The 57,671-nt window shown below is 47.8% G+C and carries 49 protein-coding genes (2 of these 49 only partly in view); 34 read left to right on the forward strand and 15 right to left on the reverse strand.

The genetic code is table 11. The annotated features are described in order from the left end of the window. Nucleotides 1-608, reverse strand: the 5' portion of a protein-coding gene (locus tag NST47_RS02060) for a tetratricopeptide repeat protein (protein ID WP_341153727.1). The gene continues 274 nt to the left of window position 1, outside the view; the window shows 608 of its 882 coding nt (coding positions 1-608); its start codon is at nt 606-608; its stop codon lies beyond the left edge, outside the window. A 23-nt stretch (nt 609-631) separates the two neighbouring features. Next, nucleotides 632-1,588 carry an ATP-binding protein gene (locus NST47_RS02065; RefSeq protein WP_341153728.1) on the reverse strand — a complete coding sequence of 319 codons (957 nt, stop codon included), beginning with the start codon at nt 1,586-1,588 and terminating at the stop codon, nt 632-634. Nucleotides 1,589-1,873: 285 nt separating this feature from the next. Between NST47_RS02065 and NST47_RS02070 the strand changes: the two genes are divergently transcribed. The 9 genes from NST47_RS02070 (at nt 1,874) to NST47_RS02110 (ending at nt 17,576) form a co-directional block, all read left to right on the forward strand. After that, nucleotides 1,874-4,201, forward strand: coding sequence for a chondroitinase-B domain-containing protein (locus NST47_RS02070; protein ID WP_341153729.1), 2,328 nt, complete (start codon nt 1,874-1,876; stop codon nt 4,199-4,201). Between the two features lie 151 nt (nt 4,202-4,352). After that, entirely contained in the window at nt 4,353-5,375 is a 1,023-nt protein-coding gene (locus NST47_RS02075) for a response regulator transcription factor (RefSeq protein ID WP_341153730.1), read from the forward strand. Further along, entirely contained in the window at nt 5,375-7,189 is a 1,815-nt protein-coding gene (locus NST47_RS02080) for a cache domain-containing sensor histidine kinase (RefSeq protein WP_341153731.1), read from the forward strand. The genes NST47_RS02075 and NST47_RS02080 overlap by 1 nt, the downstream gene beginning before the upstream one ends. A 116-nt stretch (nt 7,190-7,305) precedes the next feature. Then, entirely contained in the window at nt 7,306-8,280 is a 975-nt protein-coding gene (locus NST47_RS02085) for an ABC transporter permease (RefSeq protein ID WP_144026536.1), read from the forward strand. Between the two features lie 15 nt (nt 8,281-8,295). Beyond that, complete coding sequence (locus tag NST47_RS02090) at nt 8,296-9,189, forward strand: carbohydrate ABC transporter permease (RefSeq protein WP_076233860.1); 894 nt, start codon at nt 8,296-8,298, stop codon at nt 9,187-9,189. 19 nt (nt 9,190-9,208) lie between these two features. Next, a complete protein-coding gene (locus NST47_RS02095) occupies nt 9,209-10,864 on the forward strand; it encodes an ABC transporter substrate-binding protein (protein ID WP_341153732.1) in 1,656 nt (551 codons plus the stop codon). Nucleotides 10,865-11,096: 232 nt separating this feature from the next. Next, nucleotides 11,097-13,409 (forward strand): AraC family transcriptional regulator, encoded by a 2,313-nt coding sequence (locus NST47_RS02100; RefSeq protein ID WP_341153733.1) that lies wholly within the window; start codon nt 11,097-11,099, stop codon nt 13,407-13,409. A gap of 167 nt (nt 13,410-13,576) precedes the next feature. Then, complete coding sequence (locus tag NST47_RS02105; protein WP_341153734.1) at nt 13,577-15,190, forward strand: extracellular solute-binding protein; 1,614 nt, start codon at nt 13,577-13,579, stop codon at nt 15,188-15,190. Between the two features lie 34 nt (nt 15,191-15,224). Then, nucleotides 15,225-17,576 carry a glycosyl hydrolase family 95 catalytic domain-containing protein gene (locus NST47_RS02110; RefSeq protein WP_341153735.1) on the forward strand — a complete coding sequence of 784 codons (2,352 nt, stop codon included), beginning with the start codon at nt 15,225-15,227 and terminating at the stop codon, nt 17,574-17,576. Between the two features lie 101 nt (nt 17,577-17,677). On the opposite strand, the gene NST47_RS02115 is transcribed toward NST47_RS02110, so the two are convergent. Then, entirely contained in the window at nt 17,678-18,355 is a 678-nt protein-coding gene (locus NST47_RS02115) for a class I SAM-dependent methyltransferase (RefSeq protein WP_341153736.1), read from the reverse strand. Between the two features lie 177 nt (nt 18,356-18,532). On the opposite strand from NST47_RS02115, the gene NST47_RS02120 reads away from it, so the two are divergent. Beyond that, nucleotides 18,533-18,859: an MGMT family protein gene (locus NST47_RS02120; RefSeq protein ID WP_341153737.1), complete on the forward strand. Its 327-nt coding sequence runs from the start codon at nt 18,533-18,535 to the stop codon at nt 18,857-18,859. Nucleotides 18,860-19,107: 248 nt separating this feature from the next. Here the strand turns inward: NST47_RS02120 and NST47_RS02125 are convergent, their stop codons facing one another. The 5 genes from NST47_RS02125 to NST47_RS02145 all read right to left on the reverse strand — a co-directional run bounded on the left by NST47_RS02125 (nt 19,108) and on the right by NST47_RS02145 (nt 23,962). Beyond that, nucleotides 19,108-19,833 (reverse strand): DsbA family oxidoreductase, encoded by a 726-nt coding sequence (locus tag NST47_RS02125; RefSeq protein ID WP_341153738.1) that lies wholly within the window; start codon nt 19,831-19,833, stop codon nt 19,108-19,110. A 206-nt stretch (nt 19,834-20,039) separates the two neighbouring features. Next, nucleotides 20,040-21,020 carry a FecCD family ABC transporter permease gene (locus NST47_RS02130; protein WP_341153739.1) on the reverse strand — a complete coding sequence of 327 codons (981 nt, stop codon included), beginning with the start codon at nt 21,018-21,020 and terminating at the stop codon, nt 20,040-20,042. Beyond that, entirely contained in the window at nt 21,020-22,039 is a 1,020-nt protein-coding gene (locus tag NST47_RS02135; protein ID WP_341153740.1) for a FecCD family ABC transporter permease, read from the reverse strand. Before NST47_RS02135 ends, NST47_RS02130 begins: the two co-directional genes overlap by 1 nt. Nucleotides 22,040-22,042: 3 nt before the next feature. Then, nucleotides 22,043-23,041: an ABC transporter substrate-binding protein gene (locus NST47_RS02140; RefSeq protein ID WP_341153741.1), complete on the reverse strand. Its 999-nt coding sequence runs from the start codon at nt 23,039-23,041 to the stop codon at nt 22,043-22,045. A 93-nt stretch (nt 23,042-23,134) separates the two neighbouring features. Next, on the reverse strand, nt 23,135-23,962 hold the full coding sequence (locus tag NST47_RS02145) for a helix-turn-helix transcriptional regulator (RefSeq protein WP_341153742.1): 828 nt from the start codon (nt 23,960-23,962) through the stop codon (nt 23,135-23,137). 26 nt (nt 23,963-23,988) lie between these two features. On the opposite strand from NST47_RS02145, the gene NST47_RS02150 reads away from it, so the two are divergent. Continuing rightward, nucleotides 23,989-24,159 (forward strand): hypothetical protein, encoded by a 171-nt coding sequence (locus tag NST47_RS02150; protein ID WP_341153743.1) that lies wholly within the window; start codon nt 23,989-23,991, stop codon nt 24,157-24,159. Nucleotides 24,160-24,179: 20 nt separating this feature from the next. On the opposite strand, the gene NST47_RS02155 is transcribed toward NST47_RS02150, so the two are convergent. Both NST47_RS02155 and NST47_RS02160 read right to left on the reverse strand, forming a co-directional pair. Next, the gene (locus NST47_RS02155; protein WP_341153744.1) at nt 24,180-25,196 is read right to left on the reverse strand and encodes an LLM class flavin-dependent oxidoreductase; all 1,017 of its coding nucleotides are present in this window, start codon (nt 25,194-25,196) and stop codon (nt 24,180-24,182) included. Nucleotides 25,197-25,351: 155 nt separating this feature from the next. Continuing rightward, a complete protein-coding gene (locus NST47_RS02160; protein WP_341153745.1) occupies nt 25,352-27,640 on the reverse strand; it encodes a helix-turn-helix domain-containing protein in 2,289 nt (762 codons plus the stop codon). 205 nt (nt 27,641-27,845) lie between these two features. Here NST47_RS02160 and NST47_RS02165 point away from each other — a divergent pair, with 205 nt between their 5' ends. The 11 genes from NST47_RS02165 to NST47_RS02215 all read left to right on the forward strand — a co-directional run bounded on the left by NST47_RS02165 (nt 27,846) and on the right by NST47_RS02215 (nt 39,558). Beyond that, nucleotides 27,846-28,811, forward strand: a complete 966-nt coding sequence (locus NST47_RS02165; RefSeq protein WP_341153746.1) for an ABC transporter permease — start codon at nt 27,846-27,848, stop codon at nt 28,809-28,811. Between the two features lie 26 nt (nt 28,812-28,837). Next, nucleotides 28,838-29,722 carry a carbohydrate ABC transporter permease gene (locus tag NST47_RS02170; protein ID WP_341153747.1) on the forward strand — a complete coding sequence of 295 codons (885 nt, stop codon included), beginning with the start codon at nt 28,838-28,840 and terminating at the stop codon, nt 29,720-29,722. Between the two features lie 82 nt (nt 29,723-29,804). Beyond that, entirely contained in the window at nt 29,805-31,439 is a 1,635-nt protein-coding gene (locus NST47_RS02175; RefSeq protein WP_341153748.1) for an extracellular solute-binding protein, read from the forward strand. 58 nt (nt 31,440-31,497) lie between these two features. Next, nucleotides 31,498-31,857: a ComEC/Rec2 family competence protein gene (locus NST47_RS02180; protein ID WP_341153749.1), complete on the forward strand. Its 360-nt coding sequence runs from the start codon at nt 31,498-31,500 to the stop codon at nt 31,855-31,857. Nucleotides 31,858-32,136: 279 nt separating this feature from the next. Beyond that, a complete protein-coding gene (locus tag NST47_RS02185; RefSeq protein ID WP_341153750.1) occupies nt 32,137-33,354 on the forward strand; it encodes a sn-glycerol-1-phosphate dehydrogenase in 1,218 nt (405 codons plus the stop codon). Nucleotides 33,355-33,574: 220 nt separating this feature from the next. Next, a complete protein-coding gene (locus NST47_RS02190) occupies nt 33,575-34,336 on the forward strand; it encodes a DeoR/GlpR family DNA-binding transcription regulator (protein WP_341153751.1) in 762 nt (253 codons plus the stop codon). A 31-nt stretch (nt 34,337-34,367) separates the two neighbouring features. Next, on the forward strand, nt 34,368-35,420 hold the full coding sequence (locus tag NST47_RS02195) for an ABC transporter ATP-binding protein (RefSeq protein ID WP_341153752.1): 1,053 nt from the start codon (nt 34,368-34,370) through the stop codon (nt 35,418-35,420). Continuing rightward, a complete protein-coding gene (locus tag NST47_RS02200; protein WP_341153753.1) occupies nt 35,413-36,291 on the forward strand; it encodes a carbohydrate ABC transporter permease in 879 nt (292 codons plus the stop codon). Before NST47_RS02195 ends, NST47_RS02200 begins: the two co-directional genes overlap by 8 nt. A 39-nt stretch (nt 36,292-36,330) precedes the next feature. Then, a complete protein-coding gene (locus NST47_RS02205) occupies nt 36,331-37,161 on the forward strand; it encodes a carbohydrate ABC transporter permease (protein ID WP_341153754.1) in 831 nt (276 codons plus the stop codon). Between the two features lie 63 nt (nt 37,162-37,224). Next, nucleotides 37,225-38,556 carry an ABC transporter substrate-binding protein gene (locus tag NST47_RS02210; protein ID WP_341153755.1) on the forward strand — a complete coding sequence of 444 codons (1,332 nt, stop codon included), beginning with the start codon at nt 37,225-37,227 and terminating at the stop codon, nt 38,554-38,556. A 150-nt stretch (nt 38,557-38,706) separates the two neighbouring features. Continuing rightward, on the forward strand, nt 38,707-39,558 hold the full coding sequence (locus tag NST47_RS02215; RefSeq protein WP_341153756.1) for a glycerophosphodiester phosphodiesterase: 852 nt from the start codon (nt 38,707-38,709) through the stop codon (nt 39,556-39,558). 96 nt (nt 39,559-39,654) lie between these two features. On the opposite strand, the gene NST47_RS02220 is transcribed toward NST47_RS02215, so the two are convergent. Further along, nucleotides 39,655-40,416, reverse strand: coding sequence for a DeoR/GlpR family DNA-binding transcription regulator (locus NST47_RS02220; protein WP_341153757.1), 762 nt, complete (start codon nt 40,414-40,416; stop codon nt 39,655-39,657). A 259-nt stretch (nt 40,417-40,675) separates the two neighbouring features. On the opposite strand from NST47_RS02220, the gene NST47_RS02225 reads away from it, so the two are divergent. The 7 genes from NST47_RS02225 to NST47_RS02255 all read left to right on the forward strand — a co-directional run bounded on the left by NST47_RS02225 (nt 40,676) and on the right by NST47_RS02255 (nt 50,019). Next, nucleotides 40,676-42,121 (forward strand): DEAD/DEAH box helicase, encoded by a 1,446-nt coding sequence (locus NST47_RS02225; RefSeq protein ID WP_341153758.1) that lies wholly within the window; start codon nt 40,676-40,678, stop codon nt 42,119-42,121. A 199-nt stretch (nt 42,122-42,320) separates the two neighbouring features. Next, a complete protein-coding gene (locus NST47_RS02230; RefSeq protein ID WP_372237372.1) occupies nt 42,321-43,256 on the forward strand; it encodes a carbohydrate ABC transporter permease in 936 nt (311 codons plus the stop codon). A 12-nt stretch (nt 43,257-43,268) separates the two neighbouring features. Beyond that, nucleotides 43,269-44,099, forward strand: a complete 831-nt coding sequence (locus NST47_RS02235) for a carbohydrate ABC transporter permease (RefSeq protein ID WP_341153759.1) — start codon at nt 43,269-43,271, stop codon at nt 44,097-44,099. A 27-nt stretch (nt 44,100-44,126) separates the two neighbouring features. Further along, nucleotides 44,127-45,467 carry an ABC transporter substrate-binding protein gene (locus NST47_RS02240; protein ID WP_262683484.1) on the forward strand — a complete coding sequence of 447 codons (1,341 nt, stop codon included), beginning with the start codon at nt 44,127-44,129 and terminating at the stop codon, nt 45,465-45,467. Between the two features lie 73 nt (nt 45,468-45,540). Further along, complete coding sequence (locus NST47_RS02245) at nt 45,541-47,355, forward strand: sensor histidine kinase (protein ID WP_341153760.1); 1,815 nt, start codon at nt 45,541-45,543, stop codon at nt 47,353-47,355. After that, nucleotides 47,348-48,976, forward strand: coding sequence for a response regulator transcription factor (locus NST47_RS02250; RefSeq protein WP_341153761.1), 1,629 nt, complete (start codon nt 47,348-47,350; stop codon nt 48,974-48,976). Before NST47_RS02245 ends, NST47_RS02250 begins: the two co-directional genes overlap by 8 nt. After that, nucleotides 48,973-50,019 carry an alpha/beta hydrolase family protein gene (locus NST47_RS02255; protein WP_341153762.1) on the forward strand — a complete coding sequence of 349 codons (1,047 nt, stop codon included), beginning with the start codon at nt 48,973-48,975 and terminating at the stop codon, nt 50,017-50,019. The genes NST47_RS02250 and NST47_RS02255 overlap by 4 nt, the downstream gene beginning before the upstream one ends. A gap of 203 nt (nt 50,020-50,222) precedes the next feature. Here NST47_RS02255 and NST47_RS02260 read toward each other — a convergent pair whose 3' ends face one another. Together NST47_RS02260 and NST47_RS02265 are read right to left on the reverse strand one after the other, a co-directional pair. Next, nucleotides 50,223-51,788: a M56 family metallopeptidase gene (locus tag NST47_RS02260; protein ID WP_341153763.1), complete on the reverse strand. Its 1,566-nt coding sequence runs from the start codon at nt 51,786-51,788 to the stop codon at nt 50,223-50,225. Between the two features lie 75 nt (nt 51,789-51,863). Next, nucleotides 51,864-52,196: a BlaI/MecI/CopY family transcriptional regulator gene (locus NST47_RS02265; RefSeq protein WP_445667438.1), complete on the reverse strand. Its 333-nt coding sequence runs from the start codon at nt 52,194-52,196 to the stop codon at nt 51,864-51,866. 266 nt (nt 52,197-52,462) lie between these two features. Between NST47_RS02265 and NST47_RS02270 the strand changes: the two genes are divergently transcribed. Both NST47_RS02270 and NST47_RS02275 read left to right on the forward strand, forming a co-directional pair. Further along, complete coding sequence (locus NST47_RS02270; RefSeq protein ID WP_341153765.1) at nt 52,463-53,002, forward strand: class I SAM-dependent methyltransferase; 540 nt, start codon at nt 52,463-52,465, stop codon at nt 53,000-53,002. A 255-nt stretch (nt 53,003-53,257) separates the two neighbouring features. Next, on the forward strand, nt 53,258-53,398 hold the full coding sequence (locus NST47_RS02275) for a hypothetical protein (RefSeq protein ID WP_341153766.1): 141 nt from the start codon (nt 53,258-53,260) through the stop codon (nt 53,396-53,398). A 13-nt stretch (nt 53,399-53,411) separates the two neighbouring features. Here the strand turns inward: NST47_RS02275 and NST47_RS02280 are convergent, their stop codons facing one another. Next, nucleotides 53,412-53,981, reverse strand: a complete 570-nt coding sequence (locus tag NST47_RS02280; RefSeq protein WP_262683491.1) for a TetR/AcrR family transcriptional regulator — start codon at nt 53,979-53,981, stop codon at nt 53,412-53,414. 453 nt (nt 53,982-54,434) lie between these two features. Between NST47_RS02280 and NST47_RS02285 the strand changes: the two genes are divergently transcribed. Further along, nucleotides 54,435-55,340, forward strand: a complete 906-nt coding sequence (locus NST47_RS02285; RefSeq protein WP_341153767.1) for an NmrA/HSCARG family protein — start codon at nt 54,435-54,437, stop codon at nt 55,338-55,340. Nucleotides 55,341-55,456: 116 nt separating this feature from the next. On the opposite strand, the gene NST47_RS02290 is transcribed toward NST47_RS02285, so the two are convergent. Next, complete coding sequence (locus NST47_RS02290; RefSeq protein WP_341153768.1) at nt 55,457-56,149, reverse strand: IS6 family transposase; 693 nt, start codon at nt 56,147-56,149, stop codon at nt 55,457-55,459. A 191-nt stretch (nt 56,150-56,340) separates the two neighbouring features. Between NST47_RS02290 and NST47_RS02295 the strand changes: the two genes are divergently transcribed. Both NST47_RS02295 and NST47_RS02300 read left to right on the forward strand, forming a co-directional pair. Continuing rightward, nucleotides 56,341-57,147 (forward strand): GDSL-type esterase/lipase family protein, encoded by an 807-nt coding sequence (locus tag NST47_RS02295; protein WP_341153769.1) that lies wholly within the window; start codon nt 56,341-56,343, stop codon nt 57,145-57,147. Nucleotides 57,148-57,158: 11 nt separating this feature from the next. Beyond that, nucleotides 57,159-57,671 carry the 5' portion of an ABC transporter ATP-binding protein gene (locus NST47_RS02300; protein ID WP_341153770.1) on the forward strand. The gene runs 399 nt beyond the window's last position, so 513 of the gene's 912 nt are visible here — the first part of the coding sequence; the start codon lies at nt 57,159-57,161; its stop codon lies beyond the right edge, outside the window.

The following is a 57,671-nucleotide window of genomic DNA, read 5'->3' on the forward strand; positions in this document are numbered from 1 at the left end:
GCATTTTTCAAATACTCCTGTTCCTTATCGTAGTCGCCTCTTTTTTCGGCGGCCCAGGCCAGATAGAGAAAGGTTTGATCGTGATCCGGGTTCTGGAACAAGGCGGCCTGCTCAGATGCCAGCGAAGCCTGGAAATTGCGGGCGTTGGCATGCAGATAGCTATCTCCAGCCAAGTACAAGGAGTTGTCGGGAGCCAACTGCAGCGCTTGGTCGAGTTCCTCCCTCGCTTGCTGAAGCTTGCCCTTTTTGTGATACAAATTAAAGCTGAGGAACAAATAATGGCTTTCATAGGGATCGATACGCTGCGCTTCCTTGACCGCCTGCAAATACTCCTTTTCCTTACCCTGGGAATATAAAACGATCACACGCACGAACCAGCCGATTTTATTCTCGGGGTCATATTTCAGAGATTCCGCCGACCAATGCAGGGCTTTGTCATACTTACCGGATTTCATATAGATTTGGGCAAGCATCCCATAAGCATTGGCATTCTCTGGTTCCTCCCTGAGCCACTGCTCGGCCTCAGCAATCGCTTCGTCAAAGCGCCTCCAGTTCGTCAGCTGGAACACCCGGGTCATATGGTCAGATTGCTCATAACGTAAGGACACCGCAATCACCTGCAGCCTTCTGCTTATTTGATTCGATAGGTTTTGATATACTCCAGCACATGCTCATAATCTTTGTTAATATCGCTGAAGGTTGCATAGTTTTTGGCCGTTGAAAACCAATCCAGTGTGGTCGCCTTGCGGCCTGTTACACTCTTTTTCAGATCTTGGTCCGTAATGGGCTGGATGTCTCCGCTCTCCAGGGATCGCTCCAGGGCTTGCTCAATTGCATCCCGGACCACCTGCTCGAGATCCGCACCCGAGAAGTGTGTAGTTTGCTCAGCCCACTTTTTCAGATTTAAAGGCTCCTGTGGCTTGCCCTCCAGCTTCAATCCCAGAATTAATTCCCTCTCGGCAGCTTCCGGCGGCGGTACAAATACCAGATGATTAAAGCGTCCTGGACGGCGCAGCGCAGAATCCAGATACCATGGCGTGTTGGTGGCACCAACCACAAGCACCTCATGATTATACGATTGCAGGCCATCCAGCTCCGTTAGCAGCTGATTGACGAGCATGCGATCGTGGTGCTGATGCATGTGATGACGGCTCCCGCCCATAGCGTCAAGCTCATCGATGAAAATGACACACGGCTTTTCGGCACGAGCCTTTTCGAAAAAATCATGCAAATTGTGTTCGCTCTGCCCTGCATACATCGATAAAATAGCCTGCAGCTCAATATGAAGGAAATTGGCATTAATCTCACCAGCGATAGCACGGGCGAGAAAGGTTTTGCCGCAGCCGGGAGGCCCATAGAGCAGTAGGCTGCCGCCAGCGGTTTTTCCGAATGCCTGAAACATTTCCGGCTGTTTGAGCGGGAGTATAAAGTTCATACGGATTTTCTTCTTGATCTGCTCCATGCCGCCAACCTGCTCAAACGTAATACGGGGTTGGTCCATTTCGATCAGATGATTTCGCTCTTTATTAAATGAAATGACCTTTAATTTGTTCTTTCTTTCGTCTTTACCTTGGGTATCATCGGACATTAGCTTCAACTCCTTAAGGGTAAGAAGAACATCATCCATTCGAACTTGAATTTAATATGATTTTATCAGCAAAGCCACGGCGGTTTCAAGTTTCTTGACTTCATGGCGACCGGTTGTTGTTCTGAAAATAACGATGGGATTGGTAAAATAAACGCCTCAGTATCGATTTTGATGATCTGTTTCGATTTTGAAGGTTTACTTTTCCATAGGCTTGTAGCAACAATGGCAATAGAGTGCACTCTAACCATTTGAAAGCGTTTTTAAAAAATGAAAAGGACGTGTGCAATGGTAAAGCGTAAACAAGTTTGTGCGTTGGTGGTGTTCATTTATTTACTAGTAACGATGCTCCCGATCTCCGCCACTTATGCCGCAGATGCGAAGTTTATCATCCCGATAACCAACGTAACGGCAAGCGGCAATGATGGAAACGAGCCGAAAAATGTACTGGACGGCAATTTGACTACCCGCTGGTCGGCTAGTGGCGACGGACAGTGGATTCAGTTTGATTTGGGAACGGACCTCAAGAAGCTGGCTTATGTAAAAATGGCCTTTTTGAACGGTGACACACGCACATCGACCTTTGATATTCAAACCTCCACGGACAATGTAACCTTTACGACAGTGCGCTCTAACGTCACGAGCAGCTTGAGTGCAAGCCTGCAAACCTTTGATTTTACGGATGTAGATCCGGTTCGTTATGTGAAAATTATCGGGCACGGCAACTCTGTGAATGCGTGGAACAGCTACACGGAAGTGGAGATTTACGGAGATGTATCGGCAGTCAATACATCGGCTGATGCCAAGTTCACGGTTCCTGCCGCTTCGATCAGCGATAGTGGCAATGACGGCAACGTGCCGGCTAATACAGTGGACGGGAATACAGCGACCCGTTGGTCGAGCAACGGTGATGGTCAATGGATCCAATACGATTTGGGGTCCAGCAAGACGGTAGCTTATATCAAGCTGGCTCCTTTTAACGGCGCTGCAAGAACCTTTACCTTCGATATACAGACATCTGCAGATAATGTGACGTTTACAACGGCGCGGTCCAATGTGACCAGCAGCTTGAGCGATGCCCTGCAAACCTTTGATTTCCCCGATGTGTCGAACGTACGCTATGTGCGAATTGTCGGTCATGGTAATTCGAGCAGCACATGGAACAGCTACAGCGAGGTTGAAATATATGGGCACAGTGAAGCGAGTACAGGTGTGGTGAACGTGTCGACGGCGGCCCAATTGGCGACCGCGATTAGTAATGCGTCTGCAGGCACAACGATTGTACTGGCGAATGGCAACTACTCGGCTCCAGGCCCGATCCAGATTGCTGGTAAAAACGGTACAGCCAGCAGCCCGATCAAGCTTATTGCGGCAAATCAGGGTCAGGCAATTATTAACGGCGGCGCATTTTTCTATGTGCAAAACTCCTCTTATGTGACCCTCGAAGGACTGAAATTTACGCAGCCAGGCAGCTCAACGAACGCATCGTTTGACAAGTCGGCTGTCATTTTGGACGGATCGAACAATATAAGGCTGACACGCAATTTGTTTGCTTTATCGGAGAGTGGCACCAATTCGATGTGGGTTCAGGTCAGGGGTGTGAACAGCCATCATAACCGGATCGACCACAATGATTTTGGCGGAAAGAAGGATACGGCTCCGCTCATTGCCTATGAGGGCGATGGCAATGGCAATATTTCGCAGTATGATACAATCGAATACAACTATTTCCATGATGTCGGTCCCTGGGTAGCGAACGGCAAGGAAACGATACGTTTGGGATTGTCCGGAATTTCGTTGTCCAACGGGTATAACACGATCCAGTACAATCTGTTCGAGAACTGCGATGGCGAGCCGGAAATCGTCTCGGTCAAAAGCAGCAACAACACAGTCCGTTATAACACGTTTAAAACCTCGAAGGGCGGGCTGACGTCCAGACATGGCCACAGCAACAGCTTCTACGGCAACTTCTTCCTTGGAGACGGGGTTGAAACTGAAGAGGCAGGAATTCGAATTTACGGCAACGATCATAAGATCTACAACAATTACATGGAAAACCTGACGCAAAGCGCGATCATCATCGACAGCGGTAGCTTTGATGGCGGAACGGGTGGTTATCCGCCGAATCCGACACCGACACAGTTAACGGCACAATGGAAGGTTTATCGCGCACAGGTCGTCAACAATACGATTGTGAACAGCACCTCGGGGATCATCGTTGGATCGGGTAAAACCTACGCTCCAGAGGGCGTCAGGGTGGCTAACAATATTGTGAAAAATTCAACAGGCACGCTCTATAATGAAGCGGCAACGACGAATACCGTGTTTGAAGGAAATCTCGGCTACGGCAGCACCTTGAACAATAAATCAAGAACGACTGGTGAAATTCGTCTTGCTGACCCGTTGTTCAGAACGTTTAACGGGCTGCAAAAGCTATCATCCACCAGCACGGCCGCAATTAACTCTGCAGTTGGCAGCTATACGTACGTCACCACGGACATGGATGGTGAAGCCCGTTCCATAAACGATGTAGGTGCGGACGAATATTCCGCCTCAACCGCTATTCCGGTCGTTCATCAGCTGTCGCCTTCCGAGGTAGGAACGAACGCGCCTTAAGGCTGGTCTATAAGCCAAGCATGAATATGTGAGCTGAAAGTCCGTTCCTCCGGGGACGGACTTTCGATTTTGAAGATCCTTTCGAGGTTTTGACGATATCCAAACGACAGCCGTTCATCGGATAATGACGATAGGATGGGGGGAAACACAAATGGCTACAATCTTTGTCGTTGATGACGAGCCGATTATCGGGATTGGATTGAAAGCGTTAATCGGAGAGTACAAGCGATTTCACGATATTCAGACGTTTACGGATAGTGTGAAGGCATTATCGCAGATGGTATCGAATCCGCCCGATGTTCTGCTAACCGATATTCGGATGCCTCGAATGGATGGTTTGGAGCTGTGCAGACAAATCCAGCTGCATAAGCTGTCCACACAAATCGTGGTTTTGTCGGGCCATGGGGACTTTGCTTACGCACAAAAAAGTATGTCCTATGGAGCCAAGGAATATTTGCTGAAGCCGATCACCGAGATCGAGCTTTTTCCAGTACTGGATAAGCTGCTTGCGGAACGAGAGGCTCCGGTATTTTCTTATGCCGATTTAGAGCGGTGGATCGATCAATTGGAAGCATCCATATGGATGCTGGATCGGATACACGTACAAGAGCTGCTCTCGCAGGGCAAGGAGGAGCTATTGGCGGGCGTTACAGGTGCTCATCTACGCCAGAGGGTGTTCGACGCCATGCTGCTGCTCGCCAGAAAGCTGAATGCCCGCGGCGTGTATCGATTTGAAACGGAATCATTGATGGCGGCCAATGCCGAGCATACGTTGACTTACGAGCAGTTCCAATCGGAGATAGCCGCTTGGCTCCAGCAATTGGGTGCACAACGTAATCACGAAACGATCAATGTGCTTGAAGCGGCTCTCTGCTATATCGATGCCAATCTATTCGATGAGAACCTCACGCTGGACCGTGTTGCCGAACGATTGGGCATTACGCCAACCTATTTCAGTCACTATTTTAAGAAAAAAACGAACGAAACCTTTGTCCAATACCGCTTGCGCAAACGAATGGAGAAGGCGAAGCAGCTGCTTGCTGTTCCGCATCACAAGATCATTGATATTGTTGGCGAGATCGGCTATGACAGCTATCCCCATTTTTCCAGAAATTTCAAGAAATCAACCGGTTATTCACCTACCGAATATCGTGCTTTGCTGGGGATCCAGTAATGAAGAAAAGTTTGGGGCGTAAAATTTACATTTATTTTGTCATTATTATTGCATTCACCCTGATCAGCGTGGCATTCACCGGATATTGGCGTTCGGCGAGCGAGCTGGAGAACCAGTACGAGGGCCTGCTCACGCAAATTGTTGATAATGTGGTTCACGAAACCGATCTGTTTTTGAAAAACTATGAGCGGGCCACGGTTTCGATTCTTACTTCTCCATTAGTGAAGGAAACGTTGGACCTTCCGAAAGGCTCCAACTTCTATACAGCCGAAAATGCGATCAAAACAGGTGTGTTCCAATCGGTTCTGATCAACAATCCGGAAATTTCGATGACCTACATCGTGGGGTATAACGGCTTTCGGGCAACGGATTTCAATATTCATATCGTATCGTTTAATTATAAAGGCTTTGAGGAATACGTCGAACAGCTTAAGGAAGACACAGGGTTAAATGGAAAGCTGATGATTCGGGATTCGGGATTTCTGGATGGCCATCTCACACTTGTGCGTCAGTTGGGCGACAGAACCTCCTCCAAATCGTTCAAGGGCATCATGGGCTTCGAGCTGCGAATTGGAGAGCTGAATACGCTTTGGAAAGGCATCAAGCTCGGAAAATCGGGATACTTCTTCATCGTCAATGAGCGGGGCAAAATCTTATATCACCCCGATTCGCAGCGTATCGGCAAGCAGCTGGACGGTAATCAATACAAAGCGGTGGAGGCCAATACGGATCAGACCTTCGAGCTGCCAGGTGAGCCTGGACGTGTGTTTTTCAGCCGCAAATCGGAGTATTCGGGGTGGACGCTCGTAGCGAGCATGTCGCGTAGTGAGCAGCGCCAGCCGATCTCGGATCTGCGCCAGACGACGATTATCGTAGGTATCCTGACTCTGGCACTGGCTTCGCTGCTCGCGTATCGATTCGGGCAATCCATCATCCGTCCGGTCCGGTTGCTGGAGAGCGGGATGCGGCAGACGGAAAGAGGACAGTGGACAAGAGTGCCGCTAACAGGCAGCCGTGATGAGATGGATCAGCTCATATCCAGCTATAACACGATGGTAGCCCGGCTGGAGGAGCTGGTGGAGCGTGTGTATGAAACCGAGCTGCATAATCAGGAAAATTTATTAAAGCGCCAGCTTGCTGAATTCCAGTCGCTGCAGCTGCAAATCAACCCGCACTTTTTGTACAACACACTGGAAATTATTATTTGCTATGCCGTTATCCAGAAGTCTGGGGAAATCAAGGACATCGTCCGTTCCTTATCCTATATGCTGCGGTATTCGATCCGTACCGACCTCGAGCAAATTACGGTGGCTAATGAACTGAAGCATGTGCTTTATTTTATGGAAATTATGAAATACCGGATTCAGCGCGATTTTGAAATTGACGTTCGCATACACCCGGATTGGCTGCTGAACAATATGGTTCGGCTAACGCTGCAGCCTTTGATTGAAAATGTGTTCAAGCATGCGTTTCAGGAGGGTATAGACGATTCTCATGCGATTGTGATCGACGCTTGGCAGGATTCCGTGGACTTTTGTGTGACCGTAACGGATAATGGCTGCGGCATGGAGCCAGACATATTATTAAGGCTGAACGAGCGGTTGATGCGCAGCCATGAAGAGAAATCGGGGTCACAGACCGGTTCCGAAGGAAGCATTGGACTTATGAATGTACACAACCGGATTCAGATGGTGTTCGGAGCGCAGTACGGGCTTACTGTGCAAAGCACGAAAGGCGAGGGGACGACGGTGACCATCCGCATGCCCAGCTCCAATGCTCCAATCATCACAAGTTCCCAAGCATATCCATCGTAAAAAAAGTCATAGGAGCGCAAATTATCAGTATGCTCCTACATACGCAATTTCGTATGCTGGGTATAGGAAAAATCAACTCAAATCCAAGCATTCGTTATCGAAAGAAGGAGGAATCTATGGAAGCATCAGCCAATCGAACTAACACCCGACCGGTTGCTTTCTTGAAAAAGGACAGTCTCATGACCAGACTGCGTAAGAACATGTCCAGCCGCTGGCAATTGTATCTGCTCATGCTGCTTCCGATTATTTATTTAATCATTTTCAAGTATGTGCCAATGTACGGGGCTATTATTGCCTTCAAAAATTACATCCCGACTAAAGGAATCTGGGGCAGCGAATGGGTGGGTCTCAAATACTTTTATCGTTTTTTTGAGTCCTATGAATTTGTACGGATTATGCAAAACACGCTGCTGCTCAGCTTCTACAGCTTGGTTGCCGGGTTCCCGTTTCCGATCATTCTGGCATTAAGCTTGAATTATGTAAATTCCAGATTTTTCAAAAAGTCGGTACAGATGATCACCTATGCGCCGCATTTTATTTCCGTCGTCGTCATGGTCGGGATCGTGCTGCAGATGATGGACCCGCGTATCGGACTCATTAACACGCTGATGAGATATATCGGGCTGCCGACCATCAACTTTATGGGTATGCCGGAATGGTTCTCACACATCTTTGTCTGGTCCGGTATTTGGCAGAACGTCGGGTTTTCCTGCATCGTCTATCTGGCTGCGCTTGCGGCCGTTGATCCTGCACTGCATGAGGCGTCCGTCGTGGATGGAGCGAACAAAATACAACGAATGTGGCATATCGATGTGCCGGGTATTATGCCGGTAGCCATTATTTTGCTCATTATGAACACTGGTCATGTGCTGGATGTCGGCTTCGAGAAAATCCTGCTGCTGCAAAATCCGCTGAACACAAGCGCCTCTGAGGTCATCGATACGTTCGTATACAAAGTGGGCTTGGCATCGACAGCGATTAATTACTCCTATTCGGCTGCAATCGGATTGTTTAAATCAGTGATCAATCTAGTTCTTCTCGTACTGGTCAATCGAATAGCCAAAAAAGCGGGACAAACAAGTCTCTGGTAGAAAGGGATGTTATGCATGACAGGAACAATTAGAGAAAGTGCGGATGATAGAGTATTTACGATCGTCAATTACATCATCCTGTTTATTTTTACGATTACGATTTTATATCCGCTTGTCTATATTGTTAGCGCTTCCTTCAGCTCATCCTCGGCGGTTGTTTCCGGCAAGGTTTGGCTGTATCCGGTGGAGCCTACACTAGCGGGCTACGAGGCGGTGTTCAAGCACCGACTGATCGGCTCGAGCTTCTTGAACTCGGTATTTTATACGGTAGTGGGTACGGTGATCAATGTATTCATTACATTAATCGCAGCTTATCCGCTATCCCGCAAAGATTTCATGCCGCGCAATGTGATTATGGCCTTGTTCGTATTCACGATGATGTTTTCCGGAGGTTTGATTCCATCGTATCTGGTCGTGAAGGGACTTGGTATGATTGATACCCGATGGTCGTTGATCATTCCGGGGGCTCTCGCCGTATGGAATATGGTTATTGCCCGTACGTATTTTCAAACCACGATACCTGACGAGCTGCTTGAAGCGGCCCAAATGGACGGCTGCAGTGATCTCACTTTTGTGCGCAAAATCGTGATTCCGGTATCGGGTCCGATTATTGCGGTAATTGCCTTATTTTATGCCGTAGGTCACTGGAATCAATATTTTAATGCACTGTTGTATTTGAAGCATCAGGAGCTTTACCCGATACAGCTGGTGCTCCGTGACATTCTTGTACAAAACGAGGTAGATGCGTCAATGATTACCGATCTTGCCGATCAAGCAGCCAAGGAAGGCTTGCGGGAGCTGCTGAAATTTTCATTGATTGTAGTTTCAACGCTGCCTGTTCTTATTATTTATCCATTCATTCAACGGCATTTTGTTAAAGGAATGATGATCGGATCGCTAAAAGGATAATAAGGGGAGAGATAGGTATATGAAAAAAAGATTAACGGTGCTACTTTCTGTAACAGCCTCATTGGCTTTGCTCGCGAGCGCTTGCTCAACCCCGAACAAACCCGAGGGCAATGCCGCTGGAAATAAGGAGGCAGGCAGCAGCGATCAGGTGACGGAAGCGGGTGTATTCCCGATCACGAAAGAAAAGACAACACTCAAGGTTATGGTCAAGGGCTCCAGTATTGTCGAGAATTTTGCTACCAATGAATTTACGAAGTGGCTGGAGGATAAAACCAACATTCACATCGACTGGGAGGTTGCCCCGGAAAAAACGTTTCAGGAAAAGCTCAACGTATCGCTCGCCAGCGGTGATTACCCGGACGTACTGCTCAATATAAGCGTGTCTCCAATCCAGCAGTCCATCTATGGAAAAGACGGTGTGTTTGTCGCACTGAATCCTTACATTGATAAATACGGCGTCGAAATGAAAAAGATGTTCCAGCAGGTCGATTACGCAAAGGATCTTATGACGATGCCGGACGGAAACATCTATTCGGTCCCTCAGGTCAATGAATGCTACCACTGTGCGCTTGGTCAAAAAATGTGGATTTACAAGCCATGGCTGGATAAGCTTGGATTGAAGATGCCGACCACAACCGATGAGTTTTATCAGGTGCTCAAGGCATTCAAAGAAAAGGATCCGAATGGAAACGGCAAGCCGGATGAAATCGCGCTTGTAGGCGCTACGAACGGACCTTCCTCGACGCTCGATTTATTTTTGACCGGGTCGTTTCTGGAGAAGGACTTCAACCTGCGCTTCGTTAAGGATGGCAAGGTACAGGTGGCCTATAACCAACCGGAGTGGAAGGAAGCCTTGAAATATATGAACAAGCTGTATGCGGAGGGCCTGATTGCCCCGCAATCGTTCACACAGGATCGGAACCAGCTGAAGCAAATGGGCTTGAATCCGGAAATTCCAATAGCCGGAGTCATAGCTTCGCAAAATCAGACCGTATTTGTCGATGTTGACAGTCCGCGGTTCAAGGACTACGTCTCGATACCACCGCTCAAAGGTCCTGCTGGTGTACGTTCAACCGCGTATAACCCTTATGCAGTGTCCACGGGTCAATTCGTTATCACCAATAAGACGAAAAATCCGGCTGCCGCCTATCGTCTGGCTGACCTCCTGCTCTCCGAGGAAGCGACGCTTCGCAGCACGCAAGGCCGCCCCGATCAGGAATGGGTACGCCCGGCCCAAGGAGAGCTCGGACTTAATGGGAAGCAGGCGGTCTGGAAGCCGATTGTGACGTTTGGCAAGCTGCAAAATATTCACTGGGCACAGTCGGGACCGTCGCTTCGAACGAATGAATGGCGGTTAAGTGTAGCGGCAGATCCTAAGAACCCGCTTGAAATCATCCTGTATAACGAAACGAAGGACAATTATTTTCCTTACAAGATCGATGTGAGCAAAATCGTGCCACCGATATTTTTCACCAATGAGCAGGCTGAAGAGCTGGCCAATCTGGAGAAGACGATTACGGACTACAGGACCGAATTTTTTGCCAAAGGCGTTACGGGCGCTCTGGACATCGACAAGGAATGGAACAATTATTTGGCCACACTCGATAAAATGAACCTGAAGCGCTACCTGGACATTTACCAGCAGGCCTACACACAGTTCAAGTCCAAAAAGTAAGATTAGAGCCATAACAGGAGAGCTTTTGTTGAGAGGCGGTAGAGCTTAAGTGCCGTAATCAGCAAAGGCTCTTTATTAATACCCAATGCGAATAGCTGGAAGTACAGGTTCAGCGCTAAAAGGTAAAGGCTGCTCTGCTGATAGTTACAGCTACCTATTCGAGGTATGGTACACTGAAAGGAGAAGCATAAATCCAACGCATCCAGAGTGCGCGACAAAGGGAGTCGTGTCTATGGGCTTGACCCGTAATCCATTCAATAAACGCAGCGTGTTGGTCACATGGTTCGTTTCCTATGTATCTGTTTTGCTCGTTCCGATGTTGATCAGCGGACTTATTTATACAGCAACCTGGCATGTGGTGGAGGCGGAGGTCAATCGCTCCAACGAATCGATTCTGGGCCAGACAGAGCAGGCCATCGACAACAGTCTCCTCGGTATTGAAAGGCTCAGCATAGAGATCGCCCTTAACAAGCGTGTGGCTGGTTTCATGAATACAACGCTGCCGCTAACGGATAGTGACCGATATGATCTGTTCAATATCGTCAACGATTTGCGCGTGTATAAGGTGGCGAACGATTATATCGAGCAAATCTTTGTATATTACAAGAATAGCGATACGGTTTTATCGACCAGGGATCATATGGACAGCCGTACGTTGTACAGATCTGTTCGCGGAAGCGAAGATAAGAGCTATGAGCAGTGGAAGGCCTTTTTCGATAAGCGTTATATGAAAGAGTATGTACCTATGCAGTATGGAGACGGTGAGCAGTTCGAGAAGGCTATCGTGTACGCCAAATCGGCAACACTGGACAATTCAGACCAGTCCGGGGCTGTGATCCTGATCGTGATCAAGGATTCCAAGCTGTTGGGCAGCATGATGCCGGCCCCTAACGCTTCCCTTGCGATTCTGGATTCACAGAATCGCCTTGTTGCATCCAAGGGACTCGTACAGAGCCCCGCATTTTTAACCTATGATCGGCTGCTTGGCGCCAAAGGACTTTTCTATGAAGAGGACAATGGGAACCGATTGGCGTTGTCCTATACGACCTCGGAGATTACGGGCTGGAAGTATGTTTCGATCATTCCGGCCGAGCTGTTTGACGACAAGATGCTGTATTTGAAGAAGCTCATCATCATGAGTCTCGTATTGTGTATCTTGATTGGTGGACTTGTCGCCTACATCTACCTGAGGAGGAATTATACACCGATCAGCCTGCTGATCCGTAGTTTTTCGCTCAAATCGGGTGTGTCCTTCGACGAGGGCTCCAACGAATATTTATATTTGCAGGCTGCACTTAACAACACATTTGACGAAAAAGAGAAAATTGATAGCAGGCTGATGCAGCATAGCGATGTGATCCGTGCGAGCTTTCTTCAAGGATTGCTCAAGGGAAGGCTGGATCATAATATTCCACTGCATGAGTCACTCGCAGCGCATGATCTGCGAATAGTTTCCACCGATTTTGCCGTCCTGCTGTTCCATATTGAAACGTATGGCAAATTTCAAGCGGAAGGAACTGCCGATCCACGGAAAATCAAGCTGCTGCATTTCATCATTCTGAACGTTGCCGAGGATGTGGCAGGTGAGCAGCATCAGGTATTCACGACGGAAATGGATAATATGTCGGTGTGTATTGTTAATTTCGCTGCACAACCCGATGAGCTGGAGCTGAAATTAATGGCAGAGCGGGTGCAATCATTCCTGTTCGACCATTTTCACGTCCATCTTACGGTGTCTATCTCCTGTATTCATCATGATTTATATGCGATACCTACTGCCTATCAGGAAACGCTGGAAGCGATGGAATACCGTATGGTGATGGGGAGCGGTGAAATTATTCGCTATGCGGAGCTGCCGATTCCTCGTGCGTCCGGGGAGCCCGGAAGCTATTATTATCCGCTCCATGTTGAGCAGCAGTTGATTAACTTTGTGAAAATTGGTGATTTTGAACGTTCACGGGAATTGATCGAAGAGATCATTCGCAGCAATGTGGGGGAAATTCCGATTTCCGTTTCCTTCGCCAAATGTCTGATGTTCGATTTGATCAGCACACTACTGAAGACCATGAGTGAGCTTCATACAGTCGATAAGTCCAAGGTGCTGGAGCATGCCGATCCTATTGAACGTCTGATTGGCTGCGAAACGATCAAAGATATGCAGGCACAGATTGTCGAGGTACTGGAGCAGGTGTGCAGCACGGTTGCCAATGATCACAGACACATGCATAACCCGCTTGCCGGGCAAATTATTGAATATGTCCAGGCGAATTTCTGCAACAGCAATCTAAATATCTCGATGATCGGTGAGGCGTTCAGTCTGACACCTTCCTATGTGTCCAAGCAGTTCAAGACGTATACGGGTGAGGCGCTGTTGGATTACATCAATAAAACCCGTATGGAGGAAGCCAAGAAGCTGCTCACGCTGCAAAATCTGACAGTTACAGAAATCGCCGGAAGAGTGGGATATGCGGACATCAATACGTTCAACCGGATTTTTAAAAAGCTCGAAGGCATCACGCCGGGCAAATATAAGGATCTGCAGTAGCCGCTGCTGTTCCGGGTTACTAAGGTTAGGGGCTTGAATGGTTGATGGATTTGCGATTTTAATGATCGATTTGCGATTTTGATGGGTTTCCTTAACCGGGAGCCCCCTGCATAATAGCTTGTAGGGTAGACAGATGCAGCATACTTAGGGGAATTGAGGGAACTACCATGCCTATACAAAGGAATGTCAACCCGCGCCATATTTCAGTGTGCTTGCTGGCAGCGATATGCCTTCTTTCAGCCTGCAGCTTGGAGACGGCACCACAGCAGGATGCGGCCAAGTCAACAGCGGAAGCTTCCAGGGAGCTGAATCGGGATCAGACGCAGGGAACTTTAACCTCATGGGAGCCGATCAACACGAATCTGTTTACTATCGTCAATAATATGGCGGAAACGCCGTTTGGCAAGCAGCTGGAGAAGGACACGGGCATTAAGGTGAAGTATATGCACCCCGCTGATGGGCAGGCGAAGGAGCAGTTCAACCTGCTGATTGCCTCCAACCATTTGCCGGATGTGATTGAGTATGATTGGAATAGTGCTTATCCGGGCGGTCCGGAGAAGGCGATGGCTGATCAGGTCATTATTCCATTGAATGATTGGATCGACAAGAAGGCACCGAACTTAAAAAAGCTGCTTCAAAGCAATAAGGAACTCGACAAAATGGTTAAAACCGACAGCGGCAAATATTATATATTTCCGATGGTTCGACCGGATAACGGGCTTGTATTCCGAGGGCCGATGGTTCGAAAGGATTGGCTTGATGAGCTGGGGCTTGCAGTACCGACGACGATCGATGAATGGTATACCGTATTGAAGGCGTTCAAGGAGCACAAAGGTGCTTCGGCACCGCTTACTGCGATGTATAGTAATGAACTGATGATTCAGGACGCTTTTATCGGGGCTTACCGGACTGCCAATCGCTATTATATCGATGACCAAGGAATTGTAAAATACGGGCCTATCGATCCCCAGTTCAAGGAAGCGCTGACACTACTGAGGAAGTGGTATGCTGAAGGGTTGATCGATAAGGATTTTGCATTGAATAATGATTCGAAAGCATTGGATAACAGGATGCTAAGCGACAGCTCAGGGGCAACCGTTTATTTGGTCAGTGGTGGCATGGGGCGCTGGATGGAGACGGGCAGGAAAAAAAATTCCCAATTTCAGCTGGTGGGTGCTCCCTATCCTACGTTAAAGAAGGGCGAGCGGGCGTTCATTGGGCAGCGTGATTTTCAATATGCGCCAGTGGGCAGCAAGGCTATCTCAGCCGCCGCGACAAATCCCGAGCTAGCCGTCCAGTGGCTTGACTATGCCTTCAGCGAACAGGGAAGTCAGCTGTTCAACTTCGGCATTAAAGGCGAGAGCTATGAGGTTATGAATGGAGTGCCACAGTACACCGATAAGATGTCGAGGAGCGGGAAGTACAATTTCCAGCAAATGATTTCACAGTACACTAAGCCTAACGGTCCCTTTCTTGGAGATCGACGCAAGAGCTTCAATACGTTCCCCGAGCAGGAAGAGACGATCCGGATATGGGAGCAAACGGATGCCGCCAAGCATGTCATGCCGTTATTTCTAACGCCTACGATAGAAGAAAGCAAGGAAATGGCGAAGCTGAACACGGCGATTACCAGCTTTAAGGAGGAAATGTTCCTTAAATTCATTACAGGCGTAGAGCCGCTGGATCGGTTCGATGACTATACGAGGCGGATTCAAGAGATGGGTGTGGATAAGGTCACCCGAATTTATCAGGATGCCTGGGATCGTTATAACAAGCGATAGGTTTGTATGAATAAATGGATAAAAGGAGGGGCCTATGCATAATCAGCATTTAGATGGTATCAAGCTTGATCTCGATTGGGAGTCCTATATGGGCAATCATGATATGGAATGGGTCGTGAAGCCAGTTTCGTGGGACGAAGGGGCATTCATTGGCAATGGTAATATCGGCGCGATGATCTATGGGGAGGAGCATTCGTCCAAGCGGCGGGTGCTGCGCTTTATTGTGGGGCGCACCGACATCACGGCAACACGAACCGACAGTACAGGCTTCAGTCCACGTGTGCCGATAGGGGAGCTTCATCTGGAGCTGGAGGGGATGATCTATCATCCGACCTGTATCCGAGTCGATTTGTGGAATGCAGAGGCATGTGCGGTTTTAACCACCACCCGGGGTGAAGTGCGTCTGCGGGCATTGGCCCATAGTGAAGAGACGATTATGGCTGTTGAAATCGAGACATCCGAAGGAGAGCACGGCGCCAATTTTGTCTGGTATCCGTACCCTGAGGTTGATCCCGTACTGATAAATGCCGATGGCATCAATCTCAATCAGTACATACCAAAGATTGAAGTGGAACGGAAGCGGGTTGTCCAAAGAAACGAAGCATCGGATACGAAAATCAATATAGAGACGAAGGGCAGAGCGGTGCCGGGGCATGCAGCAGACGTCGTTGAGGTCTGCATCCAGCGTTACTCACAGGGAGCTCCTGTCCCGCAGTCAGAAGGCTGCGTTAGTGCGTGGAATGAAGTTCATCTATCACCGAACCAAAGAATCTACTACCTATCCATTGAGAAGGGACACGACGAACAGGCGCAGGAGCAGGTTGTCCAGCATGTGATGAACGCAGTTTCCCGGAGCTTTGATGAATGGGTAGCTGCACACCGCGCTTGGTGGCACCGCTATTATCAACGAAGTCTGATCACGATTCCCGATGCCCGACTGGAGAGCTTTTACTGGATTCAAATGTACAAGCTCGCTTCGGCTACAAGAGCTGACAGACCGCTGATCGACAATCAAGGGCCATGGTTGGCCCCGACACCTTGGGCGGGCGTCTGGTTTAATATGAACGTGCAGTTGAGCTATTCACCTGTGTATACCGCGAACCGCCTCGATATCGGAGAATCCCTGGTGCGAACGCTGGCTGGCTGCAAGGAGCAGCTGATTGCGAATGTCTCTGAGCCTTATCGGGACGATTCGGCCGGACTTGGACGCAGCTGCAGCTACGATCTGCGCAGCGAGGTAGGCGATGAAGTCGGCAATCTGACCTGGATTTGCCATAATGTATGGCGGCAGTATCGCTACTCGATGGATGAAACGCTGCTGCGAGAGATGCTGTTCCCCTTGCTGCGTAGAAGCATCAATTTTTATTTTCATCTGCTGGAAGAAGCGGAGGATGGCAAGCTGCACCTGCCGCCAACCATTTCCCCGGAATACGGTTCTTTTATGAAAACGAAAGTCCGAGACTGTCATTATGATCTGGCGCTGCTGAGGTGGGGCTGCGAGACGCTGCTGTGGATGTGTGATCGACTGGAGGTAACGGACTCGCTGCACGATCAATGGGTGGACGTGCTGGAACGGCTCACGCCATTCCCGATCGATGAAACCGGGCTGATGGTTGGGCGCGATACACCGCTTGCTTACGGTCATCGTCATTTCAGCCATCTGCTGGCGGTGTTCCCGCTTCACTTGATCGGCAGCGACAGCTCTGAGGATAGAGCGCTGATCGCCAAGTCGCTTGAGCACTGGATTGGAAAAGAAGGTGACCTGCGCGGCTTCAGCTTTACGGGAGCAGCTTCGATTGCCGCCACTCTGGGACGAGGTGACGAAGCGCTTGGCTATTTGCAGACGCTGCTGCATATCATCAAGCCGAATACGATGTACAAGGAAGCTGGGCCTGTTATGGAAACACCGCTTGCTGGAGCGGAGTCGCTTCAGGATATGCTGCTGCAAAGCTGGGGGGATACGATTCGCATATTTCCGGCTGTGCCTACTGCGTGGCGAGAAGCTGCTTTCCATGATCTGCGCACCGAAGGGGCCTTTCTGGTCAGCGCGCAGCGTGAGAACGGGAGCACACGGTTTATCCGCGTGAAAAGCTTGGCAGGTGAGCCCTGCAGGATCAAGACAGGCTGGAGCGGCGCCGTTAATATGATGGCCATCGGGCCCGCGTCTGCATGGAGTGGGTCGGAATCCCATGCTGCTGGTGTGGTGGAGCTGCAGCCTGACGAACTTGGAGTGGTGGAATTGTCCTTGGTTAAAGGCGATGAAGTCGTTCTGTACCAAGGGGATACAGTCCCTGATCTGGTTATCCATGCTGCCGCTCAAATAAAGCAGCAGCCCATCCGCTATTTCGGCGGACATAAGCCTTGGCGTGTGCATGCAACAAGATGAGATAGCTTCACGGATATAAAGCGCGGCAGATTAATAAGGCAGCCTCAGGGAAGGAGTGTGCAGCGGGCAATTGAGCCAAGCCTTCCCTCGAGCAGCCGAGATTAGTTCTTTTTGCCGAAAAAAACAGCAAAATCGAGATATCTATACATGCAATCCACATCAGTGAAACCAGCCTGCTCCAGCCACTCGATTTGCTCGCCGAGCTTGGCGTTGATGTCGAGCTTTCTTCGTTCCACGGAGGCGTTGATAGACTCTCTGGAAAGGCCGCTGTCGTTAATATGGGCTAACCAGCGCTGCTTATGGTATTGATCTATCGCTGGGGTATTGCCCTGAACCTGATCAGCGTTGACAAATACACCGTCTGGATTCAGCAGCTGATAAACGGTTGCGAACAGCTGTCTTTTGGCAGGATGGGTCAAATGATGGATCGACAGCGAAGAGACGATAATGTCATACGATTCAGGAAATATGTAGCTGGAATAGTCACCGACGATGTATTGAACGTGATCTTCCTCACGAAACCGATGGCGTGCTCCCTCCAGCATTTGATCGCTGAGATCCATCAGAGTAAGGTGAGCGCTTGGGTATTTCTGCAGCACCATTCGGGAGAATAGTCCCGTGCCCGCACCCAAATCGAGTATACGGGGGGCTGGCTTTTGACTTTCCGTTAGCGATAGAGCCATCCCATAAAACTCATCGAAACAGGGGATCAATTGTTTTCGCTGCTGGTCATATTCATTGGCGACGGCGTCGAACAGTGTTTTGACTGATGGGTTCATATGAAAACCTCCTTGGTATGGGTTTCCTTCATTGTAGCGAGAGATGTATAATTGAGGAAATATATAAAATGAATGGTGACTATAGGGGAATCCTATATGTTGTCAAGGACTTCAGTTAGAAAAGCACAATAACATTCGGTATGTGCTTGTTCTGTCGAAGACGGGGAGGGGAACCGTATGAAGCCGTTCACGTTGAACGTTATCGCAATCATTAAAAGTATCCCTGAAGGGTATGTGATGACCTATGGGCAAATTGCCGAGCTTGCAGGCAGTCCGAGAGGGGCTAGGCAGGTTGTACGCATCCTGCATTCGCAAAGTCGGGTCCATCAGCTTCCCTGGTATCGTGTTGTGAATGCAAAGGGAGAAATTGCTTTTAATAATGAGGAGTCGCGCTTTATGCAGACGTTCCATTTAAATAGTGAAGGTGTAGCTGTGAGCGACGAAGGACGCATTGACCTGGAGCAGTACCGCTACATGCCGGACCTGGAAGGATTGCCGGAATGAGGTCCACTTGAAGTGATTTCTGAATGTTCTTGATCCGTCTCACTTCTTCAAACAAAAAAGTCTTCTTAATCAGTGGCTGACTAAGCTTATGACCCGTAGTAATAGAGCGCCTTTTTCAAGGTGTCCATCTTACAGGTCACAGTTCAGACAGGACGGATTGAAGACTTTTTTAATGATGTTATCCACTTAATGAAGCGCAGCTAGAGGTCCGGTGACGAACAAGCTCAGCATTCGAATCAGATGATAAGTTACGGCTTCTGCTGTGAAGGAGCACAAACCCCATCGTCACAAGCCTCACCCTCTGCTGTGCTGTCGGAAGTATTAAGAAGGGTCAGCGGCTGATCCTCTTCCCATGCCTTCTGCAGAGCACCCAAAAACACTTCGCTCGATTGTGCGCCTGAAATCGCATATTTGCGGTTGATCACGAAAAAAGGAACCCCGCGCACACCTAATTTGCCTGCTTCCTCCTCATCGTTACGGACCTCGGCTGTGAATGCCTGGCCAGCGAGCATCTGTAGAGCCTCCTCCTTGTTGAGACCGACTTCTGCGGCCAAAGCAGCTAAGGTCTGATGATCGCCAATATGCCTGGACTCAGTGAAATACGCATGCAGCAGACGCTCGGTCATTTCGCGCATAAGACCATGCTGGGCAGCGAAATGCGCCAATCGATGCGCGTCAAACGTATTCGTCAAAGTCATCGTGTCAAATTTAAAGGTCAGTCCAACGGATTGTGCCTGAGCGGCGACACCAGCATTCATTTCCTTGGCTTTCTCCAGGCCCATTCCATACTTGGAAGCCAGCATTTCATCTACGCCATGTGGAACATCACGTTCTGAATGGGCATCCAGCTCAAAGCTGCGGTAAATCACTTCGACGTGATTTTTGTTCGGGAACTGTTCAAGGGCCGCCTCAAAACGACGTTTACCAATATAGCAAAAGGGGCACATAAAGTCGGACCATATTTCAATATTCATAGTTAACCTCCAGGTAAGTGGGGATGTGATGGAAGCTCACGATTCCATCGATTCATTCTTACTATTTAGAAGTGTACTTGATGGCGAAGCATAAATCCAGCGCTGTAGAGCAAGTGGCCTAACTGGCAAAGCAGAATCGTTGAAGCTGCCCGCTGCACTGGATTAGCTCCATGCTGTGAATATCGAAAGGCTCGAATTACATTCGTTCAAGCAGGCTTGCTGCGTGCTTTTCTGAGTAAATATACAAAATAAGGTGCTCCGATGACTGCGGTCATGATCCCGACCGGAATTTCACGCGGGATGATCAGGATACGTCCCAGGCAATCGCCGAGCAGCATCAGGTCGGCCCCGATCAGCGCGGCGAGCGGGATCAGCCATTGATGCCGGGCGCCAACAATACTGCGGGCGATGTGCGGTGCGATCAGGCCAATAAAGCCGATAGCGCCCACTGCCGATACCGATATGCCGGCGAGGGCCACAGCGAGCAGCAGCAGCCAAAAGCGCTGCCGTACAATGCTCAGGCCGAGCGAGGTTGTCGTTTCATCGCCAAGCTGGAACACATTCAGCTTGGAATAATGGAGCCAAACCACAGGCAGCAGCACCACGATCCAGGGCAGCAGCGAGTAGACGGCATCCCACCGCTTGCTCCACAAGCTCCCGGCCAACCAGAGCAGTGCCATATTAATGTCGGTTGGATGCATCACAATCAAATATTGCGTGCCCGCCTGAAAGACAGCTCCAATTGCAATGCCGATCAGCGCAAGCGAGGCAGGCGTCATGGTCAAGCGTTTGCTGAGCAGCAGTAAAATGCCAAAGGCGGCAAAGGCGCCGATAAAAGCAGCTATTGGGAGGAAATAGCCAGGCGCTTTGGGAAACAGAAAAATCACAGCGGAAGCAGCCAGTCCTGCACCTTTGGTAATGCCGATCACGTCGGGACTGGCCAGCGGATTGCGCACAACGCTTTGCAGAATGACACCGCCGACAGCCAAGCCACAGCCCGCCAGAATGGCGACAAGGACACGCGGCAGGCGAACCTCGTAAATGATAAAAAAGTATTTGTTATTTTCATGCAAAATGCTGGACCAAACGTCCTGAAAGGAAACGGGAACAGCTCCCAGGCGCAGCGAGACTACTGCTAGCACCAGCATCAGCACAAACGCCACAATCAAAGCAGCAGATTTTTTCATTAGCGGGCACCTCCCTTTTTGCGGGCCAAATAAATGAAGAAGGGGGCGCCGATCGCTGCTGTCACTATACCGACTGGAGAGTCATAGGGAAACGCGATAAACCGACTGAAGAAGTCGGCATATACAAGCAGTGTCCCTCCAAGCAAGGCTGTAAATGGTGCCAGCACATGAAGTTGATTCCCGACCAAAGCGCGTGCGATATGAGGGACAATCAGGCAGATGAAACCGATCGGTCCGCATATCGCAACTGCAGAACCGGCCAGTACAATAACAAGCAGCATGCTGATAGCACGAATGATCAATACCCGTTGTCCGAGTCCCGCCGCTACTTCATCATCCAGCAGCAGCAAGCGGAAGGAAGGCAGCATCAGGCCAAAGGCGAGCAATCCGCCGATAAAGAACGGAAGGATCGTGCCGATCTCCTTCCAAGCTGCTTGACTGACAGAGCCGACGAGCCAAAACATCATACTATCGGTAGTTTGCTGATTTAATATAATGAGTCCCTCCGTCAGCGAGGAGAGCAGAAAATGAATCGTAATCCCTGCCAGGGCCAAACGGACATATTGCTTCGAGCCAGTCCCTGCAAGTGTCCAGACGAGAAGTGCTCCGAGTGCGGCCCCGATAAAACCAAGGTAGACAGAGCCTGTAAGCGAAACATTCTTGATCACAACCAAACCAAACACAACTGCAATGGCGGCCCCGGCATTGATGCCGAATACGTGGGGAGAGGCCAGCGGGTTTTTGGTTGTGAGCTGGGTCAGCAATCCGGCGAGTGCCAGTTGAATGCCTACTATGCCTGCCGTTAAAGTGCGCGGCAGGCGCAGCGTCTGAATATAGAGATGATTTTTATCATGCCCTTGATACGTTAAGGCTTCATACAAGACACGCCAGGATATTTGCGCCTGGCCCCATTTGACACTGCAGAGGAATCCAATGACCAGTAACAGAAAGGAAGCAGAAAAAAGAAAGAGCAGAGACCTGGTTCGGTTCTGCTTTTCCAATTGGACCTTGTTTATCATCGTCTAGGCTCCCAGGTTTTTGAGGATATCCTCGGCGATTTTCTCGGACCCAAGCAATCCGCGTGATAGTGACCAGTCACGTCTTTCTACTGTAAATACTTTTTTGTTGGCAACGGCATCGATTTGCTTCCACAGCGGGTTGGTTTCCCATTGATTAACGATCGTTTCTTTCTCCGATGGCAGTAGGAACATGGCTTGCGGATTGGCTTCGACCAGCTGCTCCAGAGTAAGCTGCGGGTTGGCTGCTGTATTTTTTACGGGATCTGTAAATCCGAGCAGCATCAGGAAGGAGCCGCCAAAGGAGTGGTCCGAATGCGCATAGAAGCCCTTGGAATTCGTAACGGCTGGCAGTACACGCAAATTGGTGTTGGTCAGCTTCTTTTTTACAGCGTCGATTTTCGTTTGGTGCTCAGCAAGGCGCTTCTTGCCTTCTTCTTCCTTGCCGACTGCTTTTGCAATAATCGCATAGTTTTTGAGCATTTGATTATAGTCTGCTTGCGAATCGTCCAGAACGAGCAAAGGAGCGATCGCTTTTAATTGTGGAAGTGCATTTTTGTGCTTATTCAGGTCTGCAATAATCAGGTCCGGCTGCAGCGAGCTGATCAATTCGATATTCGGTTCGTAGCGGGACCCGACGGATGTATAGTTTTTCAATTGGCTTTTGACGCTATCCATGAACAGGTCTGGGCTGGAATCGTCAGCAACCCCAATCGGTAAGGTGCCTAAGGTAACCAGTGCATCCGTGAAGCTGAAGTCCATTGTGACGATTTTTACAGGTTTTTTGGCAAGCTCGACCGTTCCTTGTGCATCCTGAACGGTGATTTTACCTTCTGTACCTGCTGTCGGTGCTGGTGTTGCTGTTGTAGATGCTGCCGGCGCCGAGTTGGATTGTGGCGCTGCCCCGGATGGATTCGTAGTCGAGGTTCCGCAAGCGGCAAGGCTTAATGCTGTAAATAAGCTCACCAGTGCAATACTGAGTGGGCGTTTCATCCAAAGATTCATCTGTATGTCCTCCTGAAAATGATTATTATTATCATTTGGATTATAGCCGATTCCTTTTGAAAGTAACATATCTAATCGTTAGATTGGACATGTCTAATCTTTAGATGTTCGATCCGTATTTTTGGGAGCATGGTTTTGCTGAAAGATGGAGGGGGAAGCTCCGGTTATCTTTTTGAACACCCTGCTAAAATGAAAATAATCGACGTAACCTACTTTTTGGGCAATTTCTTTGGCGAGCAGGTCGGTTTGCTGAAATAGGAGCTTGGCTTTTTCAATACGCAGATTGTTGACATACGTCATTAAGGTTTCACCGGTATGTTTTTTGAACAGCACGGTGTAATGGCCCTCACTCATACCAGCGCGACGCGACAGCATAGGCAGTGTCAGCTTTAGCATGTAATGCTCATTGATATAAGAGATGGTCTCCTCGATTGAATTCACAGAGGACTTGAATTCCTCCCGCATCCGCGATTCGTACAAATAAATGAACAGAATTCGCTCCAACATCAAACGTTTTCGAAACTGCTGTGCCGCCTCTTCATCTACGGAATGGGTGTCGATCTCGTTCATGGTGCGCAGCAATTCTTCGATCATATAGTGGATTTTAATTTCACTCATCGTATGGAGCGGCCCATAGAGAGTCCAGGTGCTAGTCTCCGGCTGCACGTGGTAGGTGATAACGACGTATTCCGCTTCTTTGGTTTTGGGAACTTGAATGTAGTAAGGACTATTGTCTGGATGACATGCAAAGCCTTGTGTACAAACGACAGGCTCCTGATCTTTGGCAGAGATGAGAAGATGCCCGCGTTGGACGATGATTAACTGATGGCTTTGGCCGGGGGTGACAACGGTTTGGGAGCTGTGACTTGGAGTGATCGCGTCAAGCGTGGGAATGAACTGTACGAGCTGTTGGAAGTACATGGCGGTTTGGCCTTCTTTGCATGTTGATGGATAACCGGAATATAGGCATATCGGGATTTCGGCAGGTACTGTCGTATTCCCATACAATAGGCTGCGCGGCGGGATTCCGTTACGCCTTGTTCGAGGCAATGGACAGCGTGGCCATTGGCTACGCTGCCACCTCGAGGAATATCCTTTCCCTTATGCTTGCTGCATAGGATGGAGGCTAAGGATTGAATTAAGCGTGATCTCCGGCGTTCACGAGCTCTGCCAAATATTGATAAGAACGTAAACGGGCCTTATGCTCATAGATTTGTGCGCTCACAATGATTTCGTCGGCTCCTGTATCCTGCAGGACCTGCTGAAGCTTCTTCTGAACCGTTGCTTTATTACCTGTAATCGTATAGCTCAGCTGCTTGCGGATATGAGCCTCTTCCTGAAGATTCCACAGTGCGTCCATGCTGTCGACAGGCGGATTAAGCGGACCTGTACGACCACGAATGAGGTTAAGGAACTGCTGCTCCTGGGAGGTTGCCAGCTTGCGGGCTTCCTCATCGGTATCGGCAGCAACAATGTTCAGGCCAACCATGGCATAAGGCTTGTCCAGCGACTCCGAAGGACGGAAGCTGCTGCGGTACAGGTCCAATGCGGGCAGCAAATAATCGGGAGCAAAATGGCTTGCAAAGGCGAAGGGCAGACCAAGATGTCCGGCGAGCTGCGCGCTGAAGCCACTTGAGCCTAACAGCCAGATCGGGATGCTGAGGCCCTCGCCTGGAATGGCCCTTACCCCAACGGGCCGTGCCTCCGGTGTATTATCCAGATAAGCGCGAAGCTCGCTAAGCAGATCGGGGAAATCATTGCCGTCGCTGCCCAGGCCGCGACGCAGCGCTCTTGCAGCGGGCTGGTCCGAGCCCGGCGCTCTGCCGAGTCCAAGATCAATGCGACCGGGATACATCGATTCCAGTGTGCCGAACTGCTCGGCAATGACCAACGGAGCATGATTAGGCAGCATGATGCCGCCCGACCCGACGCGTATCTTTTGGGTGCCTGAAGCAACATAACCAATAACAAGCGAAGTTGCAGAGCTGGCAATCCCCGGCATATTGTGATGCTCAGCAAGCCAGTAGCGGTGATAACCCCACTGCTCGGCATGGCGTGCGAGATCAAGGGTGTTTTTAAAGGAATCTGCCGCTGTGCCGCCCACAACAATAGGGGCTAGATCCAGCACAGAAATCGGGATATCTCGAGTAAGCATCGTATAGTTGCCTCCTGTCAGTTAGATCGATATAAAAAGCTGCTGAGACCATCCAAAGACGTTGTCACAGGCTACTACTAAACGCAGTATCTCTATTATATAAAAAATGCATCGAATAAAACAGGCCGCCCTCAAACAGGAGGCCCAGAGCCTGATTATCTGTGATCTAAACTTTCAGTGTCAGCCGCTAGTACTTTATTTTTCCGGTATTCCCCTGGAGGCATGCCAATCATCTTCTTGAACATGCGGATAAAAGAGGTGACGTTACGGTAACCGATCAGGACGCTGATCTCCTGTACGCTGAGAGCATTATCGGACAGCAGCTCCTTCGCTTTGTTGATGCGAATAGCATTAATGTGATCGCTGAAATTGGCTCCTGTTTTTTCCTTAATATAGACGGACAGGTAGCCTACAGAAATGTTCAATTTGTCGGCAAGCTGGTCGAGCGATACATCGTCCGCGAACCGCTTCTCAATGTAATCCATGACGAAAGTGATGGCGGGGTCCTGTTCGTTCTTTCTGGACCGGATGACGGCTGCGCTGGTTTGAAACAGCTCCGCATAAAATTGCTTGAACTGGTCAAGTGTATAGCATTCCTCCATGAGCACCAGCTGCTGCTGGTGATAAGAGGAACCATTCACATCGATTCCATAAGGCTCTAACAACTTCACGACCCTGGCAATGACCCCCTCGGCAAGCTGCCTCAATTGCTGAACGCTGACCCCTCTTTTGTCCAGCTGATAGAGCATTCGGTTCATAAACGTTATGCAGTTAAGATCATTGCCTGCTTGCAGGTTGGCGTATAGCTCCTGCTCCTGCGGCACAGTGAATACCAGCTGGGTAGGCGTGCTGCTGCGTTCCCGAATCACCTGACTTTCATCCACGGGCCTTGCCAACTGGACCATGTCCAGCACCTCGCGATAAGCTTCATTGAATTGGGACGATTGCTCATATGCCGAGCTGATGGCCATTGTCACAAGGAAATAGGCTTTATCACGGTCTACGATCGTCTTCAGCATCATGAGTGCGCGGTCCAGCTCATCTCTTACATCTGTACCGCAGATCAATGACAGTATTTGATTATTCTCCATTTGAAACGTCTGTGAAGAAGGAAAACGCTCGGAGAAGAGGACCTTAATATACTCCTGAATGTAGTAGGCCATGCGGTCTGTTTTCATTTCACTGTCCTCTACGGAGCGCGTCTTGAAATGAAGCTGAAACAGTACGATGATGAAGGGCTCATCCATTTCGGCGATATCCTTCCAGTCATTGATGTCAGAGGTTATCGCCTTCAGCTTGTTGATGTAGCCAAAGCTGGTCAGGAGTGATCGTTTGTCCACCAGCTCTTGGTGAACCGCATCTTTCTCGTCCAGTAATTGGCGGATGTTTTGGTGAATCAGATCGAATTCATGAATGGCGCTCTCCAGCTTGACGGGGTCACGACGTAGAATCGAGTTGACCATCTGCTTGACCGGTTGATTGAGCTTGCGGCTGAAAAATACGGAAGTAAGCAATCCGATTATAATGGACACCGCAAATATCAGAACCAGCGTCCAGCTGGCATTCTTTACTTTGGAAGCAATATTGGAATAAGGTACGGCCGTCACATAGGTGAGAGGCGAGCCTTCATTTTTCTCAAAGAAGAAGTAATAATCTCCAGACAAGCCGTATTCTTTTCCGTCAAGAAAAGTAGGAATATCCCTTGCAGACAGCTCCCCTGGAGAGCTATACAGCAGCGATCCATCCTCTTGCACAATCATGAACTGCCGATTATCCTCTGTGCCATAGAAGGCTTCCTTCATCAAACGGGCATCCAGTAACGCAATCACCTGATAGTTGGATGATGGCATACGGAATGAGAAGGGTATGAGCTGAGCCTTTATTGAAGAATTCAGGTTGGTTACGGTAAACGTTTTTTCCGGATGCAGCACATAATTGCTGGTCCGGTAAAATTGATTCTTCCAAAAGAGTGAAGGATAGTCGTTGCTTACATAAAACTGTGAAAACATCATATCGGCATGGACGCTGCCTTCCTTTTCAATAACAAGGGAGCGGGAATTGAAATAGATCAGCAAATTATTAAGATAAAACATCGGATTGTAAGCCTGAGAACGGATAACCTTCAGTGGATCCGTTGCTGTCCAGAACTCGACGTCCGCTTCGCTCTTCTTCATCAACTGACGGTTAAACGCAACAGTGGCTTCATTCATGTACATATCAAATAAGAGAGTCTTGATCCGTTCAAAGTGAGTCTGGTAACGTTCTGACGTATTTTTCAGCATTAAGCGGTTATATTGGATGATTTCATTTTGTACGATATTGCTGAACAAATGAACGGATAACAGGTTAAACCCGGAAAACAGAACAATGATGACTAGAAAGCTGGAAAAAATTTTGACAATTAGCTTTTGGCGGTTCAGACTTACCCATTTCAAGCGCAGCATGCTCCTTTTGTCTTGTTAATCTTATTGTGGGTACAGCTTTTTCATTATACCTTATAACGCATTTTGTAGAAGCTGACTCTTTTTTATAAAGTTATCATTTTATCATCGACATCATGAGTTGGAAGGTAACAAAAAAAATGTGAATTTGATTCCTCGCAGCCCTCTGCTATGATCCGGAAAGAACAAGTAGAAAGCAGGTGGGGATTTGTCGAAGCAATCTTCGATATCAGCAGTAGGAACAGCAAAGGCTGTATACAAACCGAAGCGTCTGGCAATCAGGAGACAAATACGAAAAAACTGGGACCTGTATTTGCTCATATTGCCTGTGATCGCCTTCTTTATTATTTTTGAGTATATCCCGATGTATGGCGTACAAATTGCATTCAAAAACTTTATCGCAACCAAAGGTATTTGGGGCAGTCCCTGGGTCGGGTTCAATCATTTTGAACGGTTTTTCAACAGCTATTATTTTTGGCGGCTGCTCAAGAATACGCTTGGCATTGGACTGTACCAGCTGCTCGTCGGTTTTCCGGTACCGATCATTCTAGCTCTTCTCATTAATGAGGTGCGCTCCAAGAAGTTCAGCCGTTTCGTTCAAACCGTGACATATGCACCGCATTTCTTGTCTACGATCGTGATGGTGGGAATCATCTTCATTTTCCTGTCACCGCAAACGGGTTTATTGAACAAAGTGGTCGTATGGTTCCTTGGAGAGCCCATCGAGTTTCTGACAGAACCGGCTTGGTTCAAAAGCATTTATGTGCTATCCGGCGTATGGCAGCAGATGGGGTGGAGCTCCATTATTTATCTCGCCGCGCTGACTGGCATAGATCCGCAGCTTCACGAAGCAGCGAGGGTGGATGGAGCAAGCCGATGGCAGCGTGTGTGGCATATCAATCTGCCTGGTATTATGCCGACCATTACGATTTTGCTCATTCTGAACATGGGTTCCTTGCTCAGTGTAGGCTTCGAAAAGGTGTTTCTGATGCAGAATTCTCTTAATATCGCCGCATCTGATATCATTTCCACCCATGTATATCACAAAGGGATTATTGATGGGCAGTACAGCTATTCGGCTGCTGTTGGACTGTTCAATTCCGTGGTTAATTTCATTCTGCTAGTATTTGTCAATCGCATGGCCCGCAAAGTGAACGGAACAAGCTTATGGTAAGAGCTATAACGACTGGGAGGTTACCCATGAATCATCAAAGCACCAGTGAACAAATATTCGATTGGATCGTTAATGCCATATTGGCGATCATATGCATCCTGGTTTTGTACCCGCTGCTCTTCGTTCTTGTCGCCTCCTTTAGCAGCCCCGAGGCGGTTATGAGAGGAGAGGTATGGCTGTGGCCCACAAACATTACCTGGATCGGTTATTTGCGAATATTTCAAAACAATGAAATGCTGACTGGCTATGTTAACACGATTGTGTATACGGTCGTTGGTACCGCCATCAATCTGATCATGTCCGTCGCTGCGGCCTATCCACTTTCACGCAAAGACTTTTACGGCCGTAATGTGATCGCGGCGATGATGGTATTTACAATGTTTTTTAGCGGGGGGATGGTTCCGACCTACCTGCTGGTAAAAAATCTCGGCATGCTGAATTCCATGTGGGCGCTCCTTATTCCTGGAGCCGTTTCCGTGTACAACATCTTGATTATGCGCACGTTTTTTGCAAATGGCATTCCCTATGAGATGCAGGAGGCCGCTTCGATTGATGGTTGCTCGAATATGACTACGCTGATGCGGATTGTACTTCCATTGTCCATGCCGATCATAGCAGTCATGATTTTGTTCTACAGTGTCGGTCATTGGAACGCTTATTTTAATGCCCTTATTTATTTGACGGATCGCGATAAATATCCGCTGCAGCTATTTTTACGTGAAATATTAATTCAGGGGCAAATGCAGGAGATGTTGGGCATCGGGGATGACACTCAGGGCCAAATCGTTCTGGAGGGCGAAGCGATCAAGTACGCTGTCGTCATCGTAGCCAACCTGCCGGTACTGCTGCTGTATCCGTTTCTGCAAAAATATTTTACCAAAGGCGTCATGATCGGAGCGGTCAAAGGTTGATAGGGATTAGCTACTAAGGGATGATACCCTTTTAGTCTATAGATACAATAAGAAAGCAAAATAAGGGAGGAAAATTCATCATATGAAAAGAAGACGTTGGACATCTGCAGCATTAGTCGTCGCCATGGCCGGAAGCCTGTTATCCGCATGCAGCGGAAACTCCGCGAGTGCGCCAGATTCAAACAGTCCCGATGGTAAAAAAGGGGAAGTTCCCAACTTAGAGAAGTCTGGTATGCCGATCGTTAAACAGCCTGTTTCGCTCACATTTTTCACGGGCAAGGCGGCGACCAACGGTAATAACTTTGAGGAAACAACAGTGTGGAAGGAATATGCCAAGTTGTCGAACGTCAATGTTAAGTTTCAGCTGGTCCCTTTTGACAATTTGACAGAGAAGCGCAATCTGGCTTTGGCTGGAGGCGATTACCCTGATGCTTTTTATTCTGCCCGCGTACCTGCGTCGGATTTGATGAAATATGGTGCACAAGGAACATTTGTTAAGCTCAACGACTTGATCGACAAATACGCCCCCAATTTTAAAAAGCTGATGGATAAATACCCCGATCTGAAAAAAGGGCTGACGATGCCGGACGGTTACATCTACTCGTTCCCCTCTTTTTACAGCCCGGAATTCCTGCCGATGCTGATCGGAACTCCGCTATGGGTTAAACAGGAGTGGCTGGATAAGCTAAAGCTAAAGGAGCCTGCAACGACAGAGGAACTGTACCAATATTTGAAGGCAGTCAAGGAAACCGATCTGAATGGAAATGGGCAGGCTGATGAAATTCCTTATGCCGGAGAAGGCATCAATCCGCTGATCGAACAGCTTAGGGGCGCATGGGGTTTTGGAAACCGTGGCTTGGGGCACAAATTCGTTGACGTGGATCCAAAAACGAACGAGCTGCGCTTTTTTCGTACCGATGCCAAATATAAAGAAGTTATCGAATATGTACGCAAGCTGTATACGGAAGGTCTGATAGATAAGGAAATTTTCACCGTCAAGACAAGTGCTTTATTCGCGAAAGGGCAAAAGGGTGTTTTTGGGGCAACCATCAATCCGAATCCGATGACACAGATGAATCAGCCGGGCTACGTGGGGCTTGGAGCTTTAAAGGGTCCGTATGGCGATCAGCTGTACACGCATGTTAAAGTGCCTGTAGTATGGCCTGGAGCCTTCGTTATTACCGATAAAAACAAAAATGTCGAAGCGACGATTCGCTGGATTGACCATTTCTATGGTGACGAGGGTGCTACGTTCTATTTCATGGGCCTTGAGGGGCAAACGTACCGTAAAACATCCGACGGCAAGCTGGAATTCGTGGAGGATATTACGAAAAATCCGAATGGACTAACGATGGATCAGGCACTGGCTAAACATATCACCTGGCTGGGAGGCAGCTATCCGGGCTTCGTACAGGAGAAATATTTCAAAGGGTCCGAGACATTGCCGGAGTCGGTGGCTGTTGGTAAAAAGGCTGAGCCGTTCAAAGTCAAAGAGCTGTGGAACAACTTTAACTTCACTGAGGAAGAAACCGAATTCAGATCCACGGTGGGGACGGATATGCATAATTATATCGGCGAGATGGAAGCCAAGTTCATCACCGGCTCCCAGCCGATGTCGGAATGGGATAAATATGTGGCAACTGTGCAAAAAATGGGCGTGGATGAATATATGAAGGGCTACAAGAAAGCGTACGAGCGTTATACAAATACGAAGTAAGAGTAGCAGTCTGCAGGAGGACGCGATAGACGCGCCCTCCTGTTAAGTATGACTCAACATGACTTATGGTGACCGCACGTTCTTGTTTACCGCTGATATTTACAAGCACCGGGAAGTCGAGCTTACCGATTCTTCATGGAAGGATAAGCTGAAGTCCGATATGATGGACATTCCTCATCATGGCAGCGAATCGACCTCCTCATCGGAAGTGTTTCTGAATGCTGTATCCCCGCAAATCGTCATCATGAGTCAAAACAACTTTCAAAGCCCAAACCTAAAGGAGCGTCTGGAGAAGAAAGGCGCCGAGGTTTACTCCACAGGGTTGCATGGCAATATCCTACTCAAGTCCGATGGAAAAATGATAGAAGTGACAACTGAAAAAGACTGGAAGCCACCAAAAAGGCCTATTACCAAGTAAACATCCTTGGATCTGAGTTACTGACACCTTTCACCGAGATGCAGACCCTCATACATCTAACCGTAATCAAAAAGTTCTTCTTAATCGCTGCGTGCGCAATGAGAAGACTTTTTGTGTACCGCATCATTCCTCGCATTTCCAGCTTTACATATTATTCATATCCCGTTGACACTCCCCAAATAAACGACTCCTATAATCAATTTGGGCACGAATGAACAAACTGAGCAATAATGGACATGGTTTAATACAAAGAAAAGAAACAGGATGAGGTAGTGAATCATGGTAGATTTATTAGCAAAAATCAAGAAGGCGACAGCAGGCTGTGAGGAAAGTATGCGACAAGCCATAGATCTGGATCTGATCAGGATCGATTCCGGTGCGATCCAGGAAGTGGCTAACTATTTGATAGGTAAATCTTATCGACAAGTCAGTATAGTGGCTGATTCCATTACCTATCAGGTGGCGGGTGCTCAATTAGAGACATTGCTCGCAGACGCAGGTTTGTCCACATATACCACGATGATTAAACCAAATACTCAAGGCGATGTTATTGCGGACGAGCCTGCTCTTATTCAGCACATCATCGACATACAACGTCATGCAGCCGATGTAGTGATTGCGGTGGGAGGAGGAACCATTCATGATATTGCCAGATACTCCGCCTACAGCACAAGGGTTCCTTTTGTCTCCGTTCCCACAGCACCCTCTGTAGACGGTTTTAATTCCAAGGGTGCCCCTATTCTGATCAGGGGAGATAAGCAGACGATTGCGGCGGTTGGTCCCGATGCGATATTTGCCGACCTGGATATTTTGGTTAAAGCGCCCAAAGCGATGATAGCAGCGGGCTTCGCAGATATGCTGGGCAAATATACGTCCCTGTTTGATTGGAAGTTCGGTTCGATTGCAGGTGCAGAGCCTTACTTGCAGGTAGCTGCGGATATAACCCGGACGGCACTGCTGCAATGTGTGAATCAGATTGACTTGATCGCGCTCAGGCAGAAGGAGGGTATTCGCACATTAATCGGGGCTTTGATCGAATCCGGTCTTGCGATGCTGCTGCTCGGTCATTCTCATCCAGCTTCGGGCGCGGAGCACCATCTTTCTCACTATTGGGAGATGGCGTATATACGGCTTGGCAAAAGACAGCTGCTGCATGGCGCGAAAGTAGGTGTGGCCTGTATCCAAATCTCCAGATTGTATCATCAGATCGCTAGTGAGGGCAGTGAGGTATGGAGGCGTGCAGCCGAGGAGAATTCATGGGCAGCGGGAGCGAGGATTGCCGATCATTGGGAAGAGCTGCGCCTTGAAATCGCGAACATCCCTGACCCTGCGACGCTTAGAGGGCTCCTTGAGAAAATAGGCGGTCCAACTTCGGTGCAAGAGCTGAGTGTAAGCGAAGAGCTATTGGAAAGCAGCCTGCGGGAGGCACATCAGGTTCGGATTAATCGATTTACGCTGTTAAGAGCCTACAATGAAAGGCTGAATTACCAGTACTGACAAGGGGTTCTGGCTAATATTCGCCATTTAATGTTGCCCGTGGAACAATAATTCGACATTCATTGCAGCTCAATCGGTACTTTAATCGATTTACGTATTCTTCATATCAGCTTAACACCCTCTTGACGCTTCGTGATTACAATACAATTGAACATGAATGAACAAAACGAATAATTTATATTGCAGTAATGAACAGAGCTGCTCAAGGGGGAAATGTAGAATGCTGGCGGCAGAGAGAAAGCTGCGTATTGTGGAATATGTGAGGCAGTATCGGACAGCGACTATTACCGTGCTTGCCCATGAGTTTAACGTGCATGAGGCTACGATCCGGCGGGATCTTACGGAAATTGAGCAGGAAGGCATACTGAAGCGGACTCACGGCGGTGTCATCATTGAGCAGTGGACTCACGATGAGCCCTCCTTTAACGAAAGAACGCACCAGCACGTGGACCAAAAGGAACGAATCGGTCAGATGGCAGCAAGTCTGGTGGAAGACGGGGAGAACATTATTATCGACTCCGGCACCACGACATTGCACATTGCCAAAAACCTCGTTCACCGCTCCCATATAACGGTCGTCACGAACGATATGAACGTGGCTGCCGAGCTGCGGGATGCCCCGCGAATTAAAGTGATTTTAACCGGAGGGGAGCTGTATCCTTCCAGTTATATGTTAAATGGCATGTTCACGGATCATGTACTTGGATCGCTGCATGTGGAAAAGGCGTTCATCGGAACGCCTGCGCTGCACCCGCAGCACGGACTTATGCATCCAGAGGCTCAGCTGGTGACGGCGAAGCAGGGGATGATCAAGTCGGCGAGGGAAATTATTGTCGTGACCGACGACAGCAAGATCGGCAAGCTATCGCTTCACACCGTAGCCCCGAACACAGCCATTCACACCTTGATTACAGGTAAAGAAGTGAGTGATTACGATATCAAGCCTTTTCAGGACTGGGGTATGACGGTGTACAGGGTGTAGATGGATTTGCACAAGGAAAGGGGGATTGCTTATGGCTTCCATTGAGTTCAGACAAGTTACCAAAACATTCGAGAAACACACAGTCATCAAGGATCTGGATCTAACGATAGAAGATGGTAAGTTCACGGTACTGGTGGGTCCATCCGGCTGTGGGAAGACAACCCTGCTGCGCATGATTGCGGGCATCGATCCACAGACGTCAGGCCAGGTGCTCATTAATGGAAAAGATGTAACGAGCATTGCACCTGGTAAAAGAGGGGTTGCGATGGTGTTCCAAAACTATGCCATCTACCCGACGATGACGGTGCGGGAAAATATTGAGTTCGGTTTGAAAAATAACAAGGTTCCCAAAGCAGAGCGGACCCGTCTGGTGGAGACTATCAGCGCTACGGTTGGACTGTATGAGTACCTGGACCGCAAACCGTCGACCTTGTCAGGTGGTCAGCGCCAGCGTGTTGCATTGGCCCGCGCTATGGTCAAGCAGCCTTCGGTGTTTCTGATGGATGAGCCTTTATCCAATCTGGATGCGAAGCTTAGGGTGCAGATGCGGATTGAGCTGATCGAGCTGCACAAAAAGCTCGGTACGACCTTCGTCTACGTCACTCATGATCAGGTGGAGGCGATGTCGATGGCGGATACGATTGTCTTGATGAATCAGGGTCAAATTCAGCAGGAGGCCCCGCCGGATGTGATGTATCGTCAGCCCAACAATCTGTTTGCCGCACAATTTATCGGAGTTCCTCCGATGAATGTTGGCGATTTGGGAGTGGGAGGGGTGAAGTACGGATTTCGTCCAGAGAGTGTCATTTTGTCGGCCAAGCCCGCTGGGCACCATTTATCGCTGCGTGGTGTGATTGTGACGAGAGAAATGCTGGGTTCGGAAACGATTTATCAGGTCAGATCAGGACCGGATGCTTTTATGGTGAAATGCACAGAGGATCTGTTTGCCGTCGACCAGGAGGTTTACCTCGGTGTACCGGAAGCGAAGCTGGATTTCTTCGGGGCGGACAACAGCCGGATGGGCAAGGATCACAAACAATGGGATGACTATATGCGGAAGCTGCGAGGGTTTTCCCATGGGTAAAAAAACAGTTTGGGAAAAGGTGCGCCCGTATCTGATGATCGCTCCTGCAATGCTCGGTATAGTGACCTTTGTCATCTACCCGATTGCGTACCTGATCTACTTGAGCTTTTATAAATACAACCTGATGAACAAATCGAAAAGCAAATTTATCGGCTTGGAAAATTTTGAGCAAATTTTTACCCGGGGTGACTTTTACAAGGCTTTGGGGAACACAGTGACCTATACCGTTGGCGTTGTTGTGCTCACCCTATTGATTTCGCTGCTAATGGCGATTTGGCTGAACAAAAAAATACGCTTCAATGCGATAGTGCAGGCGGGCATATTTACCCCGCATATCGTATCGATTGTATCGGTATCGCTCGTTTGGCTGTGGCTGATGGAACCGAACCAGGGCTTGCTCAATTTTGCTCTGAGAGCGATGGGACTGCCCACTTCCCAGTGGCTGCAAAGCTCGGATACGGCATTATTATCGGTCATCATCGTATCGGTATGGCAGGGCGTCGGCTACTACACGCTTATTATTGTGGCTGCGCTACAAAGTATACCGCCTACGATATACGAAGCGGCAGCACTTGATAATGCGAGCAGATTTAAGGTGTTTTACAAAATTACACTTCCTATGATATCACCGCAGCTGTTTTTCATCTTAATCATCATGACCATCGGCTCGTTTAAAGTGTTTGATACCGTCAAAATCATGACGGGCGGAGGCCCTAATAATGCAACCAATACACTTGTTTACTATATCTATGGTTTTCGAACCACGAGTATCGGTTACTCGGCTGCTACCGGAGTCGTGCTGCTGGTTATTATTAGCCTGCTGACGTTTGTCTACTTCCGGCTGCTGTCCAAAAAGGTGCATTATCAATAGACGATCCAAACGACGGAGAGAAAGGGGGTTCGTACATTCATGACATTTGAATCCAGGCACATCTGGTCGGTATTAAGCAATTTATTGAAAGTGCTGCTTCTCATCATCTTTGTTTTTCCGTTTTTTTGGATGATTTCGACGTCGCTGCAGACCATTCAGGAAACCTTGACGTTTCCTCCGACTTTAATCCCGGCATCGCCCCAGTGGAATAATTTTGCAACTGCTATGCGTTCTGGTCCGTTCTTGACCTATGCCCAAAATTCGATAGTCGTCACGCTGTCCATCATCGTTTTACAGTTTGCTGTGATGATTCCGGCTGCTTACGCTTTTGCCAAATACCATTTTGCAGGGAAGAAAATTTTGTTTGGCATGGTGCTGCTGGCTTTTATGATCCCAGGTCAAGTCACCTTCATCCCTGTCTACTTGATGCTCGCTGATTGGGGATTGATCAAAACCTTATGGCCGCAAATTATCCCTTTTATGTCCAACGCCTTCGGCATCTTCCTATTACGCCAATATTTCATGCAAATTCCTGAAGAAATTATTGAAGCAGCCAAGCTGGATAACGCCAGTGAGTTCAAAATTATTTGGAAAATCATGACGCCCATGTCCATGCCGGCACTGGCAACAATCGCATTATTCAGCTTTGTCAGTCATTGGAATGACTACTTTTGGCCACTCGTGATGACAGATTCGAACCCGGTTCGTCCGCTGACGCTCGGAATCGCCATGCTTAGAGAGACGGAAGGTATCAGCAACTGGCATATTATTATGGCCGGTAATGTGGCTTTAGTGATTCCGATTTTGTTCGTTTATCTGATTTGCTCGAAGCAAATTGTAAAGGCATTTGTTTATTCAGGGATTAAATAATCATTTAATCGCTTTCGAATAAGGGTTCATAATTGTGCACGAAGAAAAGGGAGGAAGATGATAATGAATAATAAAGTATCTACAATTATGGCATCAACGATGCTGCTTGGTGTACTTGCAGGTTGTAGTCAAGCACCTCAAGCCAATGACAGCGGAGCCACTCCAGCACCAACATCGGCACCGACGGCAGCGCCAGCACCAGCACCCGCAAAGGCTGGCAAGACGACGATTCAGTATTGGCATTCCATGGGCGGGAAAAACGGCGAATATACGGATGCAATGATTAAACGCTTCAATGAGTCACATCCCGATATTGAGGTTGTAGGTACCTTCCAGGGTGGCTACGATGAAGTGGTTACAAAGCTTCAGCAGTCAGCAGCAGCCAATACGGCGCCCGATGTCAGTATGCTGGAACGTTCCTTCGTTCAGCTGTTTGCGGATGCAGACGTGCTGGAGGATCTGACACCCTATTTGAAAAAATCGAATTTAAGCACAGATGATTTTGTCCAAGGTCTGATGGGCCACTCTACCTTTAATAATAAATTGGTCACTCTACCCTTGAACCGCTCCACGCCGATTCTTCATGTCAACAAGACGATGCTGGATGAGTTGGGACTTAAGGTACCTACGACCTGGGAAGAAATGAAAACCGTCGCCAATGCGCTGGTTATAAAAGAAAATGGTGCTTATAAACGTCAGGGCTTATCCATGCCTTTTGATGATTGGTATATCATTGCGATGATGACTCAGTCCAAAGGCAAATTCTTTAATGATGAAGGCACCTCGGTCGGGTTTTACGACAATGGCGTAGGGCTTAAAGTGTTCAGTTACCTGAAGGATCTTCAGAACACGGGAGCATTGTTCTACCCACCGACTCAGGATTCGGGAAATATTGCAAATCAAATGTTTGTGGATGGAAAAATCGGCATGCTGCTTCAATCGACGGGAAGTATCGGGGGTATGGCGCAAAATGCGAAGTTTGAGTATGTAACCTCCTTCCTGCCCAAAAATGATGTGTACGCCACGCCAACCGGAGGAGCGAACGTTACCATGCTGGCCTCATCCAAAAACAAAGCGGCTGCGTGGGAGTTTATCTACTGGTTGATGACGGACCCTAAGGGCGGTCAGCAGTTCGTAATCGACACCGGTTACCTGCCTTTCACGAAGAAAATGGTAGAGTCCAAAGAAATTAAAGAACTGTATGCAAAAGAACCGAATCGTAAGGTCGCGTATGATCAGCTTCAATACGCCATTGACACGAATAAGCACTTGGCATGGACGCCAATTGTACAGGAGTTCCGTTCTGCTATGCAAGCGATCATGTATGACAACAAGGATATTCAGACGACACTGACTACATTCAAAAATTCAGCTGATAAGCTTATGAAAAAGTAGTTTTTTTGGGTAACGGAGCTGATAACTTCATATTGACAGAAATATTGTCCAGTGATAATCTAAATAAACATAAATGAGCATAAACAAACAAAATATGAATGATTAATCTTAAGCTCGTCTATCTAATTTAGAGAGGTGTTTAACATCACTATGTCCGTTACGAACAAGCAAGCTGCCGCACAGCGTGTTCACTGGCAGGCTCATCAAAGCACGGCTGCGGAATTTCCAGAGAATACGATGGTGGCGATGGAGTATGCGTGGGAACTCGGTGGCATTCCGGAGATTGATATCCGGCAAACTGCTGATGGGATCATCATCGGTATGCACGATGAGACACCGGGACGCACAACAACGGCCTCGGAAGCAGACCGTGACCGACTCATATCGGAATGTACGTTTGAGCAAACGCAAGCCTGGGATGCGGGTGTCCGATTCAGCGATAAATATCAGGGAGAAAAGGTGCCTTCGCTTGAGCAAGTACTAGCTGTTTTGGCGATTCACCCTGAGCGGGAGCTGTATCTGGATTACAAACAGGTTGATCTGGATAAGCTGGCGGCGCTGATTGAACGCTGTGGTGTTGAGCGGCAAATCATCTTCTGTCACCGGGACCATGAGAACTGTAGAATCATGAAGCGGCTTGTCCCCGGTATTCGGACGATGTTATGGATATCGGGCGGATCGAATCCCGAAGCCGAGGTTGCGCGCAAATTCGCGGCAGCGGCTGATAGCGGCTTTGACGCTCTGGATATTGTACAAATTCATCTGGTTGATGCGGATAACTCAGGAGAAGCCACGAGCAGTTCCTGGACATACAAGGTACAGCGCGAGTATTTGCAGATGGCTTTGGAACAGCTCGCTGATAAGGGACTGGAGCTTGAGGTACTGCCGTTTCATTTCAGTCAGGAATCCTTATTTGCCTTGCTGGATATAGGGATACGGAGATTTGCAGTAGATGAACCGAAGGTTTTCGTCGCGACGCTTGAGCGGTATAGCTTTGCCTGACCATTAACAAACAAGAGGGAGGGGACTTAATGTCCCTCCCTCTTGTTTGTTAATGGTGGCTATTCCTTGCACGACAAATAGAAGTTCATATAAAGATCAAACCATGATTACGTTAACACCGCAATCGCGGAATTCTTGGATATCATATTCCTGAACTTCTTTCCCTGTGATCAAGCTGTGGATAGAGCTATTAGGGGCCACGGAATGAAGGGAGAGCTTACCGATTTTACTATCGTCAGCTACGACAATAATTTCTTGAGAGGCATGAATCATCCCCTGCTTAGCTGTCACCAGCTGAGCCTCCGGATGCATCAAGCCGTGCTTGGGATGTATAGCCGGTATACCCATAAATGCTTTTTCGACATGCAGCGATCTCAGGACATGATCCGTAAACATGCCATTCAGCATATAACTGGAAGGGTAGAGCTCGCCACCCGTTACGATAACTTTAATACCTGATGCATCCTTCAATTCAGCGGCAATGTTCATATCATTCGTTACTACGGTAATGTTGGAGCGGTGCACCAGGTTTTTGGCGATATGCAAGGTGGTCGTCCCGGAATCGATGATGATGTGTTCCCCATCCTCGACCATGCTGGCCGCCATCTTACCGATTCGCATTTTTTGTTCCAAACGTTGGTTCGATCTTTCTATGAAGGGTGGCTCATCATGAGTCCATTGTTCTACAATAACGCCACCATGGGTTCTCTTCAATAAACCCTCCTGTTCAATCTCCGCGAGGTCCCGCCGAATGGTAGCCTCATGAACACCAAATTCACGAGCCAATGCTGCAACCGTAGCCACCCGACTTTGTCTCACATATTCTACGATCCTCAGTTTTCTTTCAGCAGCTAGCAAGGATATCCCCCATTTTGACGAATGCTTTGCACATTCCCGTTATATCTTTGTTCATATATGTTTGTAGGCTACATGAAACCACCTTGCCTGTCAATATTGACCCTATATCTGAATGGATACAACGAGCATGGTTCCCCCTTAACCAACAAAAAGTGCTGCGTCACCGAGAATGGGTGACTTGTTCTAGCTGCTGATATATAATTTGAGGCAAGCACTTGCGTTGTGTGATGCAATAGAGGCATATAAAAGGAGTTCACCGATGAGTAAACGAAGTTTTAGAGACTATACATTAAGTGAAGATATTGTACGGGCATTGGAAAGCCTTGGTTATGAGGAGCCAACTGATGTTCAAAGCCAGGTGATCCCGATTGCGTTGACGAAGCAGGATCTTGCTGTGAAATCCCAGACGGGCAGTGGGAAAACGGCTGCGTTCGGGATTCCAATCTGTGAAATGGTAGAGTGGGAGGAGAACAGGCCGCAGGCGTTAATTTTGACACCGACGCGGGAGCTTGCCGATCAGGTGAAGCAGGATATAACCAACATCGGCCGGTTCAAACGGATTAAAGCGGTCGCGTTATACGGCAAGCAGCCCTTTGCCAAGCAGCAGCTCGAATTAAATCAAAAGTGTCACGTGGTTGTCGGTACCCCGGGACGAGTGATGGATCATATCAAAAGAGGAACGCTCGATCTGGAGCGGCTTGAATTTTTGGTCATTGACGAAGCGGATGAGATGCTCAGAATGGGCTTCATCGATCAGGTGGAAGCGATTATTGACGAACTGCCCGAGGATCGGATCACACTGTTATTTTCGGCTACTTTACCTAAAGACGTGGAGAAGCTGTGTCACCAATATATGAAAAATCCCATCGACATCGAGATTCAGACTGCGGTAACGACAGCGGATCAGATCGAGCATTCACTGTTTATGGTGAAAGAGGAGCATAAGTTTAAGCTGCTGAAGAACGTAATTATCGTGGAGAATCCCGATAGCTGTATGATCTTCTGCCGTACTCAGGAGCATGTGGACGAGGTGTGCGAGCAGCTGGAGCGGGCTGATTATACGTGTGATAAAATCCATGGGGGCATGATGCAGGATGATCGCTTCAAGGTAATGAATGCGTTCAAAAGAGGCGAATTCCGTTATTTGGTCGCGACCGACGTAGCGGCGAGGGGCATCGACGTCGATAATATCACACATGTCATCAACTATGACCTGCCTATGGAAAAAGCCAGCTATGTGCATCGGACAGGAAGAACCGGCCGCGCAGGCAAAACCGGTAAAGCGATCAGTCTGGTCACGCCTCATGAGGAGCGGTTTCTTGCAGATATTCAAGGCTACATTGGATTCGAAATACCGCAGAGGGAAGCTCCTTCGGCAGAAGAAGTCGACCTTGCCCGGGAAGCATTTGAAGCGAAAATGCAGACCCAGCCTGAGCTTAAGGCGGATCGAAACGAGCAGCTGAATAAGGGGATTTTGAAGCTGTACTTTAATGGAGGCAAGAAGAAAAAGCTCAGAGCGGTCGATTTTGTCGGAACGCTTGCCAAAATTGAAGGGGTTACCGTGGAGGATATCGGCATCATTACGATTCAGGATAATGTGACGTATGTCGATATATTAAATGGAAAAGGCCCGCTCGTACTCAGAACGATGAAGAATACGACGATTAAAGGGAAGCAGCTTAAGGTACATGAAGCTTTTAAGTAAGAGGTAAATAGATTCAGCCGGCAAGCAGGAGGTCAGGGAATTCCCTTGCCCCTGCTTTTCGTATGTTCATGAGATATTTTAGTCAAAATAATTACAATTCGGTCAAACCTCTGCATGTTTTAGTGAAATGGGATCCTCCATAATGAAGATAACTTAGTTGATCAACTAAAAAAGCTGCTTATGGAAAGGAGATGTTTCATTGTATTCCAACACGGCTATCGATCTGCAGGCGAGAAAATCTAAAGCCAGCAATAATCGGCTTCGCCGGATCGAAACGATGACGGGTTATGTATTTGTGGGACCGATGCTTCTCGGTGTTCTCGTACTGGTTATGGTGCCAGTCATCGCCTCACTGTTATTAAGCTTTGCGGACTGGAATTTTGTAGCGGGCATCGATCAAATGAAATTTGTTGGTTTAGGAAACTTTAAGAGATTAGAGGCCGATCCGATTTTTTGGAAATCGATTATGAATAATATGCTTTTTATTCTGATCGTTCCTTTGACAATGATCCTTGCTTTGCTGCTGGCAGTTGTGATCAATAAATCGGTTTATGGCAAGGACTTATTTAAAATTATTTATTTCATGCCTTATATTTCGAGTATTGTCGCTATTGGTATCGTCTGGCAAGTATTATTTCATCCGAGCCATGGCCCGGTTAACCAAATGCTGATTGCGATGGGTGTTTCCAATCCTCCCAAATGGCTGGCCGATGTGAATTATGCGCTTCCTTCTCTCATGGGAATTATGACTTGGGCAGGAATCGGGTTTAACCTGATTATTTATATGGCCGGACTGCAGTCGATCCCCAAGGATCTTTACGAAGCAGCGGAGATGGATGGTGCCAGCCCTTGGGTACAGCTTACGCGTATTACAATTCCTATGCTCTCGCCGACATCGTTCTTTTTACTCGTGACGGGTATTATCGGTTCTTTCAAGGTGTTTAATATTATTAGTGTTTTGACACAGGGAGGGCCAGCGCGGTCAACCTCGGTTCTCGTATATTACTTATACGAAACCGCTTTCATTAATTTGAATATCGGTTATGCATCGGCAATGGCATTGGTGCTCTTCGTGTTTGTCCTGCTTATCACGCTTATCCAGTGGTACGGGCAAAAGAAGTGGGTTAACTATTAAGGGAGTGAAGGCATGACAAAGCTCAATCCAACGAAATTGATGGTCACCGTGATCATGTCTTGTTTTGGAATCGCATTTATGCTGCCGTTTATATGGATGCTTTCTGCGTCATTAAAGCCGGAAGCGGATGTGTTCAATTATCCGGTTGAATGGATTCCCCGGCACTGGAATGCGATAAACAATTATAAAGCCGTGTGGATGGGCAAATCTCCCTTCCCGCTTTTTTACTGGAACTCTTTGAAAATAACCTGCATCACGACATGTGTTTCCATTGTAGTTTCCTGCATGGCGGGCTACGGTTTTTCCAAAATCGATTTTAAAGGCAAAAGTGTGGTTTTCCTCATGCTGCTATGCACCTACATGATTCCGCACGAAGCCATTCTGGTTCCCCAGTTCATCTTTTACCGCTGGTTGCAATTGTTTGACAGCCATACGGGACTTATTCTGCTTGGCAGCTTCAGTGTACTCGGAACCTTTTTGCTAAGGCAGTTTTTTCTGGGAATTAATAAGGAGCTTATGGAGTCAGCCAAGCTTGACGGTGCAGGGCATTATCGGACATTTGTTTATATTGGGATACCGCTTGTTCGTCCAGCGATCGCGACTTATGCGATTTTGCGGTTTATATGGAGTTGGAATGACTATCAGAACCCGCTTATTTTTCTTCGCTCTCAGCATTTGTATACGCTGCAATTAGGCATTCAGTCGTTTGCCGACGAAAATGGACAATTTTATTCACTCATTATGGCGGGTACCGTTTCAGCGATCATTCCACTGCTCGTTATTTTCGTTATTGGACAGAAACAGGTTATTGAAGGCATATCTCTTGGTGGCGTTAAAGGGTAAACATTCGAACGATATGGGGGAAATATCATGACAATAAAATGGCTGGCGATACCATTAACCGTAATACTTGCTTGTGGCTCTATACTTGGCTGTTCTTCCGGACCAAGTGCGCAGGACCCGAATAAAAAGACAGACAACCCGTCTGAAAAAAAGCCAGTCGTCATTAAGCTGCACAGCTGGTACACTAATGAGAGGGAAGCGATTAACAAAGCGGTTGACGCTTTTAATGCCAAGAATCCCGACATTAAGCTGGAGTATGAATTTCTTACTGAAAGTGCGATTGATGCTATGAAAAAGCTCGATTTATTGGCTGCTTCAGGTGAGCAATTAGATATTTTTGTACTCAATAGCTCAAGTGCTTATTCACAGCGTATTGGCATGGGAATGCTCGAGCCGCTTGATGAGTATATGAAAAAGGAAGGCCTCAACTACGACGACGAGTATATGCTGGACATGAAGTTTAATGGAAAATACTATGCCATTCCTGGAAAATACAGTGCAAAGCTGGTACTGTTGAATAAAGATTACCTGGATGCGGCCGGACTTCCCGTGCCGAAGGATTGGACCTGGGATGAGTACATGGATTACGCCAAGAAGCTGACGAAGGGCGAGGGTGTGAAAAAGGTATACGGGGGCCACTTCCATAATACATTGCTGAATCCAGTGCTATCGAATCAGCCACAGGAAAACGGGATGTATAAAAAAGACGGGACGCCCAATGTGGATAACGCCCGGACGAGGAAATCGTTGGAGTTGATGTGGAAGGCACAGCAGGTTGATAAAACGGCAATGCCGTATGCTGATATTATCGCGCAGAAGCTGGATAGCCGTGCTGCTTATATGAAAGGCAATATCGCTATGGTATTTGACGGGTCATGGCTGGTGAAGGAATCCGGAGGTACGGCTCAATTGCCGGCAACCTTCAAAACGGTATACGCCCCTTATCCGAAATTTTCCAAGGATGATACGAGTGGATATACAGGTGTTAATGGAGATTTTATCGCTATATCCTCCAAATCCAAGCATAAAGAAGAAGCGTATAAGGCAGCGCGCTTTTTATCGACGGAAGGATTGGTTCTGCAAGGCAAGGAGTTTCCCGCCTGGAAGAAAGCGGACAAATCCAAACTTGTCGATACGGTTATGAGCAATGTGGCCCAGCCACAATTTATGGATAAGGAATCGCTGCTGCATGTAATGAATACATTTAAATTTGCTGAGCTGGATATGCCTCCTACCTATAGTGCGGAAGCAGCAAAAGCTTTCAATGGGGAAACGGAAAAGTTCCTGCTCGGCGTTCAGGATCTCAACACGACGATTTCCCAGGGAACCGAAGCGCTGAACAAAATTGCAGCAGCAAACAAAAAGTAATGGATGATAGATGAGGATCAAGGAGATGATGGCTCCTCGGTCCTTTTCTTAACAACGGAAAAGAAGTGAATATATGAACGGTTGGGCACAAATCCTTAACGTCAAGTCATTTAGGCAAAAATTGCTCGTTTCCTCGATCCTTTGTTTGATTGTCCCGATGGTCATCGCAGTGCTCATCTCCAACTATGTTACGAAGGATGTGCTGAAGGAGCAAGCGGTTGCCAATACGGAGCAAACCTTATATACATTGGATATTTATGTTACGAATCTGATCAACAACCTGATATACACCACGAATGTTATTCAGTTCGATAATGAGGTTGCAACGATTTTGAATGACACGACGACAGACAAGGGATCTACAGCCCGATTTTTTCAGATCAAGAGGATGAATGAGAAATTCGCCAATGTGGAGACGGCTGCGAGCAATCCCATCTATTTGGCCGTCATAGATACATCTGGAACCGCTTACTCCAATTATTCTGAATTTCAGGATTACGATCCAATGAATTTCACACGCCTGGATTGGTTTCGTCAATTGGAGAATAGAGATGCGTTGGAAACGTATTGGGTAGGAACACAGCCCAACTATATTGTTTCCAGTGCTGGTAAAAGTCCATATCTGATCACGATAGCCCGTACGATTCGAAATTCCTCCAGAACGAGCGGCTATATTATCGCCAGCATGTTCGAAACGGATATTCATCATATATTTCAGAATTACAGCAGCTCACAAGAGATTATGCTGGTGAACAGTAAGGGAGCCGTGCTATCACATACCAACCCTGCACGAATCGGTACAACGTTTCCGTATATGGACCAGATCGGGGATGAGGGTGAGGGACCAGTCATCGTTAAGGAACAGAACAAGGATTTTTTGCTGGTCAGGCATAAGCTGTCTTTTTCGGATTGGTATTTGGTCAGCATGGTGCCTTATAAAGAAGCGATCGATACCATCAGTCATGTCCATCAAAATGTTTTGCTGCTGACGATCACTTGTTTTGCCTTATTTCTTATCATTTTGCTGTATTTGATGAACCAGTTGACCAAGCCCATCAAGCTGTTGGGTAAGGTGGCAGCCAAGGTGCGTTCGGGGAATTTAACGGTGAGGTCAAATATTTCAACCCAGGATGAAATTGGAGAATTCGCCCAATCCTTCGACCATATGCTTGATCGTATCCAGCTCATGATCGGACAAATTACGTTGGAGCAGACACGCAAGCGGACAGCGGAGCTCGAAATGCTGCAGGCGCAGGTGAACCCTCATATCCTGTTCAATACGATTAATTCCGTGCGAATGAAAATCTGGATGAAGGGTGACCGGGAAAATGCTGAATTGCTCAGCTCCTTATCCTCGTTTATGCGGATGACGATCAATCGCAACAATGAGTATATTTCCTTGCATGACGAGCTTGAGCTGATCTCCAACTACGTCCTGCTGGTCAATTTCCGGCATAAGGAGCCTATTGTCTTGGAGCTTAGCCCTGCCTCGGATACATTATTGGAGGAAATTCCGCGTTTCTCCATTCAACCTTTTGTAGAAAATGCTATTCTTCACGGGCTAAAGCATAAAGGTGGTACCGTTCGGGTCACGAGCTGGAAAGATTCCAAAGGATTAGCTATAACGGTAGAGGACAATGGGGATGGAATGGGACGGGAGGTGCTGGATAGGCTGCGGAAGAAATTATTTTCCGGTATGGATGTGGAGGAGAGCGGCCCTGGTCACACTGATATTTCGGGAATCGGATTAAAAAACGCTTATGAACGTCTACAGCTCATATACGGTTGTAACAGCACTTTAGCTATAGAAAGTGAGGAAGGCATCGGAACCAAGATCAGCATTTATATTCCAGGAAGCCATCGAAGGGAGGGGAAATCGAATGTATAAGGTCATGTTGGTTGATGATGATTACCCCGTACTGGAATATTTGGAACAAATCATACCATGGGAGGAGCTCGGCTTGCTCATGCAGGGCATGTATGATAACCCCCTTGAGGCCCTTGAACATGCAAAGGCACAAATGCCCGACATTCTGATTACGGATATCGGTATGCCGCACATATCGGGTATCGAGTTAATCAGGTTGCTAAAGGAACTGAACGGAGAGCTCTGCACCATCATCCTCTCCTGCTACAACGACTTTCATTATGCTCAACAGGCTGTGAAGCTGAACGTTCAGGATTACATGCTGAAGGAAAGCATATCTCCTGATACGATAACGACCCAGCTGCAGCAGCTTTGTGGGCGCTTGGATGCGGTGAGGGAAAGTCGGAAGCAGAGAAAACAGCTGCAGCATATTTTACATGACAATAAGGCGGAGCTGAAGCAAAAATTTTTGTTGGGCACTATGAATAACCAGATATGGCATAAGGAAGAGTGGTTGGATACGCTCAGGCAGTATGGCATTAACTATGAAGCCCACCCTTATTTGCTTGTGCTTTATCACATCGAACAGCATGCGCAAACGAAAAAGAATTTGAATATGTGTGATGACATGCTGATGTATGCAGTGGATAATGTGATGGATGAAATGTTGGAGAAGGTGGAGGGAGCGATCAGCTTTCGCTATAATACCAAGTCAGGATTCCTATTCATCCCCTGCCGCCTGACGGTAAAGGAGAACGGATACAGCTTGGTGCAAGATACACTCAAACAGGTTCAGGATTCACTGACCAAATATTTAAGGGTCCAGGTCTCATTTTATCTGGGTGAACGATCTGGACAGCCGCGCCAGCTAAAAGCTAACCTGCTCAAGCTATTAAATACGCTCGAACATCGTTTTTATTTGCCGGAAGGGTATATAGGTGTTATTAAGGAAGAGGAATTTTCAAAAGCAGATTTATTCACCTACTTTTCCGAGGCGCTTGAGGAAATCAAACAGCTTATTTTGCAGGAGGATGTTCAGGGCATGGAGGAGGCTGCTTCCAGATGGATGTCCTTTGTAGAGAAAGAACGGTTTCCTCCGGATATGGTGAAGGAATGGGTATTGAAGCTGCTTCTGGACATGCGAGTTAAATTCAAATCACTGCAAAAGTTCCAAACCAACTATTCCGTTGAGGTTCTCCACAGCACGATGAGCGAGATCGATCATACGAATCAATTGAAAAGCTGGATGTTAGTGCATTTGGAGGAGATGCTTTCGCAAATGGGCACTATATTCCAACAATCCAAGCGGGGGGAAATCAGTGAAGCGCAGCGATACGTTCAGGATCATCTGCATCAAAAAATAACGCTAGAGGAGGTAGCCGATTACCTGCACTTGAATTCCTCCTACTTCAGCAGATTGTATAAGAAGGAAACGGGCTTGACCTTTATTGAATATGTGATCCAAACCAAGATGAATAAGGCCAAAGAGCTGTTGGATAACACGGACAAGACGGTGGAAGAAATCTCTTATACGTTGGGCTACGACAATAAGCGTTACTTTATTCAGCTATTCAAAAATGAAATCGGTGTGCCCCCGATGATCTATAGCCGGGGCAGCGATACGAGGAGGAGCAAACCATGATTTACTTTGACGAGAAGAAATATATTCAGTCGGTTCTGGCAAAAACTACCCGTGAGTTTGATTATCACCAAGTATTGGATACAGGGAAGTGGCTGGAATGGCAGCAGGCTTTTCGCAGTAAACTGGCTGAGATCACAGGCCTTGAGCAAATCAGACGACAATCAGCCGGCGTCCCGCTATCGCCGCGAGTAACGGAAATAGTCGAGTTTCCTGATTATGTACGGGAGAAGATCTATATCACGAGTGAAACCGATATTGAAGTACCATTCTATCTTCTGCTGCCGAAGAATATGGTTAAGCCGGTGCCCTTAGCGATTTGTGCGCATGGACATGGGAGACGCGGCAAGGAGGACTATGCTGGTAACTTCGAGAGCCGGGAGGCTCGGGAAGAGGCAGTACGCCAGGATCGGGATTTAGCAGAGCAAGCGGTTGCGCAGGGCTATGCCGCTATTGTACCCGAAGTGCGTGGGTTCTGGGAAATGGCTCGGCAGGAGGATATGGACGAAGGCAAAAGTAAATCCTGCGATGATCTGCAGCGGATATCGCTCATGTTTGGCCGTTCCTTAATCGGCGAGCGGGTGCATGACTTCAGCAGAGTGCTGGATTATGCAGCAACTCGGACGGAGCTGGATATGGACAAGGTTATGATAACGGGTAATTCGAGCGGAGGTGCGGTGTGCGTATTTACAGCAGCCCTGGATGAACGTATTCGCTTGGTAGCGCCTGGCTGTTATTTTTGTACGTTTGAGCATTCGGTGGTGTCGGTCCATCATTGCATCTGCAATGCCGTTCCCGGAATGATGCAGGTCGGAGAGATGTATGATGTGATAGGATTGATTGCTCCCCGTCCTGTGCTGATGATCAACGGTGAATCCGACCCGTTGTTTCCAATAGAAGGGGTACATGTTTCCTTCGAGCATGTTCTAAACATATATGAGCAATTCGGTGCAGCTGACCGATGCGAGCTGTTTGTTGGTGATGGGGGACACCGTTACTTTAAAGACCGTGTATGGGATTTTGTCAGAGAGCAGTGGGAGTCTTGAGCTGGAGCTGTCTCGCGTCCTGGCAGCTCCTGCTTGTGCAGAAGCTGCAATAAGACTGCCGGTATTCCCGGCAGTCTGGTAGAAAGAGTGTCTTAGAGCAAGCATCGGCTGCATCGGAAGCGGTAAAGGCATCGACCCCAGCTGTGGATTCTCTGTACCTAAATAGCTGGGGGTATACCACTGCCAGTTACACAACAAAGCGATTAACTACTAGGCAGGGGCGTTGGTTCCACTACGACTTGAGGGACAGGAGCAGGCTTTGATTTGTCGTCGGATACGGGTGGTAGTGGCACAACGGCAGGGGCTGATCTTGTTGTGTCTTCTAACAGCATTGGCTTCTGCGCTGCGGCAGGTGCCGGAGCTGGTCTCGACTTCTCGTCGGACACGGCTGGCTCTGGTACAGCAACAGCTGCTGGCCTCGGTTTATCATCCAACACCGCTGGCTGCCTTACAGATGCGACCGGTTGTGGCTTGTCTTCCTGAACCGCTGGTTCCTGACCCGTGGATGCGAACAGCATCGGCTTCTCTACCGATTCCGTTGGCTGCTGTCTTGCAGGTGCGGCCGTTCCCGACTTGCCTTCTACGGCAGGCTGCGTTTCTGTGGAAGTGGGAAGTGGCGGTTTGTTCTCCTGCGTTGCTGATTGCGTCCCTGTTGAAGCGGGCGCTACCAGCTTCTCTTCGTTAGCTGGCGGATTCGAATCCGTAGCAGCCGACTGTATGGCTTTTTCTTCGGAGATTGTTGTACTCACTGATTGTGAAGCTGTCTCGCTTGCCTTGGGATTGGTTAGCGTACAGCCACTAATGAAGATGATGGCTGCCATCCCCAGGAAAGACCAACGATACGAATTGGATTTAAACTGTTTGATCATCGTAATTCTCCTTTGCAGCTGTACTTTACTGCCTGTAAGATGGACGTTCCCTGCAACTCTTGCAGGCTGTGAGAGATTTTCTAATAATTTGATGAGGGTATGACCATAGTCCTGACTTTTGTCAGGAGCAAGGTAACTGAGCGCAAGCGCGTCGCTGGCGATTTCCTGATCTTCCCGCATTCGACGATAGGCATACCACAGGACGGGATTGAACCAATGAATAATTAGCAAAATATGCATGAACCAATTGACCGCAATATCATTGCGCTTGCTATGGGCTAATTCGTGCAGAAACACATGCTGCAATTGCTCGTCATTCAAATGATTTATAATAGCTTGTGGCATAATCAATTGCGGTTTGATCATACCAAAAAGAGTCGGTGTAGACGTACTGGACGATTCCACCAGAGCAATCGGTTTATGGATCGACATCATTTTTTTACATTGATGAAAAAGCTTCAGTATTCTTGCATCGGTTATCCTAACCGTCTCTTTGCTCATCTGTTGGGCATATCTTCTGTTGATCCGAATCGTGTACGCCCCTAATAGACATACACCAATCAGCCATACCATGAAAACATTTCGGTACATCGTTTGGACAGCAGTTTTTTCCGGTAGTGCAGCTTCGGCAAGTGTTTCCTCCTGATTGACATGGACGGTTGAGTGATCGGAATCCGTATAACCGATCCAATTATAAATACTGAATTCACTCTCTGGGCCCCATGGCAGCATTAATCGGACTATAACCAGCAGCCACATCAAGTAATGCCATCTTGGCTTCAACCGATGCTTGAGCACGCGCTGCATCACTAAAATTAGCACAACCAAGACACTTGCCATGATCGAGACCGACCATACCCAATCAAACAGCTTGATAAGCTGCTCCGTTATTAGCTTCACATTCACCCTTCCCCTTCTCTCTTGTAATCATTTCAGATGCGATAATGGCGGGCTTGATGCTTGCCTGCAGCTTGTTCATTTTGTTTTATCATCAAGGATGCTTTTTAATTCTTTAATATCTTCGGCAGATAGCTTGTCTTCTTTCAAAAAATTAACCAGCATCGGTTTAAAGGCACCGCCGTAAATCCTTTTCAGGAAAGACTCCGTTTCGTACCTTACACATTCGTCCTCGGTTACGAGCGGGAAATAGGCGTACACCTTATTTTCCTGCGAATACGAAATAGCTTGTTTTTGGGTCAGTCTGTTTAACAGTGTTCTTACCGTTTTTGGCTTCCAATCGGTTTGATCCTCCAGAGCCTCGATAACCTCGTTGGCCGTACGTGGCATCTTGGCCCAGAGTACTTTCATCACTTCCCATTCAGCATCGGATATTTGGGGGACATTTGTCACAGGCTTTCCTCCTGACTATTGTGGATTACATATGTAATACAATAGTTATATTACAGATGTAATCCACAGCTGTCAACTGTAAGTTCAAATACGGGAAAGAATCTGCTGTGCAAGTATTTTAAATTGGGAAGGCGTGATAAAATAGAGCCTCAGGAGACACAGTCGCTGTCTGAATAAGCAATGAGGAAGGGTGGAGAAGCGTGACGGTCTCATTTTATCAAATCATGTCAGTTGTATGCATAGCCGTCATGCTGCTTGTGATGCTGTTAATTGTAACCTCCAGCCTGTTGAACGGAATTTCGCCGATGCCTTCATCGCTTCAGGTCCGCCGCACGGTAGCCGCCGAAATCAACCGATTTTCCAGACAAGGATCGATTGTAGAAGCTGGCTCTGGTTGGGGAACGCTCGCTCTGCATCTGGTCAAGCACTGTCCCGGTTGGCGGGTGATTGGCATTGAGAATTCGCTCATTCCGCTTTGGAGCTCGCAGTTGATCGGTCGCCTGTCAGTCCGTGACCGAAATAGAGACAGATTGGCCTTTTGCTATGGCAATATTTATGGGTACTTCTATGATCATACGGATATCGTGGTCTGCTATTTATACCCCGGCGCCATGAGACGTCTGAGCACAATCCTTCAGGAGCGGCTGGCACCGGGAGCGCTGGTGATTAGTGTCTGCTTTGCGATGCCAGGCTGGGAGCCTGATCGCATGATCACCTGTAAGGACCTATATCGAACCAAGGTTTACGTGTACAGCCGCAAGTAGAGGTATTCAGATGTATGCAACAAACAAGCATCAGGGCAGATGGCTCCGATGCTTGTTGGCGTTTATTGGTGAACGAGAACTGGCCTCGGAGTCAGAATATGGGTGGCATACCGTTTAGGGTGGTCCGATGGATTCAGCTTTGCGCCGATCGACTTTGTCATGCTTAGTTCTGCAAAGCTATCCAGAAGCTTGTGAAGAACTCACTGAGGTACGCGCAAAATGGGATGTTGAGAGCGAGAGGAGAAGCTCTTTTTCTTGACTCGTAACCAGGAGGGAAAGCCGGAGGAATCCGTTCGTATTTCTTTAAATGCGGAAGATCAAATGAATGATGTTGAATTACGAAAATTATGGAATGAAATCATGGCATGCGAAAGGGTGGAGGCACCATCAACCTGATTGCAGCGCGTTCTCATTTCACGATTAGCAAATTTTCAAACTGCCTTCGGCTTTCTTCCAGAACATCGAAACCGCCGTCTGTCATTGCCCAATGAAGACATATCCCGTTGGCTATATAGCACATCGAATCATGCAAATCTTCGGCACTCGCTGCATTCTTCACTTGACCCGCGTCCTTGGCTCGTTGAATTAAAGTTGGAATAATGCTGCCCAATAACGATGATTTGTCCTTGGTGAGCGGAACAATTTCGTTTCGAAGGTAGACCCTGTAATACTCCTTTGTCATTTTAACGCCCGCACTAACAATATGCTTAATATATACTTCCATAGCTTTCATAGCCTGATTGGCATAATCGCTGGCAGACAGAACGTCCAGAAAATCATCATTGGACATTAGATTGTCAACCGAAAAAAATCCCGAAATCAACTCATCCTTGGATTTGAAATAATAGTAAAATGCGGTTTTAGTCACATTCATCTCTTTACAAATTTGATTAATCGTCACTTGATCGAATCCGTGTTCGATAAATAATTTTATACTGGTGGATAAAAAAAGTTCTTTTGTTGCGCCTCTAGTGCTCATCGTGTAGATCCTCTCCTTTTCCAACAGTATAAATCATTTAACACAGAAATAGTATTGTGTTCCCTTGGTGAAGTTAAAAGTTAATGAGATGTTCAATGCTATTACCAAAGTAAGATTATGATAGGTTGCAGGAAATGATTTTTGCAGGTGTGCCTTTAAATCGCAGGGTAAAAGGATGCGCTTGGATTCATACTGACATCACAGCGCAGAGAGAACAATTCCAATCATACAGGCCGATCAAGCAGATTGCAATTAGCGCGTCAAGCTGCCTTGTTCGGTCTTTTTATGTGCTTTTGCAGCTCTACCATCACCCCGACAGCTTACGGGTGGCGCATGAAACCTATAAAAAAGTATGAAATACTATGGTCAATTAAATAATTACTTTGATATTGACAAAACTTTACCTCGGTAATATAATTCTGTTGTACATTCACTAAGAATAGGAGAGTTGAGATGAAACCAAATTCAACACATCTGATATTGGTTATTGGAGGCACAGGAACACAAGGCGGGAATGTAGCCCGTGAGTTATTGGCACACGGCCATCGGGTGCGTATTCTTACCAGGGACCCGGAGTCAACAGCTTCCAAGCAGATGGCTGCAAAAGGCGCTGAGATCGTTCAAGGGGACATGGCGGATTTGGCATCATTGGAACCGGCTATGGAGAATGTGTCGGCGATTTTTTCGGTACAGTATGCGGATCCCTATGATCCGTCGGTTGAGCCGCGAAACGCCGCCAACATGGTGCAAGCCGCACAGAAAGCCGGAATCGAACAAGTGGTACACACATCGGTGGCTGGCAGCAATCAATTTCCGCGTTGGGATAAATACCAGATATTGACGGAGTACTGGGATCATAAGTACGACATCGAAGAGAGCATACGCAACGGCGGTTTTCGGTATTGGACGATTTTGCATCCTTGTTGGTTTATGGAAAATTACCTGGAGCCCAACGTAGCTCTTATGGCGCCTGAACTAAAAAACGGGGTCATGTTTGGCAATTTGAATGGAGATATCCCGGTTCAGCTTAGTTCCGGAGGGGATACAGCCAAATTCGCCAGGGCCGCTTTTGAGAACCCTGGCAAATTCAGTGGAAAGGATATTAATGTAGCAGGAGACGAGCTGTCCATGACGCAAATAGCGGAAACGCTGAGCAGCGTGCTTGATAAAGAAATTGTCTACGAAAAGGTAAGCAGTGAGGAAGCTATCAAGCGGGGGATGCTGAAAGGAACGGTGTACAGCATGGAATGGATGGAAGATGTTGGCGGTTACGGATTTGACATTCAAGAAACGAAGGAGTACGGCGTGTTGTCTAAATCTTTTGCGGAGTGGGTGGAGGAGAATAGAGACAGGTTTTAATTTATTAGAAAAAACGGCTTCAATAAATAACCTGAGATCAAACAAGCCGGAGCGTAAGTGGGGTTTTGGTGCAACAATTTAAAAATACACAAGTTATCCTCGATTTTGTGGCTTTACTAGACTGTCAAACAAAATAATTTGTTGATTAATTCAACAGCAGAAAGGGCAGGCGAATGATTATATTCAACCTGCCCTTTCCTTATCATATACATGATTTCGATTCCCGCGATGGTTTTCTCAGCAGTTTTGAAGGACTTGAATCCCAACATTGGTTTTATGATTTTCTTTATGAATCGATGATCTTGTTCAATAATATTGTTGAGATATTTCTGTTGTCGGAGTATTGTTTCTTGACTCATAACTTTCTTGACCTTCAATTGCTGGACTGCGGCAGGGTACGCTGGGTTTTTGTCGACAGCGATCACGCGTGGTGATTGATTGTGTGATGAAGTTAACACCTTCTTAAAAAATCGTTTGGCAGCAGGAGCATCTCGATTTTCAGACAACATGAAATCAATCCTATTGCCGTTTGAATCTACAGCTCTGTAAAGATATTTCCATTGTCCCTTGGCTTTAATGTAGGTTTCATCCGTCCGAAAAGAATCATTAGTCGGCTTCAAATAGGGACGAATTCGCTTTTCTAGCTCTGGCCCAAACTCATGAACCCATCGCATGATCGTTGTATGTGCGAGTTGTAAACCCCGTTCTTCCATCATTTCTACTAAATCACGATAACTTAGGCTATATTTCAAATACCATCTTACCGTAAGCAAGATTATTTCCGATTGATACTGTTTCCAATTAAACAAATCTAATCCCGTTTACATTTCTTAATGCGAGATTAGAGTGGAATAAACCCGGCACAACTGACAAGTTTACATGGACGATTATGTGATGCTGCTGTGCAAAATCCACCAACTTTCAGCCAGCTTTCAGCTTCATATGGTATGTTCAAAGCAGCATATAATCATAAGCAGCGGAGGGTGGGAGCAGGGCTCAGATGAGAGAAAAGGCGATTCGATGGACGATGATCATGGGCTTGGTATCGGGGCTGTTGTGGGTAGGCGGGCTTGTATTTGCGATGCAGGATTATTTCACAGGTGCAGCGACCGCACAGCCTCCACGAGCACCTATAGAGCAGCCAGCAGCTGCGATCCCGGTATTAGCTCCCGTTGCAGTTAAGGAGGGCACCTTCCGGGTGCTGGCACTTGGCGACTCCTTGACCAAAGGGACGGGGGACCCGGAGCGGAAGGGGTATGTCGGACATGCTGTAGCGGATATGAAGGCCAAGTCGGGCAAAGAGATAGTGTTGGAAAATCTCGGGATAGATGGACAAACCTCCACGCAATTGGCGGCGTCTCTTGGACAAGCACCCGTTCAGGCTCAGGTCAAGGCGGCTGATATTATTCTCGTCAGCATAGGCGGGAATGATTTGTTCCGCGGCGGGCAGGCAATGGGGGATTTATCTGAGACCCGAATCAAAGAAACCGAGGACGCCTATTTGCCTCAGCTCGATGGGATTTTGCAGCAGCTGCGGGAGCACAATCCTACAGCGAGAATCTTCGTCATTGGCTTGTACAACCCATTCAGTGAATTGAAGGATAGCGTCACAACGAACAAAATCGTGAGGGACTGGAATTATAAATCATCAGAAATTGCTGCCAAATATACGTTAACTGTGCTGGTGCCGACCTTTGATTTATTTCAATTGAAGGTACAGGATTATTTGGCCAAAGACCTGTTCCATCCGAATGCAGCCGGCTACCGATTAATCGGGGACCGATTGGCTTCACTAATTACGTGGTAGGGGGTGGGGATATGGACGAGATCACATTGTCGGTAAAAGGTCTGAAAAAGGTCATAGGCAAGCGGGAAATTATTCAGAGTCTGGACTTCGACCTGAGGCGAGGCGAAGTGTTCGGTTTCCTGGGACCCAACGGCGCTGGCAAAACGACCACGATTAGAATGCTTGTAGGTCTGATTCGGCCTACAGCCGGGTCGATTCAGGTGTGCGGCTACGATCTGCATAGCCAATTTCCGGAGGCCATGCGGAATCTGGGCTGTATCGTTGAAAACCCTGAGCTGTACACGTATTTGAGCGGCTGGAGCAACCTGCAGTATTTCGCGCGGATGATGGAAGGGATTGACGAAGCACGAATAGCGGAAGTGGTGAAGCTGGTTGGATTGAGTGCCAGAATTCATGATAAAGTGAAAACCTACTCGCTCGGGATGCGCCAACGGCTCGGGATTGCTCAGGCTTTGCTTGGGAAACCGAAAGTGCTCATTCTGGATGAGCCGACCAATGGTCTGGATCCTTCAGGCATCAGGGAG

The organism is Paenibacillus sp. FSL H8-0034, assembly GCF_038000305.1.
Classification (GTDB): Bacteria; Bacillota; Bacilli; order Paenibacillales; family NBRC-103111; genus Paenibacillus_S.

Bases quoted from the DNA above. Each gene is read 5' to 3' on its own strand.
- NST47_RS02065 (WP_341153728.1), bottom strand. From the start codon at position 1,588: ATGTCCGATGATACCCAAGGTAAAGACGAAAGAAAGAACAAATTAAAG.
- NST47_RS02070 (WP_341153729.1), top strand. From the start codon at position 1,874: ATGGTAAAGCGTAAACAAGTTTGTGCGTTGGTGGTGTTCATTTATTTA.
- NST47_RS02075 (WP_341153730.1), top strand. From the start codon at position 4,353: ATGGCTACAATCTTTGTCGTTGATGACGAGCCGATTATCGGGATTGGA.
- NST47_RS02080 (WP_341153731.1), top strand. From the start codon at position 5,375: ATGAAGAAAAGTTTGGGGCGTAAAATTTACATTTATTTTGTCATTATT.
- NST47_RS02085 (WP_144026536.1), top strand. From the start codon at position 7,306: ATGGAAGCATCAGCCAATCGAACTAACACCCGACCGGTTGCTTTCTTG.
- NST47_RS02090 (WP_076233860.1), top strand. From the start codon at position 8,296: ATGACAGGAACAATTAGAGAAAGTGCGGATGATAGAGTATTTACGATC.
- NST47_RS02095 (WP_341153732.1), top strand. From the start codon at position 9,209: ATGAAAAAAAGATTAACGGTGCTACTTTCTGTAACAGCCTCATTGGCT.
- NST47_RS02100 (WP_341153733.1), top strand. From the start codon at position 11,097: ATGGGCTTGACCCGTAATCCATTCAATAAACGCAGCGTGTTGGTCACA.
- NST47_RS02105 (WP_341153734.1), top strand. From the start codon at position 13,577: ATGCCTATACAAAGGAATGTCAACCCGCGCCATATTTCAGTGTGCTTG.
- NST47_RS02110 (WP_341153735.1), top strand. From the start codon at position 15,225: ATGCATAATCAGCATTTAGATGGTATCAAGCTTGATCTCGATTGGGAG.
- NST47_RS02115 (WP_341153736.1), bottom strand. From the start codon at position 18,355: ATGAACCCATCAGTCAAAACACTGTTCGACGCCGTCGCCAATGAATAT.
- NST47_RS02120 (WP_341153737.1), top strand. From the start codon at position 18,533: ATGAAGCCGTTCACGTTGAACGTTATCGCAATCATTAAAAGTATCCCT.
- NST47_RS02125 (WP_341153738.1), bottom strand. From the start codon at position 19,833: ATGAATATTGAAATATGGTCCGACTTTATGTGCCCCTTTTGCTATATT.
- NST47_RS02130 (WP_341153739.1), bottom strand. From the start codon at position 21,020: ATGAAAAAATCTGCTGCTTTGATTGTGGCGTTTGTGCTGATGCTGGTG.
- NST47_RS02135 (WP_341153740.1), bottom strand. From the start codon at position 22,039: ATGATAAACAAGGTCCAATTGGAAAAGCAGAACCGAACCAGGTCTCTG.
- NST47_RS02140 (WP_341153741.1), bottom strand. From the start codon at position 23,041: ATGAATCTTTGGATGAAACGCCCACTCAGTATTGCACTGGTGAGCTTA.
- NST47_RS02145 (WP_341153742.1), bottom strand. From the start codon at position 23,962: ATGTACTTCCAACAGCTCGTACAGTTCATTCCCACGCTTGACGCGATC.
- NST47_RS02150 (WP_341153743.1), top strand. From the start codon at position 23,989: ATGGATAACCGGAATATAGGCATATCGGGATTTCGGCAGGTACTGTCG.
- NST47_RS02155 (WP_341153744.1), bottom strand. From the start codon at position 25,196: ATGCTTACTCGAGATATCCCGATTTCTGTGCTGGATCTAGCCCCTATT.
- NST47_RS02160 (WP_341153745.1), bottom strand. From the start codon at position 27,640: ATGCTGCGCTTGAAATGGGTAAGTCTGAACCGCCAAAAGCTAATTGTC.
- NST47_RS02170 (WP_341153747.1), top strand. From the start codon at position 28,838: ATGAATCATCAAAGCACCAGTGAACAAATATTCGATTGGATCGTTAAT.
- NST47_RS02175 (WP_341153748.1), top strand. From the start codon at position 29,805: ATGAAAAGAAGACGTTGGACATCTGCAGCATTAGTCGTCGCCATGGCC.
- NST47_RS02180 (WP_341153749.1), top strand. From the start codon at position 31,498: ATGACTTATGGTGACCGCACGTTCTTGTTTACCGCTGATATTTACAAG.
- NST47_RS02185 (WP_341153750.1), top strand. From the start codon at position 32,137: ATGGTAGATTTATTAGCAAAAATCAAGAAGGCGACAGCAGGCTGTGAG.
- NST47_RS02190 (WP_341153751.1), top strand. From the start codon at position 33,575: ATGCTGGCGGCAGAGAGAAAGCTGCGTATTGTGGAATATGTGAGGCAG.
- NST47_RS02195 (WP_341153752.1), top strand. From the start codon at position 34,368: ATGGCTTCCATTGAGTTCAGACAAGTTACCAAAACATTCGAGAAACAC.
- NST47_RS02200 (WP_341153753.1), top strand. From the start codon at position 35,413: ATGGGTAAAAAAACAGTTTGGGAAAAGGTGCGCCCGTATCTGATGATC.
- NST47_RS02205 (WP_341153754.1), top strand. From the start codon at position 36,331: ATGACATTTGAATCCAGGCACATCTGGTCGGTATTAAGCAATTTATTG.
- NST47_RS02210 (WP_341153755.1), top strand. From the start codon at position 37,225: ATGAATAATAAAGTATCTACAATTATGGCATCAACGATGCTGCTTGGT.
- NST47_RS02215 (WP_341153756.1), top strand. From the start codon at position 38,707: ATGTCCGTTACGAACAAGCAAGCTGCCGCACAGCGTGTTCACTGGCAG.
- NST47_RS02225 (WP_341153758.1), top strand. From the start codon at position 40,676: ATGAGTAAACGAAGTTTTAGAGACTATACATTAAGTGAAGATATTGTA.
- NST47_RS02235 (WP_341153759.1), top strand. From the start codon at position 43,269: ATGACAAAGCTCAATCCAACGAAATTGATGGTCACCGTGATCATGTCT.
- NST47_RS02240 (WP_262683484.1), top strand. From the start codon at position 44,127: ATGACAATAAAATGGCTGGCGATACCATTAACCGTAATACTTGCTTGT.
- NST47_RS02245 (WP_341153760.1), top strand. From the start codon at position 45,541: ATGAACGGTTGGGCACAAATCCTTAACGTCAAGTCATTTAGGCAAAAA.
- NST47_RS02250 (WP_341153761.1), top strand. From the start codon at position 47,348: ATGTATAAGGTCATGTTGGTTGATGATGATTACCCCGTACTGGAATAT.
- NST47_RS02255 (WP_341153762.1), top strand. From the start codon at position 48,973: ATGATTTACTTTGACGAGAAGAAATATATTCAGTCGGTTCTGGCAAAA.
- NST47_RS02265 (WP_445667438.1), bottom strand. From the start codon at position 52,196: ATGAAAGTACTCTGGGCCAAGATGCCACGTACGGCCAACGAGGTTATC.
- NST47_RS02270 (WP_341153765.1), top strand. From the start codon at position 52,463: ATGTCAGTTGTATGCATAGCCGTCATGCTGCTTGTGATGCTGTTAATT.
- NST47_RS02280 (WP_262683491.1), bottom strand. From the start codon at position 53,981: ATGAGCACTAGAGGCGCAACAAAAGAACTTTTTTTATCCACCAGTATA.
- NST47_RS02285 (WP_341153767.1), top strand. From the start codon at position 54,435: ATGAAACCAAATTCAACACATCTGATATTGGTTATTGGAGGCACAGGA.
- NST47_RS02295 (WP_341153769.1), top strand. From the start codon at position 56,341: ATGAGAGAAAAGGCGATTCGATGGACGATGATCATGGGCTTGGTATCG.